Consider the following 57,671-nt stretch of genomic DNA (forward strand, 5'->3'; position numbering starts at 1 on the left):
GACACCGGACTGTGCCTCGACCACGTGCTCGCGGGTCGATGTGGAGCTGTTGGGCGCCTACGTGACGGCGAGCTGCAGATACTCGACCAGATGCTCGTGCGTCGGCGCCGAGCTGTCGGGGGTGAAGTGCAGGTAGCGCAGCCGCTTGCCGGTGCCCCGCAGCAGCCCGTGCGGATCCGGCAGGTCGGCGCCGTGCTCGAACCCGACCGACACCGAGTCGGCGCCCGGGAAGATGCCGGCCACATACCCCCGCTCGGGGTGATGGAAGCCCAGCCCGTGCCAGCCCTGGTAGATCCGCTCGGTCAACTCGGGCCGCGTGTCGAGGATGACACCCCGCAGGCGGCGGGCCAGCGCGGCGATGTCTGCGCAGTGCTCTTCGAGAAGTTGCTCGAGGCCCGAGGGCTCGGTGGCTATCATGCCGACACCTCACCACATGGGTACGACAATTCCAGCGACTTTTCCTACCAGTCGAACTCGGGTCCCCACGCCTCCCCACCGGGCAGGATCGCCCGGCCGGTGTAGACCCATTTCTGCAGCACGGCGTACCTGTGACCGCGCGGCGCGGTGGCGTCGAACGGCCCGCAATTGTGCTCCGGGGCGAAGTCGGTGAACATCAGTCCGGTGCACGAGTGGGGCCCGTCCACGACCTCGCCCGAGTTGACGTCGACGAGCGAGATCGACATGTCCGCCTGGATGCCGGGCAGGGCCTGGGCGTGCCCGACCATGCGGATGCCGCTCTCGCTGGTCTGATGGCACGGCTGCGCGAGCAGTGGATGACCGAGATCCCAGGTGTACTGCTCCGCACACTGCCAGGCACCCCAGACGATGGCCTCGACCGGCCCGGCCGAACGGGTCGGCGCACCTGCTCCGAGTCTCGATCCGCCGGGTGTACGACTACCGCCCGCCACCGGCCCACCACCCTGCTCCGGCTTCGCGGCCTGGCTCTCCGCGATCGCCGGCGGCGTCCCGGCCCGCTGGGTCGCGGTCCCGGCCCTCGGCTGGTGCGCGATCCGCCAGGCGGGCACCGCCACGACCACGAGCGCCGCGAGCGCGACCGCAAAAACTGTCATACGCGAGCGCAATGATGTCGGCGGTCGGGGCTTCGGCACCGGCGGGTCGAAGGAGGGCAGCTCATGGATCACGGGTTGGGGCGGCAGCGCCGGATCGTCGGCGGTGCGCTTGGCCACGACACGCAGCGCGTGCGCCAGTTCCTTCGCCGATGGGCGGCGGCCTGGGCGCTTGTCCATGCAGGTCTCCACGACCCGCCAGACCGCCTCCGGCATGCCCTCCACGCGCTGCGGCGACTCATCGACGTGCCGGCGCAGGATCGCCCAGGCCGGGCCGCCGGCGTAGGGCGGCCGTCCGGCGACGAGCTCGAACAGGACCACGCCGAGGGCGTAGACGTCGGCGGACGGTGCCGGCCGCCCGCCGTAGACGGCCTCGGGCGCGATGTAGTTCGCGGTGCCGACGAGCGCGCCCGGCGTGGTCATGCTCGGCGTGTCGAGCACCCGCGCGATGCCGAAGTCGGTGAGCCGGGTGTGTGGCTCGCCGCCGTCGCTGTCGAGCAGGATGTTGTCCGGCTTCAGGTCGCGGTGCACGATGCCGCGGCGGTGCGCGGCCGACAACGCGTCGGCGACCTGGGCGAGCAGCGTCGCCGCGGCGGCGGGCGCGAGGGTGCCCTGCTCGTGCAGGTGGTCACGGAGGCTGCCGCCGTCGACGAGGTCCATGACGAGGCCGAGCGACGTGCCGACCGTGACCAGGTCACGGACCCGCACGATGTGCGGGTGGCGCAACATGAGCAGGATCGCGCGCTCCTGGACGAAACGGCTGACCGCCTTCGGCTCCGCCATGAGGTCCTCGCGCAGCAGCTTGACCGCGACCTCGCCGTCGCCCTGCAGCGCCCTGGCCCGCCACACGGTGCCCGTGCCGCCGCCACCGATCGGCTCGATCAGCTGGTAGGCGTCACCGATGAGGTAACCGGTGAGGTCCTCGCTGAGCGACCGGAGACGGTCGTCCGTGTCGTCGCGCGCTTCGGGGGGAGTACGCATCGGGGTATTCGTACAGAATGCAAGATGAAGGTCACAACCGTTACCAGGCATTACTCCCCTCTTGGGGGACTCTTCGGGCGTCGGGGACCTTCACAACCGCCGATACATGATATGGAAGTCGACCAACCCGTGCCTCGTGCTGCGGAAACCGTCCGGGATGGTGCCGACGATGGTGAAGCCGAGCGAGTGCCAGAGCTTCACGGCGGTGGTGTTGGTGGAGACGACCGCGTTGAACTGCATCGCGGCGAAGCCGAGCTCGCGGGCCCGGTCCAGGCAGTGCTCGCCGAGCGCGCGGCCCACGCCACGGCCCCGCGCGCGGGTCGACACCATGAAGCTCGCGTTCGCCACGTGGTCGCCGAGCCGGCCCTTGTTGGGGCCCACCTTGTAGGTGCCGAGCACGTCACCGTCCTCGACCGCCACCCAGACCTCGAAGGGCGGCGGAAGCAGCCAGTGCGACCTCGCCTGCTGCTCGGTGGACGCGGGGTCGTTGTCATAACTCTCGCCGGCCGCGACGACCTCGTGCCAGACCTCCCAGAGCCCGTGCCCGTCCCCGCCGTGTCCGTGCTCGTCGACGCCCTGCTCACGACCGTGTTCGTCGCCGTGTCCGCTGCCGTTCCAGTCGGTGTCGACAAAGCGCCTGATCTCCACGCTGTTCATTCAACACGTCAGGTGGCAGGCTCTGCATTCGTGTTCGATGTGTTGAGCGACGCATTCAGCCGGCTGCCCGCACCTCCGCGTGAGGTCGTCATCGCCACCGCCGTGGTGGCGCTCCTGGCGGTCCTCCTGCGGCCGGCGTGGCGGGTGATGCGCAACTTCGTCACCATCGCGCACGAGGGCGGCCACGCCCTGGCGGCGGTGCTGAGCGGCCGGCGGCTCTCCGGGATCCGGCTGCACTCCGACACGTCGGGCCTGACGCTGTCGAAGGGCCGGCCCAACGGGCTGGGCATGGTGGTGACGGGGCTGGCCGGGTACATCACGCCGTCGCTGCTGGGACTCGGCGCCGCCGCGATCCTCGGCGCCGGTCGCATCACGGTGCTGCTCTGGCTGCTGCTGCTCCTGCTCGCCGCGATGCTCATCATGATCCGCAACGTCTACGGCGTGGTGTCGGTCGTCGTGGCCGGCGCGATCATCTTCGGCGTCTCGTGGTTCGGTTCGCCGCAGGTGCAGGGCGCGTTCGCGTATGCCTTCTCGTGGTTCATGCTGCTCGGCGGGGTCAGGGCCGTGTTCGAGCTGCAGCAGTCCCGGTTCCGGCGCCAGGCGCCCAACTCCGACGCGGATCAGATCGGGCGGCTGACGCGTGTGCCGGCGATCATCTACGTCGCGTTCTTCGTCGTCGTGTCGCTGGCCTCGCTGGCGTTCGGCACGCGGCTCATGCTGGGGCCGGTGTCGGACCTGATCTCCGGCTGAGCGGCCTGGCGCGTCGCCCGCCGCGCCAGGTCCGGTGGCTCACGCCCTGACCGGCCTGGCACGCCGCCCGCCGCGCCAGGTCCGGTAGCTCACGCCCTGACCGGCCTGGCACGTCGCCCGGCGTGCCAGGTCCGGTGGCTCACGCCGGGACTGACTTCCGGCCGAGCACCGCTTCGCCGACCCGGTGCGCCTCCTCGAGGTGCGGCCAGCCGGAGAGGATGAACTCGTCGACGCCCTCGTATTCGGCCAGGCGCTGCCGGATCTCCGCGGGGCTGCCCACCAGTGCGGTGCCGGCGCCCTCGCGGACCAGCCCGATGCCGGCCCACAGGTTGGGCGCGATGACCAGGCCGTCGGCCGTGCCCGCGTTGAGCGCCGTCATCCTGGCCTGCCCCACGGAGTCCATCCTGGCGAACCTCGCCTGCGCCACCGCGATCCGCGCCGGGTCCATGCCGCGCAGCAGCCGGTCGGCCTCGGCCCACGCCTGGTCGGCGTCGTCGCGGACGATGACGTGCACCCGCAGCCCGAAGCGGAGCGTACGGCCGTACGCCGCGGCCTTGGCCCGCATCCGCGCGACCCGCTCCGCGATCGCGGCCGGTGGCTCGCCCCACATCAGGTAGACGTCTGCGTGCCGGGCCGCCACGTCCTCGGCGGCCGGTGACGCGCCGCCGAAGTAGATGGGCGGGACGTCGGCGAGCGGGGTACCGAGGCCGCCGCATTCGACGTGGTAGTAGTCGCCGTGGAAGTCGAACCGTTCACCCTTCCACGTGTTGCGAAGGACCTGGAGATACTCGGCGGTGCGGGCATACCGGCCGTCGTGCTCGACGAAGTCGCCATATGCCCGCTGCTCCTGCTGGTCACCGCCGGTGACGACGTTGAGGGCGAGCCGGCCACCGGAGATCCACTGGAACGCCTCCGCCTGCTGGGCGAGCAGCGTCGGCAGCGTGAACCCGGCCCGGAACGCGACGAGCATCCGCAGTGTGGTCGTGTGCTGTGCGATCGCGGTACACATGACGAGCGGATCCAGGCAGCCCGCGCCGACGGGCGTCAGCACCGAGGCGAACCCCGCCTCCTCGGCCGCTCTGGCCACCTCCGACAGGTACGCGACCGTGGGTGTCCGCACGTGCGCGGCGGCACCTGCGGCGACCGTCGCCGCGCCGACCTGATCACCGTCTCCGGTCGTCGGCAGGAACCAGTGGAACGTCGTCATGCCGCCACCATACCTACTGAAACGGTCTGTTTCACAGACAGTCCGCCGAGACTGGGAAATGTGGCGCCGATCGATTAGAATGTGTGTACGAAAGTCGCTCTTGAGCTGGGGTTCTTGAGCCGGTTTCGTTGGCTGGGAGGAGAGCGCAAGTGACCGTGTCCACCGTCACCCCGGGGTCCGTTCCGTATGCGACCCTGTTGAGTTTCACGCGCTATGTCGGCCGCACCGGCCCGCGCAAGGCGAGCTTCGTGGGCGGCCTGCGCCGTCAACGTGAGTCGGGCTCCGGCTTCAACCCGCACGGCCAGCTCGTCAAGGCGCTGAAGGCCGACATCCGGTTCCGGACCGGCGGCACCTACCTCAACGCGGTCGTCGATCAGGTCAACTCGCGGTGGCGCCCGCTGTATGAGTCCGTCGTCCCCGGCGCGCTGCGCTACATCGAGTCGCTCGGCGACCTGTCGCAGGTGGAGATCACCCCGACCCGCGACGCCCTCGGCATGCTGGGCAACCTCCCCGTCAAGATCAACCCGCACTTCGGCCTGCGGTATGCGGACGGTCACGGCGAGGCGGTCCGGCTGCACTTCGACGAGGACCCGCCGCAGAACGAGGCGGCGGTCGCCACCCTGCACCTGATGACCCGCCACATGGACCTCGTCCTGCCCAACGCCACCCCCGTCCTCGTCGACCTCCGCCGCGGCGACGTCCTGCGCCCCGACCCGGGCCTCAAGCAGGGCGATGTCGAGCGCTGGCTCGCCGGCGAGGCGGCCGCCTTCGCCGCGATGTGGGGCACCACCGCCTGACCCGACCTGACCCGCACGACGCGGACGAGGCGCGCCACCCCTCTGGCGCGCCTCGTCCGCCCACGCCCACGACTTCGGGCTGCTTCGGGGCTTCCGGGCGGCACCCGGGCGACTTCGGGCCGCTCCCGGGGCGCTTCCGGGGCGCTCCAGGCGGTCTACGGGCTCCCGGGCGACTTCCGGCCGCCTGCAGGGCCCGCGCGGGCGGCATCCCGTCTGCCTGCGGGCTTCCCGGCGGCATCCGGCCGTCTGCGGGGCTCGCGCAGGCGGCATCCGGGCTGCCTGCGGGCTCCCGGGCGGCATCCGGCACCCGAGCGACTTCGGGCCGCTCCCGGGACGCTTCCGGGGTGCTTCCGGGGCGCTTCCGGGCGGTCTGCGGACTCCCGGGCGGCATCCGGTCGCCTGCAGGGCTCGCACAGACGGCATCCGGGCTTCCTGCTGGCATCCGGGCGGCATCCGGGCTCCTGGGCTACATCCGGGCGCTCCCGGGTGACTTCGGGCCGCTCCGGGGCGGCGTTTGGGCTCCCCGGGCTTATCCGGGCTTATCCGGGCTTATCCGGGTGCATCAGAGCGAATTAAGACCGCTCCCGGACCGCTTCGGACAACTTCGGGCCATTTCAGAGCTGATTCGGGTCAATTCGGCCGCTTCGAATGAGTTCGGGATGCTTCTGGGCGACTTCGGGCGTCGGACTGCGGTTTGCGGACGGTCATGGCGAGGCGGCTTCGGGCGGCATCCGTGGGGCGCGGCTCTGGGAGATCCGGCTCCGGGACGCGGCATTCAAGAGCCTGCACCTTGGGGTCGATGCCATCGACGTGAACGGGGGCACGGACAAGGCACTCCTCCATCGCGGGCAGGACCACATCCGGCGCCGCAGAGCGTTCCATGCCTTGCCGGCGGATCCACGTCGACACTCGGCTGCGCGACCACGAGCGCGATGCGCACCGACCGACGCCGACGCAGATCGAGTCGTTCCAAGGCCGTCCGGGCGACCAGCCCGCGACTTCGATCTGCGAGAGGTTGGTCAACGTGGCGATCGTCCTCCCCGAGGAGCCTGCGGCAGTGGCTTCCGCACGGCTGTCTCGCGGGCGCGCGAACGGGGCGGCCCCGTCCGCGGCGTCGTTGCGGTGCTGGTGCTCGACGTCCGCACTCGCATGATCCATCGATCTTGGGACTACCTGGTTCCTCATGATCCGGAAGGCTTCGCACACCCCTGGGTACCCAAGGTCTTCTGGATCATGGGTTAGGGGTGGCGTCACGCGGGGGAGGTCAACGACGGTTCGGGGGTGCAGAGCGGTGCGATCTCCGCTGCCGGTAGCGGCCGGGCGAAGTAGAAGCCCTGAGCCAGCCGGTACCCCAGCTCCAACAAACGCGACGCCTGCTCAGCTGTCTCGACGCCCTCCGCCACCGCCTCCAGCCGCAGTGCCTGGGCGATCTCGCTGATCGAGGTGGCGATCGCCTCCTGTTCGACCGTGCCCGTGACGCCGTCGACGAAGGACTTGTCGACCTTCAGGACGTCCACCGGGCAGGTGCGCAGCAGGCCGAGCGAGGAGTGCCCGGTGCCGAAGTCGTCGAGGGCGATCTTCACCCCGAGCGCGTGCAGGGCACGGACGGTGTCCAGGGCGCGGCCACCGCCGAAGACCGCGGTCTCGGTGATCTCGATGGTGAGGCGGGCGGGGTCGAGGCCGGTGTCGGCGAGGGTGTCGGCGACGACGCCGACGAAGGCCGGCTCGAGCAGCTGCCGGGCGGAGGCGTTGACGCTGATCTTCCATGGCGCGCGGTCGCCCAGCGATGACGCCCACTGGGCGCCCTGGGTGCACGCCTGGCGCAGGATCCAGGCGCCGATGGGCACGATGAGGCCGGTGCGTTCGGCGACGGGGATGAAGGTGACGGGTGAGACGAGGCCGCGGGTGGGGTGGCGCCAGCGGATGAGGGCCTCGACGCCGCGGACGTCGCCGTCGGGGAGGCCGACGATGGGCTGGTAGAGGACGAACAGCTCGTCGCGGTCGAGGGCCTGGCTGAGCTCGGCGGCGATCTGGGCGTGCTCGACCGCGTGGGCGTCGAGCTCCGGGCCGTACTCGACCCAGCGGCTCTTGCCGAGCTCCTTGGCCGCGTACATGGCCATGTCGGCGCGGCGCAGCAGGTCGCTGGCGTCGCAGTCGGCGGTGTGCCGGGCCACGCCGATGCTCGCCTGGATGAGCAGCTCGTAGCCGGCGGCGCGGACGGGGGCGGCGAGGGCGTCGATGAAGGCCTCGGCGATGCGGGCGCTCTCGGCGACGCTGCTGGAGGGCAGGAGGACCGCGAACTCGTCGCCGCCGAGGCGGGCGACCGTGTCGCCGGGGCGGACGCTGGCGCGGAGCCGCTCGCTGACCTCGATGAGGAGGGCGTCGCCGACGGCGTGGCCGAGGCGGTCGTTGATGGCCTTGAAGTCGTCGAGGTCGACGAGCGCGAGGGCCAGCCCGGCGGCGGAGCTTCGCCGACGATCCGGAGAGGTTCCGCTGGAGGACTGGGCGACCCGGACGGCCTGGGTGGTGGCCGTGTTGAACAGGGCCCGGTTGGCGAGGCCGGTGAGCGCGTCGTGGGACGCCTGGTAGCTGAGCTGGTCCTGGTAGCGGCGGGCCTCGGTGATGTCACGGGCGTTGCTGACGATGCCGCGGACGCTGGGGTCGTGCAGGAGGTTGCTGCTGACCACCTCGAACCAGCGCCAGTCGCCGTCGGCGTGGCGCACCCGCACCTGCTGGGTGACGGTGCCGGCGGGCGTGGGGGCCAGCCGGCGGGCCTCGACCAGGTCGTCGGGGTGGACGCGGTCGCTGAGGGTGGCGCCGAGGATCTCCTCGACCGAGAGGCCCAGGAAGCGCAGCAGGCTCGGGCTGGCGTACGTGACCCGCCCCGCGGCGTCGGTGATGGCGAAGATGTCCGCGGAGTTCTGCACGAGGGAGCGGAAGCGGCGTTCGTGCCGGCGCAGCTCCAGCATGCTGGCGTCGACGCGGGCGAGCAGGGTGCTGTTCTCGTAGAAGGAGATGAGCTGGCGGGCGACGACGAGCAGGGTGAGCAGGACGGAGCCGCCGACCAGGACGCGGGTGTGGCGCTGGTCGGGGCCGATGCCGGCCAGGACGAAGCCGTCGGCGACGATGACCGCCAGGTACGGCAGCAGGCTGAACGGCCGCGACGGTGCCCGTGGGGTCGCCACCCGCACCACGGCGAACCGCTGCACGAGGGCGGCGAGGGTGATGCCGGCGGCGCAGACCGGGATCGACAGGTGGCAGTCGTTGAGGTACGGCCGGGACTCCAGCAACGGCGCGATCGCGCCGAGGGCGGCGCCGGCGATGACGGTGCCGCCGAGGACCCACAGCGCGGTCCGGTCGAGCCCGCCGGTGCCCGCGAGGGCGACCTTGGCGACCGCGAGGAGGCCCGCGAACAGCAGCACCACCACGCCGAAGATGGCCCACGCGGTGCCGGTGACCCGGGCCAGCTCAACCGAGCCGCGGGCGGCGAAGAACCAGGTCATGAGGCTCACGGCGCAGACCACGACGGCGAGGTCGAGCCCGAACGTGATGAGCCGGCGGCGGACCGGCAGCCGCAGCAGGGCCCAGACGAGGACGAGGACGGCACCCAGGTACAGGGTCATGGTGAAGCTGCTGGAGCGCTGCGTCGGCGCGCCCGGGCCGACGAGGGAGTCCACGGCGCTGCTGAGGACGCCGCCGAGCAGGATGAGCATGATGATGCCCAGGTGCCGCCAGAAGCGGCCGGCGGGGCCGGCGAGGCGGGCGGTGCGGAAGCACACGGCGGCGGCGAGGCCCGCGCTGAGCGGCACGGGAATCCAGCCGATCGCGGGGTGGACGATCACGTGCGGCCACTGCGCGGCGAGCCAGGCGGTGCTCAGCACCGCGAGGATCACGGCGCCGCGCAGCGCAGGGTGCGACCGCACCGACCGCACATCGACCGACATTGACAGCGCCCTCCACCCGCTCGGACGTGCTGGACATTCGGCCACCCACCGCCAGATCTGAGAGATTCCAGAATAATGTCCAAATTGTCCGATCCTCAGATACCGCGAAGCGACTTGATCTATGGGTAGCCGGACGGTCACACATCGACGGTTCCCGGTGCTAGGTTGACCGCAGCGTGCTTCCTCATCCTTGCGCTGCGTAGCGGCCTCGCCGCCGAGAAGGGAACTCGATGACCGAGGGCCGGCACCACCGGCGTCGCGACGTCGAACACACGGAGGACGGGATCTACTTCCCGCCGCCGCGTGAGGTGCCACGCTCACGGACAGCGCCGCAGGTCCAAGCGGTCGCCCCCTCCCCCTGGGCACCGACCGCACCGGACCGGCCGGCGCCGCAGCTCCCACCGGCCCCTCCACCCGCGGCGTCACCGCCCGCACGTGAGCCGACTCCACGGCAGCCAGGCGGCGACACCCACCCCCCGGAGGCACCGGTCTACTACGCGCGCGCGTCCGACTGGACCGTCCGCCCCTCCCCCTGGGCGACGGTCAAGGACGACGAGTTCGCGGACGAGGACACGTACGCACCGGCGGAGGACCAGCCCCCACCTCCGCCGGTGCGAGCCCCACCGCAGAAGACCAGAACAACAAAGGCGGCCACGGTACCGGCAGCGCCCGCACAAAAGCCGAAACGGCGCCAACCGGTGCCCAGGGAAACAACCGCCCCGGCCCGGATGCCCGATCTCGCCGTCACGCCGGCCTCCCCGACCGTGCCAGCGCCCGCGGCAAAACAGGCCGCGCCGAGACAGGCCACGCCGCGACAGGCCACGCCAAAACAGGCCACGCCAAAACAGGGCGCGCCGACTTCCGCGTCCTCCCAGGTGAGCAGCGCGACGGCCTGGTGGATCGCGGCCGGCGTGATCATCGTCGCGCTCGCGGTCGCCGCCGGCATCCTCGTCGGCCTCAGCCTGGCCCAGCGCGATGGCCAAGAACCCCCTGGCGGCAACCAGCCCCGGTCGACGTCACCAGCAGGCTGAAATCACCAGGTGCATTTGCCGCAAAGAGGGTAGAGACGCCGCGTTGCCATCTGGACGCGATTTGGGGGAAGAGTCCATGAGTGGACCGATCGTGGGCAAGCGTCGCCTTCGAGCCGAGTTGCGACGGCTCCGGCGGGAGCGTGAGCTCACCCAGGACCTGGTGGCCGCCGAAATGGAGTGGTCACTGTCGAAACTGATCCGGATCGAGAACGGCACCGTCGCCATCTCGGTCAGCGACCTGCGCAGCCTCCTGGCCTACTACCGGCTGCACGACACCCAGCTGGTCGACGACCTGCTGGAGCTGGCCCGGGCGGCGAAGCGGCGGATGTGGTGGGACGAGTACCGTGCCGCCCTGCCCGGCTCGCTGCTCACCTACGTGGGCTTCGAGGCGGAGGCGGTCTTCGTCGGCGGCTTCGAGCCGATGCAGTTCCCCGAGCTGATGCAGACCCGGCGGTACGCGACCGCGACGACCGCCGAGCAGAAGGCCGGCGATCACGAGCAGCGCGTCGAGTTCCGGCTGCGGCGGCAGAGCGAGCTGTTCGAGCGGGAGACGCCATCACGGTTCCAGGCGCTGATCGACGAGTCGGTGCTGCGCCGGTTGCCGATGCACGACGACGACTCCGTCCTCGTCGACCAGATCGAGCACGCGATCGAGTTCGCCCAGCGGCCGTACACGGACGTGCGGATCGTGCCGTTCAACGCCGGTCACCACGTCGGGTGGGAGGGCGCGTTCACGGTCCTCGAGTTCGGCGCCGACGACGGGATCCTGCACAAGGGCGGGCAGCTGCTCGAGGAGCCGGAGCTGATCACCGCGTACACCGAGGGGCTGCGTGCGCTGGCCGGGATGGCCCTGCCGCATGAGGCCTCGATCGACCTCATGCGGCAGGTGGCCGCCGAACTGAAACGGGGATGATCAGGCGGGCGGGTGGAAGAGCACCCCGTTGCCGCTGACCAGCACCGGCTGGTTGTTCGCGTACTGGTAGGCGACGGTCCCGGCGGAGTTCTCGATCCCGACGGTGGCGTTGCTGCCCTGCTCGAACGCGTTGTCGAGGTCCTTGTACGCGAACGCGATGTCGCCGTTCTCGTAGAAGACCGCCTCGAACGTGAGGCGACGCGACAGGTTGCCGTAGAGGTACACGTTGCGCCACTCGATGACGTAGGCCCGGTTCGGCGCCGCACCGGTGGTCGCGGTGCGGACGCTGGACTGGCCGTCCACGACGAGGTCCGACCAGAACGGGTAGACCGTCGCGTTCGGCGCGGCCGTGGTCGGCAGCGTCGTGTGATCGGCGTTGGCCGCGCCGGGGTTGACGAAGCTCGCCTTGCCGTTGGTGTCGACCCAGACGGAGGTGTACGAGGTGCCGTACAACTTCACCGGGAACGGCGTGGTGAGCTGGACGATGTTGTCGTCCCCGGTGAGGGTCAACGGCGTGTCACCGTCGATGAACGCCCGGGTGCCGTCGGCGCAGGTGTAGCCGAACGCGTCGGCCCCCTGCGTCAGCGCCAGGTTGACGGTGGTGCTGCCGGCGGCGACGGTCACCGGGGCCGAGGCCCCACCGCCACCGCACTGCCCGCCCGAGCCGACCGAGGCGGTCACCGTGTAGGCGCCGGCGGCCACGTTGGTGAACGTGTACGTGCCGTTCGCGGCGGTCGTCTTCGACGCCCCGCCTGGGGTCAGCGTCACCGTCGCGCCGGCCACCGGCGCGCCGGTGCCCTGGTTGGTCACGGTGCCGGTGACGGTGCCGGTCACGGGCGGCGGTTCCTCCCCGCCACCGGGCGCCTTGAACAGCACACCCATGCCGTTCTGCAGCGCCGAGGTGTTGTTGGAGTACTGGATGCCGACGGTGCCGGCGGCGTTCTCGATGCCGACCGTCGAGGACGCGCCCGCCTCGGCGGTGTTGTCGATCCCCGAGTAGTTGGTGACGACGTCGCCGTTCTCGTACAGGATCGCCTCGGCGTTGATCCGCCGGGACGTGAACCCGTACTGGTAGGCGTTGCGCCACTCGACCACGAACTGCCGGTTGGGCGCGGAGCCGATCGTGGCGGTCCGCACGCTCGCGGAGCCGTCGACGACGAGGTCGGTCCAGTACGCGTACACCGACGAGTTCGGCGTGGCCGTCGACGGGATCGGGCCGTGCGCCGTGGTGGAGGCGCCCTGGTTGGCGAAGCTCAGCCGGCCGTTGGTGTCGACCCAGGCCGAGTTGTACGTCGTGCCGTAGAACTTGAAGCCGAACGGCAGCGAGATCTGGCCGAGGTTGTCGTCACCGGTGAGCGGCAGCACGGTGCCGTCGGCCGGCACGAACGCCCGCGGCGCCGCCGAGCAGACGTAGCCGAACGTGTCCACGCACGAGGACGTGTACGAGGCCGTGTAGGTGGTGTCGGTCGCCGGCGCGGTGATGACGTGCGTCTGCGCCCCGCTGTCGGACCAGGTGCTGAACGCGGCCGGCACGTTGTTGACCAGCTGCGGCGTCGGCGCGCTGACCGTGTTGGTCGAGCCCTGGATGACGGTGCGGGTGAACGGCGCGGTCTGGCTCGTCGCGCCGACCGTCAGGTTCAGCCCGGCCGGGTTGCTGACGAACGTCAGGTCGACCGTCTTCGGCTGCACGTTGACGCTGGTGGTGCTGGTCAGCCCGCCCGAGTCGGTCGCCGTCATCCGGAACTCCAGATACGACGGGTACTCGTGGTCGGGTGCGGTGAGCGTCCCGCCGGCGACGCCGTTGAACGTCTGCATCGGGTGCTCGTGGCACACGCCCGGCGAGGAGCAGTGGTGCAGGATGGTCGTCCAGCTCAGCGCGGACGCGGGCAGGGTGCCCTGCTGCGGGTCGGTGGCGTGGCCGGTGAAGCTGATCTGGTTGCCGACCGCCCAGGTGAACGAGGACGCCGGCGAGTCGATGATCGCGGTCGGCGCGTCGTTGCCGGCCGTGATCGTCACCGTCTTGTCGTTGGTGACGCCGAGCGTGTCGGTGACCCGCAGCCTGGCCGTGTACGTCCCGGGCGTGGTGTACGTGTAGCTCGCGACGGCAGTGGTCGCCTCGTAGGTGCCGTCGTTGGTGAAGTCCCACTGGTACTTGAGCAGGCCCTGGTCGGCCGGGTCGGCGTCGGAGGACGTCGAACCGTCGAAGGTCACCGCGAGCGGCGTGCCGCCGGAGGTGCGGTTGGTGGTGATCGCCGCGACGGGCGGCTGGTTGCCGGCGTAGTACCGGATCCGGCGCACGGTGCCGGTGTTGTTACCACCACTGCCGATGTCCACGTAGTACAGCTCGCTGCCGGGGCCGATGGCCAGGTCGACCGGGTTGGCGGCGCCCGCAGCGAACGTGATGATGTTCGACGTGGACGGCAGCCCGCCGGCGGTCGCCGGCATCATCGCCCAGATGCAGTCGCGGCTGAAGTCGGAGAAGAACATCGCGCCGCGGTAGGCGGCCGGGTAGGGGCCGCTGTCCGGGTAGAAGGCCACGCCGGAGGACGAGGAACTGCCGCTGGGGCAGCTCTCGCCGGCGACGACCTTCGAGCCGTGGTTCCAGGAGTAGTACGGCTGGACGTTCGGCACCGCCGGGGTCGCGCCGTACATCGGCTCGCACAGGTTCAGGTTGGCGCCGTCGTAGCCGCCCTGCGGGCTCGGGCCCTCGATGCACGGCCAGCCGTAGTTGCCGATGGTGCTGGCGACCGGGTTCTGCAGCCGGTTGATCTCCTCGTAGGTGTTCCAGCCGACCTCGCCGCTCCACACCTCACTGGTGCCGGGCTTGATGGTGAACCGGAACGGGTTGCGCATGCCGTAGGCCACGATCCGGCGGGCGTTGGCGTCCGCCGAGCCGAAGTTGGGGTTGGTCGGCAGCGCGGCGCCGGTCGCCGGGTCGATCCGGATGATGGTCCCGTTGAGCCCGGTCGGGTCGGCGGTGGTGCGGATGTCCTGCGCGCGCAGGGCGCCACCCTCGGCGGTGGGCGGGCTCAGCGAGGTGCCGGCGGCCGACGGCGGGTCGCCGCACGGGTTGGAGAACTGGCCGTAGTCGGTGGCGTTGAAGCTGGCGCCGTCACCGGAGGAGGCGTAGAGCGCGCCGTCGGCACCGAAGTGCAGGTCGCCGATCGAGTGGCTGGGGTACTGCTGGCACCAGTCGGTGATCAGCACCTGCTCGGCGCCGGTCATCTGGTTGCCGTTGGCCTGCAGCCGCGAGAGCCGGCCGGTGACGATGCAGGTGCCGTTGTTCGCGTCGGCACAGACGTCGTTCCACTTCGGCGCGGTGCCGCCGGGCAGCGCGTCGTAGGAGTACAGGACGTAGACCCACGGGTTGGTCGGGAAGCCCGGCGCCAGGGCCATGCCGAGCAGACCCCGGTCCCACTGGTCGTGGACGTTGGTGCGCAGGTCGGCGAAGACGTCCGGGGTGGGGTCCGCGAGGCTGTCGAAGACCTTGATGAGCCCGCTCTTCTCGGCGACGAAGACGCGGCCGTCAGGCGAGAACTCGATGTTGGTCGGGTTGGTCAGCCCGCTGTACACGACCTGCTCCTGGAAGCCGGTCGGCAGCGTCGCCGCGGCGGCCTCGGGCGCGCTGGTCAACGGGACGAACACGCTCGCCGTGAGCACGGCGGCGAGGAAGGCGCGCACGGTACGTCGACGTATCGACATGAACCGTCCTCTCCTGATGGGGTGGGCAGAGAGGCGGGCGGGGATCCCGCTGAAATTGCGCCAGCCTACCGAGCGGTAGGGCGTGAAGAAGTGTCGCGTTACCGACCACGCACACCCCGACCCGCCGCGAATCGGGCCAGTTCCGGACAAAGATCGACAGAAAACGACCCGTTCGGCCAATCAGCCGAACGGGTCGTCCCCAGGTCCCTACGCGTCCTGCGGCAGGGTCTACAGCTTCTCGTAGCAGGGCTTGTCGAGCTTGTAGTCCTTCGCGACCGAGCCGGTGAAGTAGTCCTTCTCCAGCTTGATGTCGTTGGGGCCACCGGCCCCGACGGTCGGGTTGTAGATGAGCGACTGGCGGAAGATGCCGTCCGCGCCACCGGCGTAGTTGCCGGCGCCGTCGGGCAGCATGCCCTCGTAGTCGACCTTGGTGAGCGACTTGGCGGCCTTGAGCAGGCCGGCCCGCGTCAGGTCACCGTCGGCCTGGGCCTTCTTCAGGGCGGCGAGCAGCGGATACGACCAGACCCAGCCGGACGTGTAGCCGTCGTTCGGCGTGACGGACGAGCCGAGCGCCTCCCGCATGGCCTTGTGCCCGGGGGTGTCGGACGCCCACGACTTCCACGGCGAGGACTGCAGGTAGAGCGCCTTCAACGCGGGTGCCGCGGCGGTGGCCAGGAGGCCCTGGTTCCACGACGGGCTGGTGCCGATGAACTTGCCGGTGAAGCCGCGCTGGGCGGCGCCACCGACGATCGCGGCCGCGTCCGCCGGTCCGGTGGTCAGGATGACCAGGTCCGGCTTCTGCTGCACGATCGCGCCGACCGCGCCGGCCTGCTTGTCGGTGCCGGAGTCGGTCTTCACGTTGATGAACGTCATGCCCAGCTTCTCCGCGGCGATCTTCGCCCCGGCCGCGGCGTCGTCGCCGTAGTCGCCGGCGAGGTGCACCGCCATGACGGTCTTGGGCTTGAAGGTCTCGTTGGCGTAGTCGACGGCGTTCATCGACTCGATGCAGTAGTTGGCGCCGGACTCGAGGATGTTGTCCTCGAACGCGTACGCCGAGGTCCAGGCGGCCGGGGCGGCGATGATGTTGTTGGTCTTCATGTCGGGCAGGATCGCCGCCGTGGTCGGCGAGCCGAGGCTCTGGGCGAGGGCGAGGACCTTGCCCTTCATCTCCTGGTAGGCCTCGTTGTGCGTCTGCGGGTTGTACTTGTTGTCGCGGACGTAGGTCTCCGCGTCGATGTCATAGCCGCCGATGCCGCCCTGGGCGTTGACCCGCTTCCAGAACGCCTTCTGCGCGTCGGTGATCGGCACGGCGAGGACGTGGAAGGGGCCGACCGTCAGGTCGGAGATGATGCCGAGGTAGATGCAGCCCCGGTCCTTGTGCTCGGACTTGGGACACGGCTCCTTGGTGATACCGACGTCGGACTTGGCGCCCGATGCCCCCTTGTCCGTGCTGTCCGCGCCGCGGCATCCGGCGAGTGCGCCGGCAGTGAGCACCGCGGCGAGGGCAAACATGCCCAACCTCTTCATTGAGGGGCTCCTTTACGGGGTCAGTACGAGAACGGCCAGGCTTTCCAGTAGTTGCGGAGCCGGATCCAGATGCCGAACAGCCCGCGTGGCTCGAAGATCAGGAACACGATGATCAACACGCCGTAGAGGACGGTCTCGAGCTGGTAGGCGTTCGGGGACTCCGCGGGTGAGTTGCTGATGAACGGCAGGAACGACGGGACCTCCCGGATCAGCCGCGGCAGGAGCGTGATCAGGAAGGCGCCCAGGACGGCGCCGCTGACCGTGCCCGCACCGCCGATGAGGATCATCGCGATGTACTGCACCGACAGCAGCAGGTTGAAGGTCGTCGGGTCGAAGTAGCCGATCCCGACGTAGAGCAGCGCACCGGCGCAGCCGGCGTAGAACGACGACACCCCGAAGGCGATCGTCTTGTACCTGGCCAGGTTCACGCCCATCACGCCGGCCGCGATGTCGCGGTCCCGGATGGCGGTGAAGGCCCGGCCCACTCGCGAGCGCGCCAGGTTGCGCGCCGCGAGAGCCGCGATGACGAGCAGCACGAGCATCAGCAGGTACAGCTTCTGATCTCTCGTGAGGAAGGCGTCGCCCGTGTTGAGGTCGTAGCCCAGCAGGGTCGGCGCCGGGGGCTGCCGGCCGATGCCGGGCCCACCGGTCAGCGACGACCACTCGTTGATCACGTGGCCGCCGATGAAGACCAGGCCGAGCGTGACGATCGCCAGGTACAGACCGCGCAACCTGGTCGCGAGCGGCGCCACCAGGACACCGGCGAGCGCGGCGACGACTCCGGCGGCGGGCAGCCAGATCAGGATCTCCCTGACCCCGAACCCGATGGTCCGCGCGTCGGGGTCACCGGCGATGGCCGCCGCCGTGTAGGCGCCGATGGCGAGGAAGAACGCGTGCCCGAGCGACACCTGCCCGGCGTAGCCGGTGACGATGTTGAGCCCGATCGCGCCGATGGCGGTGACGCAGGCCAGCCCGATGAGCTGCAGCAGCTGGTCCTCGACCAGCCACGGCAGCGCGACGCCGACCGCGAGCAGGATGCCGACCGCCACCTTCTTCGAGGTGGTGTCGAGCAGCGCCAGCTCCTGGTTGTAGGAGGTGCGCAGCAGTGGACGGTTTCTCATACCCTTTCGACCTCCCGGGTGCCGAACAGGCCGTAGGGGCGCACGAGCAGGACCAGGAACATCACCACGTAGGGCGTGACGACCGAGATGTTGCCGCCGAGCCACGGCAGCGAGCCCTGATACGTGGCGGTGAGCTCCTGCACGGTGCCGACGGCCAGGCCGCCGATGACGGCGCCGGGCAGGGAGTCGAGACCGCCGAGGATGATCACCGGCAGCGCCGTCAGCGCGATCAGCCACAGCGACTCGCTGACGCTGCCGCCGACCGCGGCGAACGTGCCGGCGACCGCGGCGAGCGCGCCGGCCAGGGCCCACGACAGCGCGAACACCGCGCCGACGCTGACGCCCTGGGCGAGTGCCGCCTCCTGGTCGTAGGACGCCGCCCGCATCGCCAGGCCGGTCCTGGTGTAGCGGAAGAACACGAACAGCAGGGCGATGAGCACTGCGGTGGTGAGGACCATCGCCACGTGCCGCTGCTCGACCTGGACCCCGCCGGGCAGCTTCCACACCTTCAGGCCCCACGGGTCGCCGACCTGCCGCACGTCCAGGCCGATGGCGGCGTTGACGACGACCCGGACCGCGATGTCGATGCCGAGCGTGATGATCGCGACGGTGAAGACCGGCCGGCCGATCATCGGCCGGACCGCGAGCCGCTCGACGCCCAGCGCCAGGCCGCCGGTGAGCACCGCGGCCGCGGCCAGCCCGAGGAAGAAGCCGAGCGGACCGACCAGGTAGGTCACCAGGACCGCGCCGGCCAGCATGAACGCCGGCTGGGCGAAGGAGATGACCCGGGTGGCCTTGTAGATGATCACGAACCCGAGGCCCAGCAGCGCGTAGACGCTGCCCGTGCCGATGCCGCGCAGGACGCTCTCGACGAAGTCCTTCACACTTTGCTCCCGTACATGTCGTCGACGAGCGCCTCGAAGGTGGTCGCGACGGCGCTGCGCCGCACCTTCTGCGTCGCGGTGAGCTCACCGTCTTCGTGGTCGAGCTCCTTGGGCAGCATCCGGAAGGTCTTGACCTGCTCGACCGGGTTGTGGCCGGCGTTGACCGCGTCGACGACCCCTTGGACCAGGGCCACGACCTCGGGCTTGCCGGACAGGTCGCGATACGTGGTGTAGCCGATGCCGCGCCGCTGCGCCCACTCCCCGACGGTGTCGAGCTCGATGCCGATGAGCGCGGTCAGGAACGCGCGCCGGTCGCCGATGACGATCGCCTCCTTGACGAACGGCGAGGCCTTCAACGCGTTCTCGATCTCGCTCGGGGCGACGTTCTTGCCACCGGCCGTGATGATGATGTCCTTCGAGCGATCGGTGATCTTCAGGTGCGTGCCGTCCAGCAGCACCCCGACGTCGCCGGTGCGCAGCCAGCCGTCCGGCGTCATCGCCTCCGCGGTCGCCGCCTGGTTGCGGAAGTAGCCGGCGAACGTGCCCGGGTGTCGGGTCTGGATCTCCCCGTCGTCGGCGATGCGGATCTCGACCCCGCTGTGCGCCTCGCCGACGGTGCCGAGCCGCACCCGGCCGGGACGGTTGGCGGTGCTGATCGCGGTGTTCTCGGTCATGCCGTAGACCTCGTACATCGGCACCCCGATGCCCATGAAGAACCGCAGCACGTCCGGGGCGATCGGGGCGGCGCCGCTGGCCGCGTACCGGACCCGGCGCACCCCGATGCGCTCCTTCAGCGCCCGGTAGCACAGCAGCCAGCCGATCGCGTAGCGCAGGCGGCTGCCGGTGGTGTGCCGGCCGCCGTTGGCCTCCAGGGTGGCGCCGATCCGGTCCGCGACGCGCAGCCACAGCCGCGCGTTGGAGCGTTTGATCAGCGACGCCCCGGCCAGCCGGATCGTGACGCCGGCCATCATCTTCTCCCAGATGCGGGGCACCCCGAACAGGATCGTCGGCTGCACCTCGCGCAGGTCGGCCTGCACCGTCGCGATCGACTCCCCGAAGTGGACGGTGACGCCGGCGGCCGCGTTGAACCAGACGGTGAAGACCCGCTCCGCGACGTGGCACAGCGGCAGGTACGACAGGGTCAGGTCGCGCGGTCCCGGCGGCGGGTCGGAGAAGCCGCCGCCCTCGATCAGGACCCGGATCGCGAAGTCCACGTTGTCGACGGTGAGCATCGCGCCCTTGGGCCGTCCCGTGGTGCCGGACGTGTAGATGAGCGTCGCGACGTCGTCGCCGCTCGACCGCAGTTCGATCGCTTCCGCGTCCTCGTGGGACGCGAGCAGGTCGCTCCACGAGATCAGCTTCGGGTGCTGGTACCGGCCGCGGATGCCCCTGGGCTCCAGGTAGACGATCCACTCCAGGTCCGGGCAGTCGTCCAGGACGGCCAGGGCCTTGTCGACCTGTTCCTGATCCTCGGCGAAGAGGATCCGCGCGCCGGAGTCGGCGAGCATGTGACGCACTTCATCGGGTGGGTTGGTCGGGTACAGCCCGACGGTCGCCGCCCGCACCGCGACGGTCGCCACGTCGACGAAGAGCCACTCGGAGCGGTTCTCCGACTGGATCGCGACGCGGTCGCCGGGCTGGACACCGAGCGACCGCAGCGCCCGGGCGACCGTCTCCGCGGTGCGCCAGTAGTCCCGCCAGGTGATCTCGCGCCAGATGCCGCGGTGCTTCTCCCGCATCGCGACCGCGTCCGGTGTCCGCTCGGCGTGTTGTCTGACCAGGTCGGCGATCGTCATGCCGCCTCCACCTCCCCCAGGTAGGCGCGCAGGACGTCCGGGTTGTGCTGCACCTCGGCCGGGGTGCCGGTGGCGACCGGCACCCCGAAGTCAACGACCATGACCCGGTCGGCGAGGTCCATCACGAGGCCCATGTCGTGTTCGACGAGGATCATCGGGATGCCGAGCTCCTCGCGGACGTCGAGGATGAAGCGGGCCATGTCCTCGGTCTCCTCCAGGTTCATCCCGGCGACCGGCTCGTCCAGCAGCAGCAGCTTCGGCTCCATGGCGAGGGCGCGGCCGAGCTCGACGCGCTTCTGCACGCCGTAGGGCAGCAGCCCCACCGGGAGCCGGCGCCACTGCGCGAGCTCCAGGAAGTCGACGATGTCCTCGACCACGGCCCGGTTGGCGATCTCCTCGCGCCGGGCGCGGCCGAGCCACGCGATGGCCGCCAGGGTGCCGTAGCGGATGTGGTGGTGCCGGCCGAGCATGAGGTTCTCCAGCACGGTCAGGTGCTGGAACAGCTCGACGTTCTGGAAGGTGCGGGCCACGCCCAGCTTGGCGACCTTGTCCGGGCGCAGGCCGGTGAGGTCGGTGCCGTCGAGGGTCACCCTGCCGTGCTGTGGCCGGTACACACCGGAGATCACATTGAAGATCGACGTCTTCCCGGCCCCGTTCGGGCCGATGACGGCGAACAACTCGTCCTTGGCGACGGTGAACGAAACACCGTCGATGGCTTTGACGCCGGCGAAGCTGAGCCGGACGTCTTCGAAACGCAGCACGGCGACTCCCTCTGTGTTTCCGACAGCGCTACGACGTTCTGGCGGCGCTACGACGTTGCTCGTAGCGCTACGACGTTGCTCGCAGCGCTACGACAGCCAGCGCTTGCGGCGCTTGTAGTGCTTGACGTCGCGGAAGGACCGCTCGGCCCGCCCGAGGTAGAACTCGCGGATGTCGTCGTCGGCGAGCAGTTCGGCGGCGGGTTTGTCGAGCACGACCTTGCCCGTCTCCAGCACGTATCCGTGCTCGGCGATGGACAGCGCCATGGTCGCGTTCTGCTCGACCAGCAGCACGCCGGTGCCGGCCCGGTTGATCTGCACGATCAGGTCGCGGACCTGCTCGACCAGGCGCGGCGCGAGGCCGAGGCTGGGCTCGTCGAGCAGCAGGTACGCCGGGTCGGACATGAGCGCCCGCCCCATCGCCAACATCTGCTGCTCGCCGCCGGAGAGGTAACCGGCCACGCTGCCGCGCCGCTGGGCGAGGACGGGGAAGAGCCCGTACATGCGCTCGAGCGCCTCCGCCCGCCCCTTCGGGCGGGTGTGGGCGCCGAGCCGCAGGTTCTCCTCGACGGTCAGCTCGGCGAACGTCCTGCGCCCCTCCATCACCTGCGTCACGCCGCGGCGGACCACCGCGGCCGGGCGCAGCCGGTGGATCGGCTTCTCGTCGAGCGTGACGGCGCCCTTGGTGATGGCCCCGTCGTGGACGCCGAGTAGGCCCGACAGGGCTCGCAGCAGCGTGGTCTTGCCCGCACCGTTCGCGCCGAGCAGCGCGACGATCCGTCCTGGTGGCACCTGCAGGCTGACGCCGCGAAGCACCAGCATCACGTCGTCGTAGACGACCTCGAGGTTCTGGACACGCAACATCGGTGACGCTCCTCCGGGGGTGTTCGGAGTGGGCGAACTATGTGCATCGACGGTGAATAAAGTTACGTGTATTTAACCGGGTATCAGAGCAGAATCAAGCCCCAATTGTGTGTCCGTCAACACCATCTTCCGTGTTGCATCACCGTCCGATGTGGACCGACAACTCGCCGTGATACGGACTTATGGGGTAATAGATATAGAACAACGCGCGTGGGTTTCGCTTCTTTGTTGATCACGTTAAGTTAGGTCCTGGCCTGCTCGGCAGTCCGTCGCCCAGCCCGGGTGGCGCCGGGCAAGCGCCGCCGAATCGAGCGCCGTCCGGCGCTGTGCGAGCCGGGGACCCAGGTCCCTCGGGGTGAATCCGCGAAGCAGCGGTAGGGCGCACTCTTCCCGCCCGAACCCGTCAGCTAACCCGGTAGGCGGTCGGTGAAGAAGGGTCATCCCTTGTCCGCTGGACACCGCGCCAGACGATCCCTGCTGCGCACCCTGATCATCGGGGCCGTGTCGCTGGCCGTCGTGGCACCCACCAGTGTCGCCAAGGCCGAACCCACCCTCGCCGAGATCGAAGCCCAGCTCGAGAAGGCGGGCAACGATCTCGAAGACCTGGTCGAGGCCTTCAACAAGATCAATGAGGAGCTGGCCGCCACCCAGGCGTCCGCCGCGACCCTCCAGACCAAGCTCCAGCCCCTCGCGGACAGCATGGCCGCGGCCAACGCCAACGTCGACGTCATCGCCATCGCCGCCTTCAAGGGCTCCGGTCCGCTGCAGAGCCTCAACGTCGTGCTCAACGCACAGTCGTCGGACACGCTGATCGACCAGCTCACCACGCTGCAGCAGATCGGCAAGCACCAGCAGCACGAGATCGCCGACTACACGGCGGCCAAGACCAAGCTGGACGACGAGAAGAAGAAGATCGACGAGACGCTCGCCGCGGAGAACGCGCAGAAGGCGGAGCTCGAGACCAAGAAGAAGAAGATCGAGGGCGACGTCAAGAAGCTCGAAACCCTCCGCCGCCAGGCCACCGCGGCCGGCAGCACCGGTTCCACCGGCGTCAAGGTCACGCTCGGCGCCGAGTGCACCAGCCCGGCCAACGCGGCCGTCGCGTTCGCCTGTGCCCAGCTCGGCGAGCCCTACAAGTGGGGCGCCGCCGGACCGAACAGCTGGGACTGCTCGGGCCTGACCATGGGCGCGTGGAAGGCGGCCGGCATCACGCTGCCGCACAACGCCGCCCAGCAGTGGAGCAAGACCACGCACGTCTCACGGTCCGCGCTCTCCCCCGGCGACCTGGCCTTCTTCCGCGGCCTGGGGCACGTCGGCATCTACATCGGCAACGGCAAGATGATCCATGCCCCGACCACGGGGCGGAACGTCGAGGTCCAGTCGGTGGACGGCCGCAGCGACACGTACGGATACGGCCGACCACACAAGTAACCCCTGGTGAACCACGCAGAGAGGCCATGCCCGCAAGATGGGGCATGGCCTCTTGGGATCCCGGGCAGTACGCCCGCTTCGCCGACGAACGCGCCCGCCCCTTCCACGAGCTGGTGGGGCGCATCCCGACCACGGCCCCGGTCGCGGTCGTCGACCTCGGCTGCGGCCCCGGCACCCTGACCGCGACCCTCGCCACCCGCTACCCGGACGCGGCGGTGCTCGGCATCGACTCGTCCCCGCAGATGCTCGCCGCGGCGGCGCCCCTGGCCACGCCGCAGCTGTCCTTCCAGCTCGGCGACATCGCCGGGTGGCGCCCGCAGCGCGGCTCGGTGGACGTCATCGTCGCCAACGCCTCCCTGCAGTGGGTCCCCGACCACGCGGCGCTGCTGCCGGTCCTCGCCGCGGGCCTCGACGACGGCGGCACCCTCGCGTTCCAGGTCCCGACCGGCGGCCCGATCCTCGACGCCGACATCCTGGACCCCGGCGTCCCCGGCCCGCGCGGCGCGACGCCGGTGCGGGAACCCGCCTGGTATGTCCGGACCCTCGCGGCGCTCGGCCTGACCGTGGACGCGTGGGAGACGACCTACTTCCACGTCCTGCCGGGCGATGACCCGGTCCTGGAGTGGTTCAGCGGCACCGGGCTGCGCCCGTACCTCGACGCGCTGTCCGGCGCCGAGCTCGACGACTTCCGCGCCCGCGTCGCCGCGCGGCTGCGGGACCGGTACCCCCGGGAGCCGTTCGGCACGATCCTGCCGTTTCCGCGGCTGTTCGTGGTGGCGCACCGGCCCTGAGGCCGCACCGCCCGGTTGACGGTCTGACACGGGGCAGCCCCCGACCGGGAACGGTCAGGGGCTGCGGTTGTCGGTTGCGGTCGGCTAGGCGGCCTGGAGCCCCTCGGCGCGGGCCAGCTCGCGGAGCCGGCCGAGGGCCTGGATCTCCAGCTGGCGGATGCGCTCGCGGGACAGGGAGAACCGGCTCGCGACCTCGGTCAGCGAGTGCTCACGACCGTCCTCGAGACCGTAGCGGGCGCGCATGATGCCCGCGGACCGGTCGTCCAGGTGGTTGAGCAGGCCCTCGATGCGCTGGCGCTCCAGGGCGGCGAGGACCACGTCCTCCGGCGACGGTGCGTCGGAGTCGGAGACCAGGTCGCCCAGGCTGGTGTCGCCGTCGTCGCCGACTGGGGTGTCGAGCGAGACGGTGTCCTGGGACCAGCGCTTGAGCTCGTGGACGCGCTCGACGGGGACGCCGAGTGCGGTGGCGAGCTGCTCTGGCTCGGGGTCGTTGCCGAGCTCACGGGTGAGCTGACGCGCGACGTTGCGCATCCGGTTGACGTCTTCGACGAGGTGGACGGGCAGCCGGACGGTGCGCTCCTGCTGCGCGATCGCCCGGCTGATCGCCTGACGGATCCACCATGTCGCATATGTCGAGAACTTGTAGCCGCGCACGTAGTCGAACTTCTCGACGGCGCGGACCAGGCCGGTGTTGCCCTCCTGGATGAGGTCGAGCATCGGCATGCCGGACCGCACGTAACGCCGCGCGATCGAGACCACCAGGCGCAGGTTGGCCCGGATGAACCGGTCCTTGGCGCGCTCGCCCTCGTCGACCAGACGCTGCAGCTCGGCGGCGCTCACGCCGTCGGGCAGCTCGTCCACGTCCAGCAGGTGCTCCGCATAGAGACCAGCCTCGACCGCCTTGGAAAGCTCGACCTCAGAAGCGGCGTCGAGCAGCGGCGTGCGGGAGATCTCATGCAGGTAGACACCAACCAGGTCACGCTCTTCGGCACCTGTATCGGGTCGCATCTCCACTTTCACGTTCTCCACCTTCGGGCCCCTCCCCGTCCATCCTTCGCCTTCCCCGTTTCACCCTGCTAAAACGGGTGCCCCCCGGGTATGCCCCCTACACAACAGTCACCTGGCCTGCCGAATTCCACCCTCGCGGGCGATTCCGGTGACGACCCGTGAGAGTTGCACCACTTACCTAGACGACTCGGGAGCTTCTCCGGTTCGCTTCGGTTCCAACAAGTGATACGTGGTATTCCTGCCCGTCAGACGCCTAAACTCGCTGTGAGTTCCCTGGGAACGGCACTGAGTGGGACCGGGGTCACCGCAGTTCATCGGCAAGAGTCGCCCGCATGACAGGCAAATGCGCATGTATCCGCAGGAATCGACGCGTGCTGCCGTCTGTCGAAATGCTGACGGGCTCGTCACACCCCCACCTACCGAGCGTGCCATTCCCGCAACAGCGCGACTTCTTCATCTTCTGTGAGACCAGTGGTGTGGCGTACATCACCGAATGCGGCGAGTGTGTCCGCCGCGGTTTCGGCAAGCGGGCGGGGGCGAAGCCCGGCGGCAAGGGCCGGGGTGGTGTCATGGGTGAGAAACCCGGCGAATTCGGGCACCAGCAGCCAGAAGGGCAGCGACCGCGGACCGAACCAGGGCTCGACGTCGTGCGCGGTGAGGAAGTCCTGTGACACCCAGGTGAGCGTGCCGTCGCCGCCGGTTCCCGCTTGCAGGCCGGCGTGGAAGTCCCGGCGGGTCATCGGCGCACCGATGCCGTCGAACGTCCCCGTCAGGCCCTCCTCCGCGGCCCGCAGCGTCCAGTCGGCCAGGTCGCGGGCATCCACGAGCTGGACCCGGTCGTCCGGGTCACCCGGGGTCAGGATCTCGCCGCCACGGGCGTGCCGGGCCACCCAGTAGTCGAACCTGCCGGTCTGGTCCTCCGGCCCGACGATCAGTCCGGCCCGGTTGATGAAGGCATCGGCGAAGCCTTCCCGGACGAGCTCCTCACAGGTGACCTTGCAGCGGCCGTACGCCTCGGGACTGGCGGCCGGGTCGTCGAAGTCCGGTTCGGCGGCCGGGAGCAACGGCGCCGTCGCCACGGTCTGGTCCGGGGTCGCGGTGTCGGCATAGACGGAGCAGGTGGAGACGAAGGTGTAATGCCCCACCCGGCCGGCGAGCCCCGCGACGGCGTGCCGGACGTGGCTGGGTTTGCGGGCGACGTCGACGACCGCGTCGAAGGTGCCCTCGACGGCGCGCAGCCCGTCGGGGTCGGCCCGGTCGACGGTCACGAACCGGGCACCGTCGACGGGGTCGCCGGACGTGCCGCGGGCCGCGCAGGTGACGTCGTGACCGGCGGCGAGGGCCTGCCGGGCGATCGCCCGGCCGAAGAACACGGTGCCGCCGAGTACAAGAATTCTCATCCGGCGATCCTTCGCCGTCCGCCCCGAGCCGGGCAGCCCTGTTCGCTCTGGGCGGCTACGCGGCAAGCGGAATCTACGCCCGGTGGGAGGGCGGCGGGCGGTGCGGGCGGGTCTTGTGCACGACCAGGACGAACAGGGCGACGGCGGCCATCACCGTCGCCGCCACCGCGAGCCACAGCGACCACCGGTGCCCGCGTGGCGTGCCCGGCACCGCGTTGGTCACAGTGGACGGTTGCGCGGCGACCGCCGGCAGCGACGAACCGGGCGCGAGCGCATAGACGCGCAGGAAATCGATCTGGAACTCCGCCGGCAGCGCCGTCGACGTGCCGGGGGTGGCGGACCCGCTGGTGGTCACGGCGAAGCCGAACCAGCGCTGCGCCGTGGAGACGGCCGGGTCGGCGACGCGTTCCTTGCCGTCGACGAACACCTTGAAGCCCGCCGGCGACCACTCGATCGCATAGGAGTGCCAGTCGCTGAACGGGCCGGGCAGCGTCCGCACGGAGGTGCCGGCACCGGAACCGTTGCGCACCAGGGCCTTCTCCTCGCCGGGCTGGGCGGTGATCTCCAGCTGCGACGTGTGCTGGGCGACCTGCTGGTCGACCGGGCGCAGCATGGCGATCGACGAGATCCCCGCGCCCAGCGGCACTCTGGCCAGGAACTCATACCGCCCGAACTGCTGGGCCGCGCCGAGGCAGCGCAGCTCGCCGGTCACGAACGCCTTGCCGCCATAGGCCCGCCGGTGCAGGGCGAGGTGCAGCTTCCCGCCGGAGACGGTCACCGCCTCGGGCCGGAAGTAGCTCGCCGAGGCGCCGCCGGCGCCCCCCTCGGCGACCCCGTCGGACGTGCCGTCCGAGACGCCGTCGTAGGCGGCGCAGCCCGGCGGCAGCGCACCGGAGTCGTCGAAGGACTCGGAGAAGACCGGCTGCCAGTCACTCGGCTCCACGGCGAGGACCGGCGCGGGGGCCACCCACATCGCGGACGCGACGACGACCAACATGGTCGCGGCCCGCCTCAGCATGGTGTCAGCCCCCTCACTGGCAGAACCTACCGGATACCTTGCGTCCGCACAGCATCGCGGAGCGTCGACGATCGTGCGTACTTGGCGGCCCGATCGGATACGGACCCTCGCATTCACCCGCATGCAACCCATCCGACTCCGACAGACGCTCGTGCGGGATAGACGGCTACGGAAGGATGGCCGGCGACGCATGTCTTCCGAAGGAGAGATCATGGCCCAGCCCCGCGCCCGCGGGTGGCGGATCGCTCAGCACCTCACGGTGCCGACGCTCGCCATCGCGGTTGTCGCCCTCCTGCCCTTAGCCAAGTCCGGCGCGCCGGAACAGACCGACCGCTGGACTCCGCTCACGCCGGCCAACGTGTCGTTCTCCCAGAAGACCGGGCCGACGACCTCCGCTCAGCTGCTCGGGTTCAACGACTTCCACGGCAACATCGACGCGCCGCTCGGCAGCGGCGGCCTCATCAACGGCACCCCGGCAGGCGGCGCCGAATACCTCAGCACCTGGCTGACCAAGCTGCGCGACGCGGCGAAGGCCGACGGCGTCCGCAACAGCGACACGGTCGTGGCCGGCGACAGCATCGGGGCCACCCCGCTGGTCAGCGCCGCGTTCCACGACGAGCCGGCGATCGAGGTCCTCAACGCGATGGGCGTCGACATCTCCTCCGTCGGCAACCACGAGTTCGACGAGGGTGTCGACGAGCTCAAGCGCATCCAGTTCGGCGGTTGCCACCCCGTCGACGGCTGCCAGGACGGCGACGGCTTCGCCGGCGCGAAGTTCCCCTACCTCGCGGCCAACGTCACCAACAAGTCCAACAAGCTGCCGATCCTGCTGCCCTTCACGATCAAGTTCTACGACGGCGTCCCGGTCGCGTACGTCGGCATGACCCTCGAGGGCACGCCCGGCATCGTCAACCCGGCCGGCATCAAGAACGTCGACTTCCGCGACGAGGTGCAGACGGCCAACCAGTACGCGACCGTCCTGAGCTGGCTCGGCATCAAGTCGATGGTGCTGCTGATCCACGAGGGTGGCCTGCAGAGCAGCCCGCCCGCGCCGCTGGACCCGTCCGGCTGCGCCAACTTCGCCGGCCCGATCACCGACATCGTCAAGGGCCTCAACCCGGCCTACGGCGTCGTCGTGTCCGGTCACACGCACCGCTTCTACACCTGCGAGCTGCCGAACTCCTCCGGCGCCAACTCGCTGGTGACGAGCGCCGGCACCGCCGGCACCCTGGTCACCGACATCCGCGTGTCGCTGGACAAGAAGTCGCGCAAGTTCGTCGACGCGTCGGCGACCAACGTCATCGTCGAGAACGGCGTCAAGCTCGCCGACGGCACGTGGCAGAAGGACGCGGCGGGCAACTTCGTCCGCAACGCCGCGCTGGTCGACCCGAAGATCAAGGCCATCGCCGACAAGTACCGCACGGCCGTCGCGCCGCTGGCCAACAAGGTCGTCGGCAGCATCACCGCCGACATCACCAACATCGCGCTGGCCAGCGGCGAGTCGACGCTCGGTGACGTGATCGCCGACGCCCAGCTCAAGTACACCGCCTCGGCGGGCGCGCAGGTCGCGCTCATGAACCCGGGCGGCATCCGCCAGTCGCTGATCTACGCCAACTCCCCCGGCGGCGAGGCGCCCGGCCAGGTCACCTACGGCGAGGCCTTCACGGTCCAGCCGTTCAACAACCTGGTCGTGACCCAGCCGATCAGCGGCGCCCAGCTCAAGAAGGTCCTCGAGCAGCAGTTCACCGGCTTCGAGGGGCAGACCACGCAGAAGATCCTGCAGGTGTCGGCCGGCTTCACCTACACCTACAGCGCGTCGGCCCCGCTCGGCTCGAAGATCAGCAACATCACGCTGAACGGCACGCCGATCGACCCGGCCGCGACGTACCAGCTGACCACGAACGACTTCCTGGCCAACGGCGGCGACGGGTTCAGCAACCTGAACCAGCCGTCCGCCACGCGGGTGTACGCGCCGGGCTTCGATGTCGACGCCCTCACCGCGTATCTCGCGCCGGGTGCGATCGCACCGGGCCCGGGTGACCGGATCACGAAGATCGCCTGATAGATGACCGTGTGGGCGGGCTGCGGGTGTTGCTCGTGCCCGCCCACACGTATGCTCGCAGGCGCCTCTGAACTGAAGGACCGACGTCGAAAGGTGTTGATCGGTGGAGCGACCGAGCTGGGCACCCGCGGATGTGGATCTCGACCAGCCGAGCGTGGCCCGCGTCTATGACTATTACCTCGGCGGGTCCCACAACTTCGCCGCCGACCGGGCGTTCGCCGAGCAGATCCTCAAGGTCATGCCCGCCGTGGCACCGCTGACCCGCAGCAACCGCGCGTTCCTGCGCCGCGCCGTCACCATGCTCGCCGGTCAGGGCATCCAGCAGTTCATCGACCTCGGCTCCGGCATCCCGACGGTGGGCAACGTGCACGAGCTCGTGCCCGGCGGCAAGGTCGTCTACGTCGACCACGACCCGGTGGCGGTGGCGCACAGCCGCGCAATCCTCGCCGACGTGCCGGGCACCGCCGTGGTCGCCGCCGACCTGCGCGCCCCGGCCGACGTGCTCGCCACGCCGCAGGTGCAGGGCCTGCTCGACTTCACCCAGCCGATCGCGTTCCTCCTCGCCGCGGTGCTGCACTTCGTCCCCGACGAGGAGCGCCCGGCCGACATCGTCGCCGGCTACGCGGCCGCCGGCGTGCCGGGCAGCCACATCGTGCTGTCCCACGCGGGCCTCGACCGGCCGCTCACCCCCGCCGAGGAGGCGGCCAAGGAGATGTACCGCAAGTCCCCCACGCCGCTGATCCTGCGCAGCAGCCAGGAGGTCGCGACGCTGCTGGGCGACCTGACGATCCTGGAGCCGGGGGTGGTCGCGACCTACGACTGGCGCCCGGACCCCGGCACCGAGACCGCACCCGACGGCGACGCGATCGGCTGCGCCGCCGTCGCCCGCAAGGACTAGCACCCACTGATCATGACCGCCCTCAGCCCCACGCCGACGTCGTGGGACCGCCCGCGTGACCGAGCCGCCGAGCGGCTGGCCCGCAGCTGGTCGCTGGCCATCGCCGGCACCAGCTACGTGTCGATGAACGGGCTCGAGGTGCAGGACTTCCTGACCGCCCTGTCATCGCGGCTGATCCACGCCCTGACCGCCGAGACGTTCGACCCCGACGACGTGCGCGAGGTCGGCTCCACCCTCGTCGCCACGCACTTCACCGAGCCGACCACGCTCGAGCGGACCGTCGCGGTGATCGCCGAGCAGTTCGCGAAGGCACCCACCCGCCGGGTCGCGGAGATCCAGGGCGCGCTCGCCGCCGGCTACGCCCAGGCGCTGCGCGACCGGGTCCTCGACGAGCAGGAGGAGATCCGCACCGCGGCGCTGTGGGCCCGGGCCCGCGCCGAGGAGAGCCGCCGCGTCAGCGAGGCCCGGTTCCGGGCGATCTTCGCCGGCGCCGCCATCGGGATGAGCGTCAGCACCGTCGACGGGCAGGTCATCGAGGTCAACCAGGCGCTGTGCGACATGCTCGGCTACAGCTCCGACGAGCTGCGGCTGATGACGTTCGAGGACTTCGTGCACCCGCAGGACCCGCCGGTCGCCGCCGGCATGTTCGAGGAGCTGCTCTCCGGCGGGCGGGACCAGTTCCGCATCGAGAAGCCGTACCTGCACAAGGACGGCCACCAGGTCTGGACCGACCTCGTCGCCTCGATCATCCGCGACGAGGACGGCGAGCCGAAGTGGCTGGTCGCGATGTTCGAGGACATCACCGAGCGGTACCTGCTCCAGCTGCGCCTGCGCCACCAGGCCCTGCACGACCCGCTGACCCAGCTGCCGAACCGGACGATGTTCTTCGACCGCCTCGCGGAGCTGCTCGCCGGCGCCGAGGAGGAGGCCGGCTCCCGCGTCGGCGTCTGCTACCTCGACGTCGACGGGTTCAAGGTCATCAACGACACCCTCGGCCACGACGTCGGCGACCAGCTGCTGCAGACCGTTGCCCGGCGGCTCGCCCGCTCCATCTCCGGCGACGGCCAGCTGGTCGCCCGGATGGGCGGCGACGAGTTCGTGGTGCTCATCGAGCGCTCCGAAGGCACCGACGACGTGGTCGCGGTCGCCGAGCGGGCCCTGGACACCGTCCGGGCGCCGGTCCACGTCGGCGGGCACGAGATCAGCATCTCGGCCAGCATCGGCGTGGTCGAGCAGCCACTGCGCGGCACCAGCACCGGCGAGCTGATGAAGGCCGCCGACACGACCCTCTACTGGGCGAAGGCCGACGGGCGCAACCGGCTCGCGCTCTTCGACGCCGAGCGCCACGCCCGCGAGGTGACCCGCTACGAGCTGTCGGCCAGCATGCCGGCCGCGCTCGAACGGCGCGAGTTCTTCGTGGAGTACCAGCCGCTGGTCCGCCTCGGCGACGCGGTCACCATCGGCGTCGAGGCCCTGGTCAGGTGGCGCCACCCGCGCTTCGGGGTGCTCGGCCCGGACGCGTTCATCGGCATGGCCGAGGAGACGGGACTGATCGTGCCGCTCGGCCGGTGGGTGCTGCACGAGGCGTGCAAGCAGGCCGCGCGGTGGCAGGCGGAGCACGGCGCGAAGGCGCCGCTGATGAGCGTCAACCTGGCGGTCCGCCAGATGCGCGACCGCACCATCGTGCGGGACGTGAAGGCGATCCTGGAGCAGACCGGGCTGGCCCCGGACCGGCTGCAGCTGGAGCTGACCGAGAGCGCCGTCATGGGCAGCGGCGGCGAGCCGACGGAGGCGCTCAACGCCCTCGCCGCGCTCGGGCCGCGGATCGCGATCGACGACTTCGGCACCGGCTACAGCAACTTCGCCTACCTGCGGCACCTGCCCGTGCACAGCCTGAAGCTGGCCGGTTCGTTCGTCGCCGGGCTGCGCCCGCCGGAGGGCGCCGACCCGGTCGACCAGAAGATCATCGCCGCGGTGATCGGGCTCGCGCACGCGCTGAACCTGAGCGTCACAGCCGAGGGCGTCGAGACGGCCGAACAGGCCGACCGGCTGCTGGCCCTCGGTTGTGACACCGCTCAGGGTTGGTACTACGCGAGCTCCGGCCCCGCGTCAGCGATCAAGCTCTAGTTCGCCGCGTACGGGTTGACGTCCTCGTTCATGTCGACCATCAGCTGCGACCACAGGTCCGCCTCGTGCCGGTCGGCGCCGATCAGGTCGTAGGACCCGTCGCTGAAGCCCGGGTCGAACTGGAACTCCGGTAGGTCGGTCTCGTCGATGTACTGCGACTCGTCGCTCACGTCGCCGAAGCTCGGCTGCTCGTCCTGATAGTCGCCCAGAACGTCGCCGTCCAGGGTGGCGTGCTCGCCCTCCTGGCCGCCGGCGTCGAACGCGTCGTGGTGCTCTGCGAACTGCTGGTCGGAGGAGAGCAGGTCAGCGCCACCGTCATGGTCGACGTGGAGGCCGTCCTCCATCTCCCAGTCGATGTCAAAGTCGCTCATGGCCCGCTCCCGGTTGGTTGGTTACCTGGGCAACGGTAGGCCGATCGGCCGATCGGCTGATCCCCGAAACGTGCCACGACCGGTTTCAGGCGCCTTGGCAAGGCCTTTTCAGGGCTGGAGCCACCAGGGGCTGGAGTATGCGAGGCCGAAGTCGTTGCAGGGGTGACCGTTGGGGCCGGGGCTCGGGTTGGGCTGGGTGGGGTCGGAGACGCGCAGCACCACCCAGTTGCCCATCGCCGCGTCCAGCGGCACCGTGAACCGCACGACCTGGTTGGCGACCGTGTCGATGACGTCGGCCACCGTGGGGGCCGTGACCCCGGGGCGCAGCACCTGCACGCGGATCGGCTTGCCGTCCCAGTCCGGGCCCCGGTTGAGGTCCAGGGCGAAGCGCACGTCACCCCTGGCGAGGGGCAGCACGCCGCCCATCCGCACGTCGTTGGCGGTGGCGTCGACCCGCAGGCCGGAGACCCGGGTGGCGAAGAACCGCCGGGCCCGCATCGCCTCCAGGACGCCGGCGCGGGTGTTCTGCGTCACCCACAGCCCGGTGCGGCCCTTGCCCTCGGGGAAGCCCCAGTCGGTGCCGTGCTCGTCGGAGACGCCGCTGATGCCGGTCCGCCAGCCGGCGTTCAGGCACGCGTTGAGCGCCGACGTGCGTCCCTCCGACCACCCGTCGAAGAGGTAGTCGTCGCCGCGGTTGAACATCTCCAGGCTGACCATCGCGTCCCGGGCGGCGGCGGAGTAGGAGAAGTTGCCGAAGCGGGCGATCTCGCGGCCCGGATGGTTGAAGCTGGCCACCCCGCCGTTGCCGACGATCCAGTTGTACAGGCCGCCCATGTTGCTCGAGCCGCCGAGATCGGTGAAGCCGTTGGTGAACCAGACGTTGACGTGGCCGAGCAGCGGGTGCGACCACTCGAAGCCGCGGATCGCGGTGTAGTTGCCGGGGTCGTCGGCGGCGTTGGCGAGGGCGCCGGTGCGGTCCCACTCCGACTTCGACAGGCCGCTGATGGAGAACAGCGTGGCGTGGTCGGTGAGCGCCGCGACGTCCAGCCCGGCCGAGCGCATCGAGGCGAAGGCCAGGTTGGGGTCGCCGTCGCCGTCGGACATGACGGTGTGGTTGTGCAGGTCGGCGTGGACCAGCGCGGTGCCGGCGGTGATCGCCGAGGCGCGGGCGGCACCGGTCAGCGCGGCCGGGCCGGCACCGACGGTGGCGGCGGTGCCGGTCTCCGCGCGTGCGGTCCGGCTCTCCGCGGCGTATGCGGAGCCGGGCGCGGCGAGCAGCAGCAGGCCGCCGGCGCCCGCCGCGAGCAGGCCCCGGCGGTCGACACCGTGGGAGTGGTCATCACCGTGGGAGTGGTCATGTGTCATGCCTCACAGCCAACGCCACCCGGCGCAACGCGTCGATACACGTTGATGTCCGCCAGCTGAAATCCGTTCACATTTCAGCGGGTGCGGCGGTCCAGCCAGCCGTCGCCGTTGAGGTCCTCGTACCGCTGGTCCATCACGCCGTCGTCGTTGGTGTCGAGCTCGGAGGAGTTGATGAGGCCGTCCCGGTCCGTGTCGTGCCCGACGAAGTCGGCCCGGCCGTCACCGTCGGCGTCCACCACGATGTCGACGCCGCCGTCGGCCCGGTTCACGTACGTGTGCTGGTCCCACTTCCCGTCGCCGTCCCAGTCGACCCTGGTGTGGTAGCCGTCGGTGGGCGCCTGCCCGACACCGCCGCCGACGCCGTGCTGCAGCGCGCCGGCCAGGCCACCGGTGACGCCGTGGCCACCCTCGGCGCCGGGCGGCGGCGCGACCGGGGAGCCCCCGCGGGCGGCCTCGAGCCCGTCCAGGGCACCACCGATGCCGTGCCGGCCACTGCCCGCCCCGCCGTCGGCCGACCCGAGCCCGGCGGAGCCCTCGCCCTGGCCGAGGCCGGCGGAGCCGTCGCCCTGGCCGAGGCCGGCGGTGCTGGAGCGGTACACGGTGCCCTGGCTGCTGGAGTGGACCTCCGTGACGTGGCCCGTGACGCCGTGTCCCTGGGCGGTGTACGGGTCCGCCTCGGCCAGCCCCGCGCCCCCGGACGCCTGCGGGTCGGGTGCCTCGGCGATGCCCGCGCTGCCCTCGCCGCCGTACCCCGCGGACGCGTAAACGCGCGGCCCGCCCTCCGGCGCCTCGGCCAGACCGGCGCTGCCCGCGCCGCCCTGCGCCTCGTCGAGCCCCTCGCTGCCGTAGCCGCCGCTGCGGGCGTCCGCGATCCCCGCGGACGCGGACGCCCCGCCGGGACCGGCGTGCGCCTCGACCCCGCCGGCGGAGGCGTGCGCACCAACCCCTTGCGCACCATGCTCGACGGCGCCGTGGATGTGCCCGGCGAGGCCGCCCTGATGGGAGGGCTCGACGGCGGCGTGCCGCCCGCCGGACTGCTCCAGCGCGCCCAGCCCCCGGGCCGCGCTCTGCCCGGGGCCCGCACCGTGCCCGGCGGTGTCGCCCAGGCCCTGGCCGTGGCCGTGGACGACGTCGCCGATGCCCGAACCGATCGAGGAGAACAGGCCGAACATGCTGGCCTTGCTCGTGCGCTGCTCGACCCGGGACTGCCCGCCATCGCCGCCGCCGACCTGTGCCTGGAGCAGCTCCAGCTCATCGGCGCTCAGCTGGTACCCGGCGAGCGCGCCCGCCGGGTCGGCGGCCAGGCGGGCCTGGAAGCCGGGGTCGGTCAGCAGTCGCTCGAGTACGTCGTCGAAGTCGCTCATCGGAACAGTCCCCCAGGTTGGCGTCGGTCAGTCGAGCTCGGGCATCGGCACGGGCTGCGGACGCGGACGGCAGGTGCCGCATTGCACGGCGTCCTCCACGACCAGGCCCTCGGCCCGGCCGCGACTCTGCGAACGGTGCACCTCCAGCAGGTACGGGCCGAACTTCGCGTGGTCCTCACACAACCCACGCGCGCAGAACCGGCACGACCCCCGCGCCGCCTTGGCGCAGAACCAACAAAGCACGTTCGAGCTCCCTTAACCGACGATGCATTGCGAGTAGTAGGTGACAGTGATCGATGCGGAGCCGGCGTTGCCCGCGGGGTCCGTCGCCGTCGCCGTGACGACGATGGTCGTGTCGGCCCGGAGGTTCACCCCACCGTAACTGGCGGAGAACGTCTTGCCGTCGCCGTTGTACTTCGCCGAACCGCTGCCCACCCTGGCGCTGATCGAGACCTTCAGCGTCGAGGTGGGGTCGACGGAGTCCACCGCGTACACCGTCAGCGGCACGGTGCTCGGGCCGCCGTACTTGCATCCGGGCGGATAGATGTAGTTCTGCTTCGGGTCCGTGAAGGTCAGCCGGACCGTCGGCTTGGTGGTGTCCCGCGGCGGCGGCGCTGTGGTGGTGGTCGGTGGCGGAGGGCCGGCGGTCGTCCGGGTCGGACCGGGCGTCTTCGTCTTCGTCGGGGTGGTGCCCGGCGTGGCGGACGCGGACGGCGACGCGCTGTCCGAGACCGACGGCGACGCGGACGGCGACTCCGACGGCGTGTCCGACGGTGTCGGCTGCACGGTCGGCGTGCCACCGGGCTTCGGCAGCGCGACCCCGTCGCCGCAGGTAAGGTCCGCCGACGGGTCCACCGTGACGGCCGAGCCGCCCTGGGTGACCACGCCGGAGGCGACCTCCGGCGACCCGTTGCCCGCGGCCAGCGCGAACCTGGCCCGCCCGTCGTTGACGATCTGATCGCCGGCGCCGGTGACCGTGAGCTTGAGCGGGTCGAAGGCGGTCGTGGTGCTGGTGGTGTCGACCAGGGTCCGGCCGGAGCGCAGCAGCAACGCGCCGGTGGGCTGGATCGGGCGGCGGTCGACCGAGCTGACCAGTTCGCCGACGTCGAGGCGGGAGCCCGCGCACAGGACCGTGACGCTGCCGCCGCGGAAGGTCATCGTGGCCGTCGAGCGGTCCGCGACGGTGACGGTGTCGCCCTGCTCGACGTACATCTTGCCGTCGCGGCGCAGCGTGCGGTCCTCGCCGTTGATCCGGACCGTGGCCTGTCCCCGGGTGACGGTGATGAGGGCCCGGTCGGTCGGCATCTCCGCCCACACGGGCGCGGAGAAGAGGTTGCTGCCGGTCAGGAAGATCGCGAACAGCAGCAGCAGCACCAGCAGCCACCACAGTTTGCGTTCGAAGCGCTTGTCGATGGACTCGTCGGTCTTGCCGTAGACGCCGGGCGGCGCCGCGAGGGGCGGGTACACCGCCGGCGGGTGGGCGCCCGAGGACGGCGCGCGCCCCCCGGCGACCGGGCCGTGCGGCGCGGGACCGCCGATGAGCAGCGGCAGCCCGGCGACGGCGGGCAGCACCCAGACCCGGGCGGCGGAACGGGCGGTGGCGACCTGGCCGGGCGGGTCGTCGCCGTACGGTCCGATCATCGCGCCGCGGCCGAGCTGGACGCCCTCGGGCAGCAGCAGCGAGCCGGAGGCGACGACGATCGCGTCGGCGCCGCTGCGCAGGTGCACCGGCTGGCCCGGCACCAGCTGCGCGGGCTGGGCGCGGGTCATGAGCCCGAGGCGGTCCTCCGGGCCGAGGCCGGACAGCGCCGGCGCCTCCGCGAGCAGGGCCTCCAGCTCGGCCCACTCCACCGGCGGCGGGCCGGACAGCGGGCCGACGGCGGCGGCGACCGTCGACGGCGGGATGGCCAGGAGGGTCGTGCCGGCGGTCAGCCAGCCGAGCGCGGCCGGCGCGCCGGTGAGCGCGTTGGCGAGGCCGACGACGCCGCCCTTGCCGACGCGTTCCCGCACGGTGCCGGTCGGGTCGCCGGGACGGCGCGCTTCCAGGGCGCCGTTGACGACGACGTACACCGACTGCTGCGCGGCACCGGCGAAGACCAGCTGCTCACCGGTGCGCGGGTGCACCCACCGGGCCTGTTCGGCGAGCTTGGCGAGCGCGGCCGGCGGCAGGTCGGCGAGGCCCGAGCCGCGCAGGGCGGCGAGCCGGCGCGGCTCGTCCCGGGACAGCTTGCGCTCCCCGAGCCGGTCCCGGACCCGCCGGCCACGCCGGCGCAGCCAGGAGAACAGCAGGTACACCAGTGGGGCGAGCAGCCCGGCGACGATGACGGCGAGCAGCGCCCGGGCCAGCCAGCCGGCGTTCCACAGGCCGGTGACGACGCCCGCGACCCGGTCGGTGTAGATCCGGTAGATCAGGTTCACCGCGATGGCGAGCCAGACGACGGCGAGCATGCCGTACAGGGCGACGAGGCGGCCCTCCCGGTCGAGCTCGCCGAAGCGGGGCGGGCGCCGGCGCAGGCGGGCGAGGACCCAGGCCAGGCCGCGGGCCCGCAGGTTGGGCACCTCGAGCCAGTCCATGAGCAGGTAGTAGCCGTCGAGGGCCATGAACGGGTTCAGGTTGAACAGCGCGTTGAGGTACCACGCGAACGCCAGCTTGAACGTCCACGGCTGCAGCTCGGGGTAGAACAGCCCGACCAGCTGGCAGGCACCGGCGAGGACCAGGCCGGTGGCCGGTCCGGCGACGGTGGTCACGATCCGGGCCCGCCGGCCGGCCATCCACACGTCGGTGGTGTCGACGAACACGGACGGGATCCCGAAGTACACCAGGAAACCGGCGACCGGAACCTTGCGGCCGGCGTGTTTGGCCCCCAGCGCGTGCCCGAGCTCATGGCAGGCCAGCGCGACCACATTGAGGCCGAGCAGCACCAGGGCACCGGTGAAGTACGAGTCCTGGGTCAGGAACACCGACTGGTCGGCGCGGAACCAGTTGAAGACGAACACGCCGAGCCCGGCGAGGGCGACCAGGCCCGCGAGCACGGCGACGATCCGGGTGAAGAACAGCCGGCCGCCGGCCTTGTAGAGGAACGTGACGACCGGGTCGACGCGGGCGATGACGACCCGGCGGCCCTGCGCGGTCGCGAGGAGCGCCTTGCCGAGCCGGATCGGCCACGGCCGCCGGTGCACCCGCTGCAGCCGGTGGAACGCGTCGACGGGCAGCTCGTGGAGCATGCGGTTGCCGGCGAGGTCGGCGACGACCCGGGTGACCTGGTCGGGCGCGAGCCGCCCGGAGATGCGGGCGAAGTCGGCGACGAGCCGCGCGACGGTGCGGCTGCCGTCCATCAGCTGCGCCAGGCTCCACTCGTCGGGCGTGAGCCGCAGGTAGCAGGCCTCGCCGCGGTCGGGCGAGCGCACCATCACGTAGTCGACGCCGCGGGCCGACGTCAGGGTGACCGCCTCGACCTCCGCGCGGAGGACCGGACGGGCACGAGCAGGGTTGAGCCGGTCCGTGACGGCCTGCCACAGACCTGAGTCGGCTGGGGCAACGGGGACCCCAGGGGCGCGCCCGGCGAGGGCCTCCCAGACACTGATGCGCGTCTCGATGACGGCCACGATCGCTCCTGATAGGGCCACTGTTCCGGCAGGCAGCGTAAGCCGCATCCGCCACCTCGGGAAGGTTCCGTCCCGAACGTGACAACTCTTCGGCGAAGATGGCACCGTGTACATCCTCGCCATCGACCAGGGCACGACCTCCTCCCGTGCGATCGTGTTCGACGCCGACGGCGCCATCGTGGCGCTTGACCAGCGCGAACACCACCAGAGCTTCCCCCGCCCCGGCTGGGTCGAGCACGACCCCGTCGAGATCTGGCACCAGGTCCAGGCCGTGTCGACCCGCGCGCTGGACCAGGCGGGCCTCTCCCGCGCCGATGTCGCCGCCATCGGCATCACCAACCAGCGCGAGACCACGATCCTGTGGGACGCCGAGACAGGCGAGCCGGTGCACCCGGCGATCGTCTGGCAGGACACCCGCACCGACGCCCTGATCCGCTCCCTCGCCGGCGACGCAGGTCCGGACCGGTTCCGCGAACGGTGCGGGCTGCCCCTGGCCACGTACTTCGCCGCGCCGAAGGTCGTCTGGCTGCTGGACAACGTGCCTGGTCTGCGGGCCCGCGCCGAGGCCGGCGAGATCCACTTCGGCACCGTCGACACGTGGCTCATCGAGAAGCTCACCGGCCGGCACGTCACGGACGTCACCAACGCCAGCCGCACGATGCTGATGAACCTCGCGACCCTCGACTGGGACGAGGAGCTGCTGTCCGCGTTCGGCATCCCCCGTGCGATGCTGCCGCAGATCGGCCCCTCGTCACACGTCTACGGCGAGGCGACGACGCTGTTGCACGGTGTGCCGGTGGCGAGCGCGCTCGGCGACCAGCAGGCGGCCCTGTTCGGCCAGGCGTGCTTCGCCCCGGGCGAGGCGAAGTGCACCTACGGCACCGGCTCCTTCCTGCTCCTCAACACCGGGCACCAGCCGGTCCCGAGCACGCGCGGCCTGCTGACCACCGTCGGTTACCGCATCGGCGACGCTCCGCCGGTGTACGCCCTCGAAGGCTCCATCGCGATCACCGGCTCCCTCATCCAGTGGCTGCGCGACAACCTGGGCCTCATCCACTCGGCGCCGGAGATCAACGAGCTGGCCGCCACCGTCACCGACAACGGCGGCTGCTACATCGTGCCGGCGTTCTCGGGCCTGTTCGCCCCGCACTGGCGCCCGGACGCGCGGGGTGTCATCACCGGCCTCACCGGCTACGTCACCAAGGGTCACATCGCCCGGGCCGCCCTGGAGGCCACCGCCTGGCAGGTCAAGGACGTCGTCGACGCGATGATGGCCGAGTCCGCCGTCCCCCTGGAGACCCTCAAGGTCGACGGCGGGATGACGGCGAGTGACCTGCTCATGGGGTTTCAGGCCGATGTGCTGGACGTGCCGGTGGTCCGCCCGACGGTGTCGGAGACGACGGCGCTGGGTGCGGCGTACGCGGCCGGGCTCGCCGTCGGCTTCTGGCCCGACACCGAGACCCTGCGCGAGAAGTGGCGCGCCGACCAGCAGTGGTCGCCGGCCATGACCGCCGAGGCCCGCGACCGCGGCCACGCCTCCTGGTTGAAGGCGGTCGAGCGGTCGTTCGGCTGGGCCTGACCCGCCGTTTTGTGGCCGAAGCAGAGATCCGGTGGGCGCCCCGCCAGGCGCACCACCGGATCTCTTTTTCTGGAGGGGAAACCAGTCTGCGGGTCAGCTCAGCAGGCGCTGGGCGACGGTCTTCGCGGTGTTGCTGCTGATGGCGAACCCGACGCCGATGTTGCCGGCGGTGTTGCCCGAGGTCGCGATGGCGGTGTTGATGCCGACCAGCTGACCCGCGGTGTTGACCAGGGCGCCGCCGGAGTTGCCGGGGTTGATGGCGGCGTCGGTCTGGATCGCGCCGGTGATGTTCGCGGCGGCGGACTGGCCGTCCTCACCCTCGTCGATCGTGCGGTTGACGGCGCTGACGATGCCGGCGGTGACCGACCCGTCGAGCCCGAGCGGGCTGCCGACGGCGAGCACCGTGTCGCCGACCTTCACGGTGGAGCTGTCACCGAACGCGAGCGGCGTGTACGTCCCGCCGCCCACGATCTTGATCACGGCGAGATCGCTGGTGGGCTCGGTGCCGACGATCTTCGCCTGGACGCTCTGCCCGTTGGAGAACGTGACCTGCACCGTCGTCCCCCGGGCCGTCGCGACCACGTGGTTGTTGGTGAGGATCGCCCCGTCGTCGGTGATGACGACCCCGGACCCGACGGCGTTGCCGGTGCTGATCGACACCACGCTGGGCAGCACCCGCGCCGCCACGTCGGACAGGGTCGTCGTCGCACCCGCGGCGGAGCCGGACGAGTTCGTCGCGCTCACCACCGTGTTGGACTTGTCGGGCCGCAGCTCCAGGGCCGCCAGCCCGCCGCCGAACGCCGACACCGCCGACAACCCGACCGCCGCGACGATCGCGGCCACGGCGAGCCCGACCCGGCTGCGCCTGCGCACCGCCGGCGTCACGAACACCGAACCCGGCTGTGGCTGCGGCGCCCACTGCGGCGGCCGTTGCATGTGCGGCACGTGCGGCGGCAGTTGCGCCGTCGGCAGGTGCGGCTGGTCCTGCCCGGCACCGGCCGCGGCGGCCCAGGCCCGAGGGTCGTGCCCACCCGTCCCGGCGGCGTGCATCCCACTCGGCCCGGCGGCATGAAGGTTCCCGGGCTGCCCGGCGGGGTGAAGAGGTCCGGCCTGCCCGGCCGGGTGCAGGGGTCCGGGCTGTCCGGCCGCGGCGTGCGTTCCTGGCTGCCCGGCGGCGTGGAGGTTCCCGGGCTGTCCGGCCGGGTGCAGAGGTCCGGGCTGTCCGGTCGCGGCGTGCGTCCCGGGCTGCCCGGCGGCGTGGAGGGGGCCGGGCTGCGGAGCGGTGTGCTGCGACGCGGGCCAGGTCTGGCCGGAGCCCTCGGCGGCGCCCCGGAAGTCTTGAGTCGCGGCCATGCCGTGCCGCGCGGCGGGCCCGGCGTCGCCCGCGGCGGGGGTGGCGTGCTGCGCGGTGGGCCAGGTGGCGGAGGGCTCGGCACGCTGGTCGGCGGTGCGGGCACCGGCGGCGGAGGCGGAGGGGTTCGTCGGCCAGGCGTGCGGCGCCTCGTGCCACGCCGGCTCGGCCGGCGTCGTGGCGGGCGGCATCGCGACGGCTGGCACTGCGGTGGTCGGCGTCACGAACTGCGGGGTGGCCGGCTGCATGGCCGGCAGGGCGGCCAGCGGTGTGGCCGGCGCCGCGGTGCCGGCGGCCTGCATGTCCGACGTGGTGTCCAGGTGCGCGGCCGGGTCCACGGACGCGGCGGCGGACTGCGCGGCCGGCGTCGTTTCCGACGTGGTGACCGGCTGCGCGGCCGGGTCAACGGACGCAGCGGCGGGCTGCGTCGTTTCCGACGTGGTGACCAGCTCGGCGGCCGGGTCCACGGACGCGGCGGCCGGTGCGGTGCCCGGCGGGGTCACCGGCGCGGTGGCCGGCTGTTCGGCGGGCGTGCTGTCGGCCGGCGTGGTGGTCGGCTGTGCGGCCGGGCTCGACGCCCGACCCTGCTGGTCGGCTGGGTCCGGCGCCCATCCCTGCTGTTCGCTCATGACTTGAGCTTGGCGACGGCACCTTGCAAACCACTGGCCGTGCCCTGGGAACCGGCTGTGAGAGGAAGGCGCACCTGGAAGGTGGCGCCGCCGCCGGGTGTGACGAAGACGGAGACGGTGCCACTGTGCACGGCGACGAGCGCGGCGACGATCGCCAGGCCGAGGCCGCTACCGCTGTGCGAGCCGCCCGCCTGGCGGCGGGTGCGGGCCTTGTCGACGCGGTAGAAGCGCTCGAAGACGCGGGCGGCCTGCTCGTCGGTGAGGCCGGGGCCGTGGTCGGCGACCTCGATGAGGGCGTCGGTGCCGTCCCGGCGCAGGCGCACCGCGACCGGGGTCCCGGCGGGCGTGTGGGTCAGCGCGTTGGTCACGAGGTTGCCGACGACCTGGCGCAGGCGGGACTCGTCGCCGTTGACCTCGATCGGCTCGTCGCGCTCGATCTCGAGCTCCACCGGGCGGTCGGGTGCGACGGCGCGGGCGGCGGCCACGGCGTCGCTGGCGATGACGCGCAGGTCCATGTCCGCGAGGGCCAGGGGGCGTTCCTGGTCGAGGCGGGCCAGCATGAGGAGGTCCTCGACGAGCAGGCCCATGCGCGCGGCCTCGTCCTCGATGCGCCGCAGCAGCGCCTCGGTCTCGCCGGGTTGGCGGGCGGCGCCCTGGCGGTACAGCTCGGCGAAGCCCCGGATCGTGGTCAGCGGGGTGCGCAGCTCGTGGGAGGCGTCGGCGATGAACTGCCGCATGCGGTCCTCGGACGCCTCGCGCAGCCTGAAGGAGCCCTCGATCTGGGCGAGCATGGCGTTCAACGCGGCGGCGAGGTGGCCCATCTCCGTCTCGGGTGGGCTCTCCGGGACACGTCTGGTGAGGTCGCCGGCGGCGATCGCGGCGGCGGTGCGCTCGATCTCGCGCAGCGGTTGCAGGCTGGCCCGGACGATGGCGACACCGACGGCGGCGAGGACGACGAGGACGCCGGCGCCGACGAACAGCTCCGCGGCGACGAGCTCGTCGACGGCGCTGTCGACCATCGAGAGGCTCTCCGCGACGAGCAGGAGCGTCGCCTGGCGCTCGATGATCAGGATCCGCCAGCGCTCATGGGTCTTCGCGGTCGTCGCCGTGTACGGCGTGCCCAGGCGAGACGAGAGCACCTCGACGGAGTCCGGGATGGGCGGCGCGTCGTTCTCGGCCCGGGTGCCGACGACGCCCGACACGTACTTGCCGGCGCGCACCTGCGTGACCCAGGCGATGTAGTAGTTGCTCGGCAGGATCGAGTCGTTGCTGGTGGCGGTGGCCAGCCGGGTGAGGTCGACGGTTTCGGCCATGGCCCGCAGCTGCTGGTCGACCTTGTCGAACATGCTGCTCTTCATGACCAGCGCGCTGGCGATGCCGATCACCAGCAGCGCCATGGTGACGAGCGTGAGGACCGCTGCGATGAGTTTGACCCGCAGCGGGACGTCCGCGATGAACCGCACCATCGACGGCCTCAGACTGGCAGGCGCAGGACGTAACCAACGCCGCGCAGGGTGTGGATCAGGCGCGGTTCGGCGATGTCGACCTTGCGCCGCAGGTAGGAGATGTAGGACTCGACGATGCTGTCGTCGCCCCGGAAGTCGTAGTTCCACACGAAGTCGAGGATCTGCGCCTTGGACAGCACGCGGCCGGCGTTGAGCATCAGATACCGCAGCAGCTTGAACTCGGTGGGCGACAGGGCGATCGTCTGCCCGGCGCGGGACACCTCGTGGGTCTCCTCGTCGAGCTCCAGGTCCTGGAAGACCAGCCGGTTGGGGCCCGGGTCGCCGGCGGTGCGGCGCAGCACGGCGCGGATCCGCGCGGTGAGCTCCTCCAGGCTGAACGGCTTGGTCACGTAGTCGTCGCCGCCGAGGGTGAGGCCGCGGACCTTGTCCTCGGTGCCGTCCCGGGCCGTGAGGAACACGACAGGCAGCCGGACGCCACCCTCGCGGAGCCGCCGGATCACCTCGAAACCGTCGAGGTCGGGCAGCATCACGTCGAGGACGACCAGGTCGGGCTTGCTGTCGCGGGCCGCGGTGACCGCCTCGGCACCGGTGGTCACCGCGTCAACCGCAAAACCGGCGAAACGCAGGCTGGCCGAGAGGAGCTCGCGAATGTTCGGATCGTCCTCGACCACGAGCAGTCTCGCCTCAGCCTGCGCAACGCCTGGCGACGGAGCACCCCCGGATTGTGCGACGCCGCCTCGTACCCCCATGCGCATATCTTTCCGCCTCCTGCTGGAGCGGGGCTGATGGTTGTCTGGGAAGTTCCTGAAACCATGGCCCCGACCCTCCAAAGCTAGCGCAGGAGGCGCCGCACCTGGTCGATCGCGCCGTCAAGAACCACGAGGGTGGCACGCATCGTCTCCTGGCTGGCGCGGCCGGCCCGGGCCAGCCGGCGCACCTCGGCGAGCAGCTGCGCGGCCTTCTCCTCGAGCTCGGCGACGACGTCCCCGGGCGGCGGCGCGGGCCGGGTCGTGCCCGCCGCCCCCGGGCGCGGCGGGTAGCCCCAGCCCCAGGTGGGTGCGCTGCGGGCCTGCCGGCCGGCCTCCTTGAGCTCCTTCTTGAGGTCCCGGACGGAGCCGTGCACGCCCTGCTCGACCTCGTCGGCGAGGGTCGACAGGTCGGCGAGGGAGGCGTTGATGTCGGTCTCGAGCGTCTCCAGCTCGGCGGCGCGCTGGACCAGTTCCGCCCGGCCGGCGTCGGTGATGTCGTAGACCTTGCGCCCGCCGGACGCGGTGTGGGAGACGAGCCCGTCGGCCTCCATCCGCTGCAGGCGCGGGTAGATGGTGCCGGCGGAGGGGGCGTACAGGCCGTGGAAGCGGTTCTCGAGCAGCCGGATCAGCTCGTACCCGTGCCGGGGGCCCTCGGCGAGCAGCTTCAACAGGTACAACCGCAGCCGCCCGTGACTGAAGACGGCACTCATGCCGCGACCTCCGCTTCGCTCCGGCGTCGACCTGAGCCGCTCCGCTGGTCGCTCATGAGTCGTTCTCCTCGTCCAGGTCGACCGGCCGGCGCAACAGCGTGATCGTGCCAGATGTCGCGTTCGCGGCGATGCGGCCGGTGCCGGCGCCGAGCTGCCCGACGACGGTGTTGCGGCCGACCCGGTCGAGGCCGGGGAAGGCGCTGACCACCCGCCCCGAGACGGCGTTGAGGTGGACCCGCAAGTCACTGTCCTCGCGGACCCGGGCGGTGATCTCGCCGGAGACGGTGTCGAGCCGCACGTCGGTGTCGGCCGGCGGGTTGTCCAGGTCGCAGGTGATCGAGCCGGAGATCGCCCGGGCGTGGACTTTACGGGCGGCGGAGTCGGCGACGACGATCTCGCCGGAGACCGTCTCGAGCTCGACCTCGCCGTCGAGGGTGAGCGCCTCGACGGAGCCGGAGATCACCTTGGCGGAGACGCGACCGTCGAGGCCGAGGAGGGTGACCCGGGCGCTGGTCGCGTCGACGTGGACGCCGGCGCGCAGCGAGGAGACGACGACGGAGCCGGAGACGGTGTGGAGCACGGCGGGGGTCCGCACCGGGACCACGACCGACACGTCGACCTTGAACCGGCTGTGGAACATCCACCAGAACAGGCCGGGCCACTTCGGGAAGGCGCCGTGCGAGATGCGCAGGGCGCCGTCGTCGTCGAGGGTGACCGTGAGGGACCGTTCGCCGATCGCGGACACCTCGACCCGGGCGGGTCCGTCGGCGCCGACGACGTTGATCCGCCCGCCGACCAGCCGCACCTGGAGGTCCTTGACCTCCCCCTTGAGCTCGAGCCGCGTGGGCTCGGCAACGTTCCACGTCGTCATGCCACCGACGGTAGCAGACAAACGCGATACATCGCGACTGTCGTCAGCGGGAACCTAGGCGGCCACCACCGAGGTCGCCGCGCGGGCCAGCACCCGGCGTGACGAGGACACCTGCGGATACAGCGTGGCGTGCGCCTTCAGCTCGATCGACAGCCCGCGCGCGGCCACGACCCGGCGCAGCGAGGTCAGCAGCGTCTCGTCGCCGATGAACGCGGCGACCGTCGTCGGCGTCCCGTTCTGGGCGAACGTCAGCCGCATCGGCACGACCGGCGCGGCCGCGTCGACCGCGGCCTGGAACGTCGCCGGGCGGAAGGTGCCGCCCATCCGGCCGCACCAGGTGGTGCCCTCAGGGAAGACCGCGACCACACCGCCGGCGGCGAGCTCGGCGCGGATCCGCCCGACGGTGGCCGGCAGGGTCTTGGGCCGCGACCGGTCGACGAAGACGGTGCCGAGGGTCGCGGCGAGCCGGCCGATCAGGGGCCACTGGCGCACCTCACGCTTGGCGAGGAGCTTCGCCGGCGCGTGCGCCAGGATCACCACCACGTCCAGCCACGAGACGTGGTTGGCGACCAGCAGCGCGCCGGACTGCGGGACCCGCCCGACGGCCCGGTGCGAGATGCCGAGCCCGGCGAGCACCGCGCGGGCGAGCCGCCGCTGCACGGCGATCAGCCGGCGCTGCGGCAGCAGCGCCAGGACCGGCACCGCGAGGACCGCCAGCAGCACCACCGACCCGGTCACGACGACCCGCTTCACCATCGTCGCGGTGGAGACGTGTTCGTCGGAGCGGGCCGGCAGGCAGCTGATGTCGCACGTGGACCGCGGCAGCCACAGGGAGTCGACGACGGTCATCCCGCTCGCCCCGGTCCGAGGTCCTGGCCGAGGAAGTGCCGCATGTATCGCGGGTTGACCCGGTCCAGCGACAGCAGCACGTAGAAGTCGGCGCAGTCGAAGTCCGGGTCGTGCGCGGGTTCGCCGCCGATCCAGGCGCCGAGCCGCAGGTACCCCTTGAGCAGCGGTGGCACGTCCACCTTCGCCGGCACGTCGGCGGACAGCGCCAGGGGGTTGCGCGGCCGGACCCGCCAGGCGGGCGGGACGAGGTGCTTGCGGCGGGCCAGGTCCCACACCCCGGCGGCGGTGGTGCCACCGTCGGCGAGGGGCACCGACGCGCAGCCGCCGAGCCAGCGGTGCCCGTGCAGGTGCATGTAGCGGGCGATCCCCGCCCACATCAGGTTGATCACGGCACCGCTGCGGTGGTCGGGGTGCACGCAGGAACGGCCGGTCTCGACCAGTCCCCCACGCAGCTGGTGCAGGCCGCTGAGGTCGAACTCGGTGTCGGCGTAGAGCCCGCCGGCCGCCACCGCGCGGTCCGGCGGCAGCATCCGGTAGGTCCCGACGACGGCGCCGGTGCGCTCCTCGCGGATGATCAGGTGGTCGCAGTGCTCGTCGAAGGCGTCGACGTCCAGCCCGGGGGTGCCGGACTGCAACGAGGCGCCCAGTTCACCGGCGAAGACGTCGTAGCGGAGCCGTTGTGCGGCCCGGACCTGGTCACCGTCCGTGGCCACCAGGATGGTGTAGCGATCGGTTTCGTCGACGCCGACTGGGGCGGCGGCGACGGCGAGAATCGTCATGCTTTCGGTGTAAGGCTCGACCCCTGCGGCTGGCTGACGGTGACTGGTTACCCGCATGGCTGGCGGGTGAACGATGACTACCGTGGTCAGGCATGGCGGGATATTCAGGGACTCCACTGCCCAAGAAGCTCGGCGTCAACGCCGGGCACCGCGTGCTGCTGGACGGCGCGCCGGCCGGGTTCGAACTGCGGGAGCTGCCGTCCGACGTGGTGCTGCACCGTCGCAGCGCGCCCGGCCTCTACGACGTGATCCTCTGCTTCTGCCCTGATCAGGCCAGGTTGCGGCGGCGCTGGCAGGTGCTGCACCGGCTGACGCCACCTGGCGGCGCGCTGTGGGTCGCCTGGCCGAAGCGGTCCTCCGGCTTCGCGCGGGACCTCGACGAGAACGGGGTGCGCGAGTTCGCCCTGGCGCACGGCCGGGTGGACGTCAAGGTCTGCGCGATCGACGACGTGTGGTCGGGGCTGAAGCACGTGATCCGGGTCGGCGACCGGCCGGGCTGATCACCGAGGCGACCGGTGCGTGCCGGACCGCCGTCGCCGTGCGTAGCAGCCAGCCGGCGAGCAGCATGAGCAGGCCGGCGACCGCGTGCGGGGCCGCCGCGGCGCCGGTGGTGGGCAGGTCGACCGAGCCGACCATCACCTCGACGGTGCCGGTGACGGCCGTGGTGCCGTCGGTGACGGTGTAGCCGAACGAGTCGGTGCCGGCGAAGCCGCGGTCCGGGGTGTAGGTGACGGTGCCGTCGGCGTTGAGCACGGCGGTGCCGTTGGCCGGCTGGGACACGCCGAGGACCCGCAGCGGGTCGCCGTCCGGGTCGGTGACGTTGTCGAGCGGGCTGATCGTCTGTGCCCCGCTGCCCGTCGGCGTGGTCACCATCGGCGTGGTGACCACGACCGGCCCGCCGGCGGTGCCCGGCGGCGGCGGGGAGGCCGGGACGGCCGGGACGGCGGCGACCGTGACCGTCACGGTGCCGGTCGCGGACCCGCCGTTGAGCGTGTAGGTGAAGATGTCCACGCCGGTGAAGCCCGCCGCCGGGGTGTAGGTGACGGTGCCGTCACCGTGCAGCACGGTGGTGCCGTGGGCGGGCGTGCCGGCCGCGGTGACCGTGAGGGCGCCGCCGTCGGGGTCGCTGTCGTTGGCCGTGTCATTGGCAAGGACCGCGACGTCCACCGGGACGCCGGCGGTGGTGCCGGCGGCGTCGGCCACGGCGTGCGGGCCACCGCCACCGACGTCGAGGGTGACCGCCGCGGTGCCGGTCCCGCCGTTGCCGTCGCTCATCGTGTACGTGAACGCGTCGGCGCCCCGGTATCCGGCGGCCGGGGTGTAACGGACCGCGCCGGCGACGACCTGCAGCGTGCCGTGCGCGGCGCCGGTGGCGGCGACGACCCGCAGCGGGTCCGCGTTGGCGTCGGTGTCGTTGGCGAGGACCGGCACGACGGCCGCGGTCCCCGCCGGGACGCTCAGCGTGTCGGCCGCGCCGGCCGGGGCCTGGTTGAACACGGTGACGGTGACGGTGGCGGTGCCCAGGCCGCCGCGCCCGTCGGCGACGGCGTAGCGGAACGTGTCGACGCCGGAGAACCCGGCCCGCGGCGTGTACGTGACCCCACCGGCGCCGGCCGTGGTGGTGCCGTACGCACCGGGCGTGACCTGCACGACCGTCAGGTCGTCGGCCGCGTCGTTGGTGAGGACCGCGACGGTGACCGGCGTGCCCGTCGGGGTGCCGGCGGCGTCGGCGCGCGGTGCCGGCGGCAGGGCCGGCCCGACGTGGACGGTGACCGTGCCGGTGGCGGTGCCCCCGGACCCGTCGGCGACCGTGTACGTGAAGGTGTCGGTGCCGTTGTAGCCGCTCGCCGGGGTGTACCGCAGCACGCCGCCGCTGTTGGTGACGGTCCCGCCGTGCGCCGTGGCCGCGTCCCAGGCCGTGACGGTGAGCGGGTCGCCGTCCGGGTCGGTGTCGTTGCGCAGGACCGCGACGTCCAGGGCCGTTCCGGTGGCGACGCCCCGCTCGTCGGCGCCGGCGACCGGGGCGTGGTCGGCGACGGTGACGCTCACCGTCGCCGTGGAGGTCCCGCCGTGCCCGTCGCCGGCGGTGTACTGGAAGCTGTCGGCGCCCCGGAACCCGTCCCGTGGCGTGTAGACGAGCGACCCGGCCGCGGTCAGCGCGACGGTGCCGCCCGTGGGCGTGCCGGTGCCGACGATGCTCAGCCGGTCGCCGTCGGCGTCGGTGTCGTTCGCCAGGGGGTCGAACGTGAGGGTCGCGGCGGGCACCGTGACGGTGTCGGCGGCGGCGGCCGGGGCCGTGTTCCCGGCCGGTGGGCCGCCGGCGGTGACGGTCACGGTCACGGTGGCCGTGGCGGTGCCGCCGAGCCCGTCGCCGGCGGTGTAGGTGAACGTGTCGGTGCCGGTCCCCGGGCCGGCGGTGTAGCGGATCGCGCCGGTGGCGTCCACGACGGCGTGGCCGGCGGCCGGTGGGGTGGCGATGCCGAGCACCCGCGGGGTGTCGCCGTCGGGGTCGGTGTCGTTCTCGGCGGCGGGGACGGCGACGGTGCCGCCGGCGGCGACGGTCGCCTGGTCGGGACCGGCGGCGGGCGGGGCGTTGCGGACCGCAGGGGCCGTCGCGGTGTCGTTCGCGGCGCGCGGGTCCGGAGTCGCGGACGTCACGGTCGCGGTGGTGACGGCGTGGTGCGCCGCGGCCCCGGTGACGTCCGCGGCCACGTCGACGGTGAACGTGGCGCCGGCAGTGAGGGTGCCGACGGCGCAGCTGAGCGTCGGCGCGACCCAGGTGCACGGGCCCGCGCCCGGGGTCGCCGCGGTGACGCCGGCCGGCAGGACCGCGGTGAGGGTGACCCCGGTGGCCGGGTCCGGTCCGAGGTTGGTGACCGTGAGCGGGTGGACCACCGCGCCGGCGCCCTGCACGACCGGTGGCCGGGTCCCGGCGGTCACGGCCAGGTCGGCGGCGGCGGTCGGGGCCAGGGTCAGGGCCGCCGGGTTGGACGGCGCGCGCAGCTTCACCCCGGTGTCCGCGCCGGTGGCGGACACGTGGGCGACGTCGAGGACGGTGGTGGCGCCCGGGGCGTCGGCGGTGACGCGGTAGCTGACGGTGGCCGAGTCGCCGACGGCCAGGCGGCCTCCGTGCGTGGCGTCGCCGGCGGTACCGATGCGGAAGCCCGCGACTCCGGCGTTGAACTCGGCGCGGTCGGCGTCGGCCGGGTCGCTCTGCGTGACGCCGTCGATCGTGAGGCTGCCGGGGACGAACCTGGTCCCGGGCGGCACGGCGTCGGCGACGCGGGTGTCCTCGGCGGCGGCGAGCCCGTCGTTGCCGACCCGGATGGTGTACCGGATCTCGTCGCCGCGTTCGAGCGCGCCGCCGTCGACGTCGGTGGCGGTCTTGGCGGCGGTGAGGCGGGGCGCGTAGAGGTCGGTCGCGAACGTGATCACGCCCGGGTAGAACGTCTCGCCGGTGCCGGGTGTCGTCTCGAGGGTGATCGTGGCGCTGTGCGCGCCGTTGGCCAGCAGCCCGCTCGCGTCGACGTGGTCGATGTCGAAGCCGAGGAGGTTGGCGTCGGCCGGGTCGCGGGCGGTGACCGCGGTGCCGTGGTCGCTGGTGGTGCTGTTGAAGAAGTTCGCCGCCGGGTTGAGCGGGTCGGACAGCGGCGTGCCGTCGAGGCGGATGCCGTCGCCGCCGCTGCCGCCGTCGCCCTCGTAGGCCACGGCGCCGAGGCTGGTGGTGACGGTGCCGGTCGGCGGGGTCTGGAAGCCGGTGACCGGGATCGTCACGGTCGCGTCGGCGGGCGTGATGCCGCGCACCGAGCCGAAGCCGTCGTAGACGACCATGTTGCGCACCGGCTGCGCCGGGTCGTGCAGGACGACGACCAGGGACCAGGCGGCGTAGCGGTCGTTGACGCCGGTGGCGGCCTGGATGTCGGCCACCGTGTAGGTCCCGGCGCCGGCCCCGGCGACGAGCGCCGACACGTCGGCATAGCCCTGGTAGGGCCGATGGCCGGGGAACGTGGTGACGTCGGTGAGCCGGCTCGCGGTGATCGTCCGGTACGCCCCGCCGGGCACCTTGAACCTGACGGTGTTCCGGCCGGCCTCGTCGGGTGCCGGGGTGCCGGTGCCCGGTGCGGTGTCGCCGCCCCAGAACAGCCCGGCGAACAGGACGGTCGCGGCGGTGGGGACGGCGAGATCGGCGGTGCTGGAGTTGAACGACGGCTCGGCGTCGACGTCGACGTTGCGCATCCGGTAGCCGTTGTTGTTCAGGGCGCCGCCGGTGGCGGTGCCGGCGCGGGCCGCGGCACAGCCCGGGTTGACGCCGTCGCAGGTCAGGTTCGCGTTGCCGCGCAGGATGACCGAGCCGCTGGCGTTGACCGAGTACATGGGCCGGAACGCGGCGACGATCTCGGCGGACGCCGGCCGAGCCCAGTTGATCGCGGCGGCCAGCAGCAGGATGGCAACCACCGCCCGAACGCTCCTGAAAGCCACCTTTCGTGTATACGTGGATACGGTGCGCTATGGGCGGGTTTCCCGGGGCCCGGGTCGGGGTCTCGCGAGTTGCCGGGACGTGCCATATTGACGGCTTCACTCTCTTGGAGGGAGCGGCACGTTGTCCAACGGACAGATCGTGGTCTCCGACCTGACGAAGCGGTACAAGAACGTCACGGCCGTGGACCACCTGTCGTTCGTGGTCGAACCCGGTCGCGTCACCGGCTTCCTCGGCCCCAACGGCGCCGGCAAGACCACGACGCTACGCATGATCCTCAACCTGGTGACACCGAGCTCGGGGTCGGCGACGATCAGCGGCATGCGGTACTCCGACGCGCCGGAGCCGCTGCGGCTGGCCGGCGCGATCCTGGAGGCGTCGGCCGCGCACAAGGGCCGCACCGCCCGCAACCACCTGCGCATCGTCGCCGCCGCGGCCGGCATCCCGGCGACGCAGGTGGACAAGATGCTGGAGCTGGTCGGGCTGACCCCGGCGGCGAAGCGCAAGTTCCGCGGCTACTCCCTGGGCATGAAGCAGCGGCTCGGCATCGCGCAGGCGATGCTCGGCGACCCGCAGGTGCTGATCCTGGACGAGCCCGCCAACGGCCTCGACCCGGAGGGCATCCGCTGGATGCGCGGGCTGCTGCAGGGCCTGGCCCAGCAGGGACGCACCGTGCTGGTCTCCAGCCACCTGCTGTCGGAGATGGAGATCCTCGCCGACGACGTGGTCATCATCGCCGCCGGCAAGCTCGTCACCCAGGGTCCGGTGGAGCAGATCGTCGGCGCCGGCACCAGCGCGCCGCGCACCCGGGTCCGCACGCCCAACCTGCAGGAGCTGGTCACGGCGGTGCGCACCGCGGGCGCGACGATCGAGCCCAACGGCAACGACAGCCACGTGGTCACCGGCCTGGACGCCCCGGCCGTCGGCCGCCTCGCCCTGGAGGGCCGGATCGAGCTGCACGAGCTGGTCAACGAACGGCCCGACCTGGAGCACGTGTTCCTCGAACTGACCCAGGGAAGGGCGGCTATCCGATGAACGACCCGCAGCGAAGCGAGGAGTTGGTCATCATCAGCGCAGTGCCTGGGTCAGGCCGGCGCCGGAGCGCAGCGGAGGTGGCGGCATGACCAGGCTGATTCGCAGCGAGCTGCTGAAGCTGCGCACCACGAACATGTGGTGGATCTTCCTGCTGGCGTCGCTGGTCTTCACCGGTCTCGCGGTCTGGATCAACATCGAGCAGGCGGACCAGGACCTGACCAACCACTACGACCAGTACAACCAGACCGACGGCACGCCGCCCGGGATGACCGAGGAGCAGCGGGCCGAGTTCGAGGCCAGTCAGCAGCAGTTCCGGCAGGAGGAGGCGGCCCGGGTCGCCAAGGCGCAGAGCGCCCTCGGACTCGCCAAGGCCGCGGCGAACATCTACACCTCGGGCCAGTTCTTCGGACTGCTCCTGGTGATGCTCCTGGCGATCCTGGTGATCACCAACGAGTTCTACCACCAGACCGCGACCGCGACGTTTCTCGCGACGCCGAAGCGGACCAAGGTCATCACGGCGAAGCTCATCACCGCGTCGCTCGTGGGCGTGCTGTTCTGGGTGATCACCACGGCGATCTCGGTCACCGTCGGGGCGCTCTACTTCGGCGCCAAGGGGCTCGGCAACAGCTTCGGGCACTGGACGGCGCAGCAGGCACTGCTGCTCAACCTGCTGGTGTACGTGCTGTGGGCCATCTTCGGCATCGGCATCGGCGTGCTGCTGCGCAGCCAGATCGGCGCGACCATCACCGCCGCGGTCCTCTACACCGCCGGCACGTGGGCCGCGCTCATCGTGCTCCAGCTGATCTACAGCCTGGTGATCAAGGAAGACTGGGTCATGGAGAGCGCGGTCTACATCCCGCCGCTGGCATCCATGCACGTCGTCGGCGGGCTGGACGCCATGATCGGCGGCGACGTCGACCTGCCGCCGCGGTGGGCCGGCGCGGTCGTGCTGATCGCGTGGGCGGTCGTGCTCGGCACCGTCGGCACGTTGATCACGCGGAAGCGTGACATCGCGTAACGCTTATATCAGATCTACGACAACTGTGGCCGCCAAATGGCGGCCACAGTTGTATGGGATGGACCCATTCCGTCGTCTACATGGTCACTTCGGCGGGCGTCGGCGACGAACGAGCGTTAGGCAGCGCGTAACCTTGACGCGGATCCGACCACCACAGCAACTCCGTTTGGAAGAGGCGATCAACAGCCGTGTCGACCCAAGCGACCAACTCGCAGGAGAACCCCTTGGCGGGTTTCGGCCCGAACGAGTGGATCGTCGAGGACATGTATCAGAGGTACCTCGCCGACCCGGCCAGCGTGGACCCCGCGTGGCACGACTTCTTCGCCGACTACAAGCCCAACGGGGACGGTGCCGAGGCCAGCTCGGCGACGCCCGCCGGGGCGGCTGAGCCGGCGTCCACTGCCACCCCCGCTGCCACCGCATCTGTTACAGCGCCAAGAGCCGCCGCCGTCCCCGCCGCTCCACCGGCACCCGCGGCGTCCACCGCCGCCGCGGCCTCCCCGGCCGCCTCGGTGCCGGCCGCCGCCGCGCCGGCAGCCCCGGCCAAGCCCGTGCAGAAGGCCGCCCCGGCGACCAGGCCCGCGCCGACCAAGCAGGCGCCCGCCGCACCGGGTGGCGCGAAGCACACCCCGCTGCGCGGCGTCGCCGCCCGGATCGTGCAGAACATGGACGCGTCGCTGGAGGTGCCGACCGCCACGAGCGTCCGCGCCGTGCCGGCGAAGCTGCTGTCCGACAACCGCGTCGTGATCAACAACCACCTGGCCCGCGGCCGCGGTGGCAAGGTCAGCTTCACGCACCTGATCGGCTTCGCGATGGTCCGGGCGCTCGCCGCGCACCCGGAGATGAACAACGCCTTCGCCGAGATCGACGGCAAGCCCAACCTGGTGCAGCCCGAGCACGTCAACCTCGGCATCGCGATCGACCTGACCAAGCCCGACGGCACGCGCAACCTGGTGGTGCCGAGCATCAAGGCCGCCGACACCATGGACTTCCGCCAGTTCTGGTCGGCCTATGAGGACATCGTGCGCCGGGCCCGGCGCAACGAGCTGACCATGGAGGACCACAGCGGCGCCACGGTCTCGCTGACCAACCCGGGCGGCATCGGCACCGTGCACTCCATGCCGCGGCTCATGGCCGGGCAGGGCACGATCATCGGCGTCGGCGCGATGGAGTACCCGGCGCCCTACGCCGGGATGTCCGACGAGACCCTGGCCGACCTCGGCATCAGCAAGATCCTGACGCTGACCAGCACCTATGACCACCGGATCATCCAGGGCGCGCAGTCCGGGGAGTTCCTGAAGGTCATGCACGAGCTGCTGCTCGGCGAGCACGGGTTCTACGACCAGATCTTCACCGCCCTGCGGATCCCCTACGAGCCGGTCCGCTGGGTCCGCGACGTGGCCCGCACCTCCGAGGGCCAGATCGACAAGGCGGCCCGGGTCGTGGAGCTCATCCACGCCTACCGCGTGCGCGGCCACCTCATGGCCGACACCGACCCGCTGGAGTTCCGCATCCGCCGCCACCCGGACCTCGACGTCCTGGAGCACGGCCTGACCCTGTGGGACCTCGACCGGGTCTTCCCGGTCGGCGGGTTCTCCGGCAAGCAGAAGATGAAGCTGCGGGCCGTCCTCGGCGTGCTGCGCGACTCCTACTGCCGGCGGGTCGGCGTGGAGTACATGCACATCATGGACCCGGAGGAGCGGCGCTGGGTCGCCGAGCGGGTCGAGAAGCCCTACGAGAAGCCCGGCACCGCCGAGCAGAAGCACATCCTGAACCGGCTCAACGCCGCCGAGGCGTTCGAGACGTTCCTGCAGACCAAGTACGTCGGCCAGCGCCGCTTCTCGCTGGAGGGCGGCGAGTCGCTGATCCCGCTGCTCGACGAGATCCTGCAGAACTCGGCCGAGGGCGGCCTGGACGAGGTCGTCATCGGCATGGCGCACCGCGGCCGGCTCAACGTCCTGGCCAACATCGTCGGCAAGCCCTACGAGAAGATCTTCTCGGAGTTCGAGGGGCACCTGGACCTCAAGTCGGCGCACGGCTCCGGCGACGTCAAGTACCACCTGGGCATGACCGGCAAGTACACGCACCCGGACGGTGAGCACGCGACGACCGTCTCGGTCACCGCCAACCCGTCGCACCTGGAGGCCGTCAACCCGGTGCTGGAAGGCATCGTGCGGGCCAAGCAGGACTCGATCGACCTCAAGCTCGAGGGCTACACGGTCCTGCCGCTGCTGATCCACGGCGACGCCGCGTTCGCCGGCCAGGGCGTGGTCGCCGAGACGCTGAACCTGTCGCAGCTGCGCGGCTACCGCACCGGCGGCACCGTCCACGTCGTGGTCAACAACCAGGTCGGGTTCACCACCGCGCCGGAGTACTCGCGCTCGTCGCTGTACTCCACCGACATCGCCCGGATGATCCAGGCGCCGATCTTCCACGTCAACGGCGACGACCCGGAGGCCGTGGTCCGCGTCGCGCGGCTCGCCTTCGAATACCGTCAGGCGTTCAACAAGGACGTCGTCATCGACCTGGTCTGCTACCGGCGCCGCGGGCACAACGAGGGCGACGACCCGTCGATGACCAACCCGTTGATGTACGCGATCATCGACCAGAAGCGCTCGGTGCGAAAGATCTACACCGAGGAGCTGATCGGCCGCGGCGACATCCCGATCACCGAGGCCGAGGCCCTGCTCAAGGACTACCACGAGCAGCTGGAGACGG

Annotated in this window: 41 protein-coding genes and 1 riboswitch (1 of these 42 running past the window's edge); of the genes, 14 read left to right on the plus strand and 27 right to left on the minus strand. The window is 71.4% G+C overall.

The features are described from left to right. Positions 1-57: 57 nt before the first annotated feature. The 3 genes from Dsi01nite_RS20925 to Dsi01nite_RS20935 all read right to left on the minus strand — a co-directional run bounded on the left by Dsi01nite_RS20925 (position 58) and on the right by Dsi01nite_RS20935 (position 2,696). Positions 58-417, minus strand: a complete 360-nt coding sequence (locus tag Dsi01nite_RS20925; protein WP_203847898.1) for a DUF1801 domain-containing protein — start codon at positions 415-417, stop codon at positions 58-60. 44 nt (positions 418-461) lie between these two features. Then, positions 462-2,048, minus strand: coding sequence for a serine/threonine-protein kinase (locus Dsi01nite_RS20930; RefSeq protein WP_203847899.1), 1,587 nt, complete (start codon positions 2,046-2,048; stop codon positions 462-464). A 90-nt stretch (positions 2,049-2,138) separates the two neighbouring features. Next, the gene (locus Dsi01nite_RS20935) at positions 2,139-2,696 is read right to left on the minus strand and encodes a GNAT family N-acetyltransferase (RefSeq protein WP_239136051.1); all 558 of its coding nucleotides are present in this window, start codon (positions 2,694-2,696) and stop codon (positions 2,139-2,141) included. Positions 2,697-2,735: 39 nt separating this feature from the next. Here Dsi01nite_RS20935 and Dsi01nite_RS20940 point away from each other — a divergent pair, with 39 nt between their 5' ends. Then, positions 2,736-3,455: a M50 family metallopeptidase gene (locus Dsi01nite_RS20940; RefSeq protein WP_203847901.1), complete on the plus strand. Its 720-nt coding sequence runs from the start codon at positions 2,736-2,738 to the stop codon at positions 3,453-3,455. Between the two features lie 139 nt (positions 3,456-3,594). On the opposite strand, the gene Dsi01nite_RS20945 is transcribed toward Dsi01nite_RS20940, so the two are convergent. Continuing rightward, complete coding sequence (locus Dsi01nite_RS20945) at positions 3,595-4,662, minus strand: LLM class flavin-dependent oxidoreductase (RefSeq protein ID WP_203847902.1); 1,068 nt, start codon at positions 4,660-4,662, stop codon at positions 3,595-3,597. Between the two features lie 149 nt (positions 4,663-4,811). On the opposite strand from Dsi01nite_RS20945, the gene Dsi01nite_RS20950 reads away from it, so the two are divergent. Further along, on the plus strand, positions 4,812-5,459 hold the full coding sequence (locus tag Dsi01nite_RS20950; protein ID WP_203847903.1) for a hypothetical protein: 648 nt from the start codon (positions 4,812-4,814) through the stop codon (positions 5,457-5,459). Between the two features lie 1,250 nt (positions 5,460-6,709). Here the strand turns inward: Dsi01nite_RS20950 and Dsi01nite_RS20955 are convergent. After that, positions 6,710-9,382 (minus strand): putative bifunctional diguanylate cyclase/phosphodiesterase, encoded by a 2,673-nt coding sequence (locus Dsi01nite_RS20955; protein WP_203847904.1) that lies wholly within the window; start codon positions 9,380-9,382, stop codon positions 6,710-6,712. 749 nt (positions 9,383-10,131) lie between these two features. On the opposite strand from Dsi01nite_RS20955, the gene Dsi01nite_RS20960 reads away from it, so the two are divergent. Together Dsi01nite_RS20960 and Dsi01nite_RS20965 are read left to right on the plus strand one after the other, a co-directional pair. Continuing rightward, positions 10,132-10,434 carry a hypothetical protein gene (locus Dsi01nite_RS20960; protein ID WP_203847905.1) on the plus strand — a complete coding sequence of 101 codons (303 nt, stop codon included), beginning with the start codon at positions 10,132-10,134 and terminating at the stop codon, positions 10,432-10,434. A 76-nt stretch (positions 10,435-10,510) separates the two neighbouring features. Next, positions 10,511-11,347, plus strand: a complete 837-nt coding sequence (locus Dsi01nite_RS20965) for a DUF5753 domain-containing protein (protein WP_203847906.1) — start codon at positions 10,511-10,513, stop codon at positions 11,345-11,347. Here Dsi01nite_RS20965 and Dsi01nite_RS20970 read toward each other — a convergent pair whose 3' ends face one another. From Dsi01nite_RS20970 to Dsi01nite_RS21000, 7 genes are all read right to left on the minus strand, one after another. Next, a complete protein-coding gene (locus Dsi01nite_RS20970; RefSeq protein ID WP_203847907.1) occupies positions 11,348-15,049 on the minus strand; it encodes an NIDO-like domain-containing protein in 3,702 nt (1,233 codons plus the stop codon). A 228-nt stretch (positions 15,050-15,277) separates the two neighbouring features. After that, entirely contained in the window at positions 15,278-16,576 is a 1,299-nt protein-coding gene (locus Dsi01nite_RS20975) for an ABC transporter substrate-binding protein (RefSeq protein WP_203847908.1), read from the minus strand. Positions 16,577-16,596: 20 nt separating this feature from the next. Beyond that, positions 16,597-17,697, minus strand: a complete 1,101-nt coding sequence (locus Dsi01nite_RS20980) for a branched-chain amino acid ABC transporter permease (RefSeq protein ID WP_203847909.1) — start codon at positions 17,695-17,697, stop codon at positions 16,597-16,599. Continuing rightward, a complete protein-coding gene (locus Dsi01nite_RS20985) occupies positions 17,694-18,581 on the minus strand; it encodes a branched-chain amino acid ABC transporter permease (RefSeq protein WP_203847910.1) in 888 nt (295 codons plus the stop codon). Before Dsi01nite_RS20985 ends, Dsi01nite_RS20980 begins: the two co-directional genes overlap by 4 nt. Further along, positions 18,578-20,377, minus strand: coding sequence for an AMP-dependent synthetase/ligase (locus Dsi01nite_RS20990; protein ID WP_203847911.1), 1,800 nt, complete (start codon positions 20,375-20,377; stop codon positions 18,578-18,580). Before Dsi01nite_RS20990 ends, Dsi01nite_RS20985 begins: the two co-directional genes overlap by 4 nt. After that, on the minus strand, positions 20,374-21,138 hold the full coding sequence (locus Dsi01nite_RS20995; protein WP_203847912.1) for an ABC transporter ATP-binding protein: 765 nt from the start codon (positions 21,136-21,138) through the stop codon (positions 20,374-20,376). The genes Dsi01nite_RS20990 and Dsi01nite_RS20995 overlap by 4 nt, the downstream gene beginning before the upstream one ends. 87 nt (positions 21,139-21,225) lie before the next feature. Beyond that, complete coding sequence (locus Dsi01nite_RS21000; protein ID WP_203847913.1) at positions 21,226-21,999, minus strand: ABC transporter ATP-binding protein; 774 nt, start codon at positions 21,997-21,999, stop codon at positions 21,226-21,228. A gap of 290 nt (positions 22,000-22,289) precedes the next feature. After that, a riboswitch (cyclic di-AMP (ydaO/yuaA leader) is annotated at positions 22,290-22,436 on the plus strand. Between the two features lie 7 nt (positions 22,437-22,443). Between Dsi01nite_RS21000 and Dsi01nite_RS21005 the strand changes: the two genes are divergently transcribed. Further along, the gene (locus Dsi01nite_RS21005; protein ID WP_203847914.1) at positions 22,444-23,430 is read left to right on the plus strand and encodes a C40 family peptidase; all 987 of its coding nucleotides are present in this window, start codon (positions 22,444-22,446) and stop codon (positions 23,428-23,430) included. 44 nt (positions 23,431-23,474) lie between these two features. After that, positions 23,475-24,221 carry a methyltransferase domain-containing protein gene (locus Dsi01nite_RS21010; protein ID WP_203847915.1) on the plus strand — a complete coding sequence of 249 codons (747 nt, stop codon included), beginning with the start codon at positions 23,475-23,477 and terminating at the stop codon, positions 24,219-24,221. Between the two features lie 84 nt (positions 24,222-24,305). On the opposite strand, the gene Dsi01nite_RS21015 is transcribed toward Dsi01nite_RS21010, so the two are convergent. The 3 genes from Dsi01nite_RS21015 to Dsi01nite_RS21025 form a co-directional block, all read right to left on the minus strand. Then, positions 24,306-25,229, minus strand: a complete 924-nt coding sequence (locus Dsi01nite_RS21015) for a sigma-70 family RNA polymerase sigma factor (RefSeq protein WP_203847973.1) — start codon at positions 25,227-25,229, stop codon at positions 24,306-24,308. Positions 25,230-25,645: 416 nt separating this feature from the next. Continuing rightward, positions 25,646-26,629, minus strand: a complete 984-nt coding sequence (locus Dsi01nite_RS21020; RefSeq protein ID WP_203847916.1) for an NAD-dependent epimerase/dehydratase family protein — start codon at positions 26,627-26,629, stop codon at positions 25,646-25,648. Between the two features lie 73 nt (positions 26,630-26,702). Further along, on the minus strand, positions 26,703-27,647 hold the full coding sequence (locus tag Dsi01nite_RS21025; protein WP_203847917.1) for a glycoside hydrolase family 16 protein: 945 nt from the start codon (positions 27,645-27,647) through the stop codon (positions 26,703-26,705). 211 nt (positions 27,648-27,858) lie between these two features. On the opposite strand from Dsi01nite_RS21025, the gene Dsi01nite_RS21030 reads away from it, so the two are divergent. The 3 genes from Dsi01nite_RS21030 to Dsi01nite_RS21040 all read left to right on the plus strand — a co-directional run bounded on the left by Dsi01nite_RS21030 (position 27,859) and on the right by Dsi01nite_RS21040 (position 32,734). After that, on the plus strand, positions 27,859-29,709 hold the full coding sequence (locus Dsi01nite_RS21030; protein WP_203847918.1) for a bifunctional metallophosphatase/5'-nucleotidase: 1,851 nt from the start codon (positions 27,859-27,861) through the stop codon (positions 29,707-29,709). Positions 29,710-29,812: 103 nt separating this feature from the next. Beyond that, positions 29,813-30,607, plus strand: a complete 795-nt coding sequence (locus tag Dsi01nite_RS21035) for an SAM-dependent methyltransferase (protein ID WP_203847919.1) — start codon at positions 29,813-29,815, stop codon at positions 30,605-30,607. A gap of 12 nt (positions 30,608-30,619) precedes the next feature. Then, on the plus strand, positions 30,620-32,734 hold the full coding sequence (locus Dsi01nite_RS21040; protein ID WP_203847920.1) for a putative bifunctional diguanylate cyclase/phosphodiesterase: 2,115 nt from the start codon (positions 30,620-30,622) through the stop codon (positions 32,732-32,734). Here the strand turns inward: Dsi01nite_RS21040 and Dsi01nite_RS21045 are convergent. The 4 genes from Dsi01nite_RS21045 to Dsi01nite_RS21060 form a co-directional block, all read right to left on the minus strand. Continuing rightward, entirely contained in the window at positions 32,731-33,105 is a 375-nt protein-coding gene (locus tag Dsi01nite_RS21045) for a hypothetical protein (RefSeq protein WP_203847921.1), read from the minus strand. The two genes, Dsi01nite_RS21040 and Dsi01nite_RS21045, sit on opposite strands and share 4 nt — an antisense overlap. A 108-nt stretch (positions 33,106-33,213) precedes the next feature. Next, complete coding sequence (locus Dsi01nite_RS21050) at positions 33,214-34,470, minus strand: CehA/McbA family metallohydrolase (RefSeq protein WP_203847922.1); 1,257 nt, start codon at positions 34,468-34,470, stop codon at positions 33,214-33,216. Positions 34,471-34,544: 74 nt separating this feature from the next. Continuing rightward, on the minus strand, positions 34,545-35,834 hold the full coding sequence (locus tag Dsi01nite_RS21055) for a hypothetical protein (protein ID WP_203847923.1): 1,290 nt from the start codon (positions 35,832-35,834) through the stop codon (positions 34,545-34,547). Between the two features lie 255 nt (positions 35,835-36,089). Next, entirely contained in the window at positions 36,090-39,440 is a 3,351-nt protein-coding gene (locus Dsi01nite_RS21060) for a cyclic nucleotide-binding protein (RefSeq protein WP_203847924.1), read from the minus strand. A 106-nt stretch (positions 39,441-39,546) separates the two neighbouring features. Between Dsi01nite_RS21060 and glpK the strand changes: the two genes are divergently transcribed. Next, on the plus strand, positions 39,547-41,019 hold the full coding sequence (gene glpK, locus Dsi01nite_RS21065; protein WP_203847925.1) for a glycerol kinase GlpK: 1,473 nt from the start codon (positions 39,547-39,549) through the stop codon (positions 41,017-41,019). Positions 41,020-41,112: 93 nt separating this feature from the next. Here the strand turns inward: glpK and Dsi01nite_RS21070 are convergent, their stop codons facing one another. The 7 genes from Dsi01nite_RS21070 to Dsi01nite_RS21100 form a co-directional block, all read right to left on the minus strand. Next, positions 41,113-42,999 carry a trypsin-like peptidase domain-containing protein gene (locus tag Dsi01nite_RS21070; protein ID WP_239136052.1) on the minus strand — a complete coding sequence of 629 codons (1,887 nt, stop codon included), beginning with the start codon at positions 42,997-42,999 and terminating at the stop codon, positions 41,113-41,115. Then, the gene (locus Dsi01nite_RS21075; RefSeq protein WP_203847926.1) at positions 42,996-44,465 is read right to left on the minus strand and encodes a sensor histidine kinase; all 1,470 of its coding nucleotides are present in this window, start codon (positions 44,463-44,465) and stop codon (positions 42,996-42,998) included. The genes Dsi01nite_RS21070 and Dsi01nite_RS21075 overlap by 4 nt, the downstream gene beginning before the upstream one ends. An 8-nt stretch (positions 44,466-44,473) precedes the next feature. Then, entirely contained in the window at positions 44,474-45,214 is a 741-nt protein-coding gene (locus Dsi01nite_RS21080; protein WP_203847927.1) for a response regulator transcription factor, read from the minus strand. Between the two features lie 83 nt (positions 45,215-45,297). Then, entirely contained in the window at positions 45,298-45,924 is a 627-nt protein-coding gene (locus Dsi01nite_RS21085) for a PadR family transcriptional regulator (protein WP_203847928.1), read from the minus strand. Between the two features lie 52 nt (positions 45,925-45,976). After that, positions 45,977-46,795 (minus strand): DUF4097 family beta strand repeat-containing protein, encoded by an 819-nt coding sequence (locus Dsi01nite_RS21090; RefSeq protein WP_203847929.1) that lies wholly within the window; start codon positions 46,793-46,795, stop codon positions 45,977-45,979. A gap of 54 nt (positions 46,796-46,849) precedes the next feature. Beyond that, a complete protein-coding gene (locus Dsi01nite_RS21095) occupies positions 46,850-47,644 on the minus strand; it encodes a lysophospholipid acyltransferase family protein (RefSeq protein WP_203847930.1) in 795 nt (264 codons plus the stop codon). Further along, positions 47,641-48,423: a GNAT family N-acetyltransferase gene (locus Dsi01nite_RS21100; protein ID WP_203847931.1), complete on the minus strand. Its 783-nt coding sequence runs from the start codon at positions 48,421-48,423 to the stop codon at positions 47,641-47,643. Before Dsi01nite_RS21100 ends, Dsi01nite_RS21095 begins: the two co-directional genes overlap by 4 nt. 92 nt (positions 48,424-48,515) lie before the next feature. On the opposite strand from Dsi01nite_RS21100, the gene Dsi01nite_RS21105 reads away from it, so the two are divergent. Beyond that, complete coding sequence (locus Dsi01nite_RS21105; RefSeq protein ID WP_203847932.1) at positions 48,516-48,923, plus strand: DUF3052 domain-containing protein; 408 nt, start codon at positions 48,516-48,518, stop codon at positions 48,921-48,923. Here the strand turns inward: Dsi01nite_RS21105 and Dsi01nite_RS21110 are convergent. Further along, positions 48,850-52,878, minus strand: a complete 4,029-nt coding sequence (locus Dsi01nite_RS21110; protein WP_203847933.1) for an Ig-like domain-containing protein — start codon at positions 52,876-52,878, stop codon at positions 48,850-48,852. The genes Dsi01nite_RS21105 and Dsi01nite_RS21110 overlap by 74 nt on opposite strands. A 145-nt stretch (positions 52,879-53,023) precedes the next feature. Between Dsi01nite_RS21110 and Dsi01nite_RS21115 the strand changes: the two genes are divergently transcribed. From Dsi01nite_RS21115 to Dsi01nite_RS21125, 3 genes are all read left to right on the plus strand, one after another. After that, positions 53,024-53,935, plus strand: a complete 912-nt coding sequence (locus Dsi01nite_RS21115; protein WP_203847934.1) for an ABC transporter ATP-binding protein — start codon at positions 53,024-53,026, stop codon at positions 53,933-53,935. 85 nt (positions 53,936-54,020) lie between these two features. Next, the gene (locus Dsi01nite_RS21120; protein WP_203847935.1) at positions 54,021-54,953 is read left to right on the plus strand and encodes a DUF2705 family protein; all 933 of its coding nucleotides are present in this window, start codon (positions 54,021-54,023) and stop codon (positions 54,951-54,953) included. Positions 54,954-55,141: 188 nt separating this feature from the next. Further along, positions 55,142-57,671, plus strand: the 5' portion of a protein-coding gene (locus tag Dsi01nite_RS21125) for a multifunctional oxoglutarate decarboxylase/oxoglutarate dehydrogenase thiamine pyrophosphate-binding subunit/dihydrolipoyllysine-residue succinyltransferase subunit (RefSeq protein ID WP_203847936.1). It continues 1,256 nt past the right edge of the window; 2,530 of the gene's 3,786 nt are visible here — the first part of the coding sequence; it begins with the start codon at positions 55,142-55,144; its stop codon lies off the right edge, out of view.

It is taken from the genome of Dactylosporangium siamense (assembly GCF_016862795.1).
Lineage (GTDB): Bacteria > Actinomycetota > Actinomycetes > Mycobacteriales > Micromonosporaceae > Dactylosporangium > Dactylosporangium siamense.

Excerpts from the sequence above, each read along its gene's own strand:
- Dsi01nite_RS20925 (WP_203847898.1), bottom strand. The coding sequence starts at position 417 with ATGATAGCCACCGAGCCCTCGGGCCTCGAGCAACTTCTCGAAGAGCAC.
- Dsi01nite_RS20930 (WP_203847899.1), bottom strand. The coding sequence starts at position 2,048 with ATGCGTACTCCCCCCGAAGCGCGCGACGACACGGACGACCGTCTCCGG.
- Dsi01nite_RS20945 (WP_203847902.1), bottom strand. The coding sequence starts at position 4,662 with ATGACGACGTTCCACTGGTTCCTGCCGACGACCGGAGACGGTGATCAG.
- Dsi01nite_RS20960 (WP_203847905.1), top strand. The coding sequence starts at position 10,132 with ATGCCCGATCTCGCCGTCACGCCGGCCTCCCCGACCGTGCCAGCGCCC.
- Dsi01nite_RS20965 (WP_203847906.1), top strand. The coding sequence starts at position 10,511 with ATGAGTGGACCGATCGTGGGCAAGCGTCGCCTTCGAGCCGAGTTGCGA.
- Dsi01nite_RS20970 (WP_203847907.1), bottom strand. The coding sequence starts at position 15,049 with ATGTCGATACGTCGACGTACCGTGCGCGCCTTCCTCGCCGCCGTGCTC.
- Dsi01nite_RS20975 (WP_203847908.1), bottom strand. The coding sequence starts at position 16,576 with ATGAAGAGGTTGGGCATGTTTGCCCTCGCCGCGGTGCTCACTGCCGGC.
- Dsi01nite_RS20980 (WP_203847909.1), bottom strand. The coding sequence starts at position 17,697 with ATGAGAAACCGTCCACTGCTGCGCACCTCCTACAACCAGGAGCTGGCG.
- Dsi01nite_RS20990 (WP_203847911.1), bottom strand. The coding sequence starts at position 20,377 with ATGACGATCGCCGACCTGGTCAGACAACACGCCGAGCGGACACCGGAC.
- Dsi01nite_RS21000 (WP_203847913.1), bottom strand. The coding sequence starts at position 21,999 with ATGTTGCGTGTCCAGAACCTCGAGGTCGTCTACGACGACGTGATGCTG.
- Dsi01nite_RS21010 (WP_203847915.1), top strand. The coding sequence starts at position 23,475 with ATGGCCTCTTGGGATCCCGGGCAGTACGCCCGCTTCGCCGACGAACGC.
- Dsi01nite_RS21015 (WP_203847973.1), bottom strand. The coding sequence starts at position 25,229 with ATGCGACCCGATACAGGTGCCGAAGAGCGTGACCTGGTTGGTGTCTAC.
- Dsi01nite_RS21020 (WP_203847916.1), bottom strand. The coding sequence starts at position 26,629 with ATGAGAATTCTTGTACTCGGCGGCACCGTGTTCTTCGGCCGGGCGATC.
- Dsi01nite_RS21025 (WP_203847917.1), bottom strand. The coding sequence starts at position 27,647 with ATGCTGAGGCGGGCCGCGACCATGTTGGTCGTCGTCGCGTCCGCGATG.
- Dsi01nite_RS21030 (WP_203847918.1), top strand. The coding sequence starts at position 27,859 with ATGGCCCAGCCCCGCGCCCGCGGGTGGCGGATCGCTCAGCACCTCACG.
- Dsi01nite_RS21040 (WP_203847920.1), top strand. The coding sequence starts at position 30,620 with ATGACCGCCCTCAGCCCCACGCCGACGTCGTGGGACCGCCCGCGTGAC.
- Dsi01nite_RS21045 (WP_203847921.1), bottom strand. The coding sequence starts at position 33,105 with ATGAGCGACTTTGACATCGACTGGGAGATGGAGGACGGCCTCCACGTC.
- Dsi01nite_RS21050 (WP_203847922.1), bottom strand. The coding sequence starts at position 34,470 with ATGACACATGACCACTCCCACGGTGATGACCACTCCCACGGTGTCGAC.
- Dsi01nite_RS21055 (WP_203847923.1), bottom strand. The coding sequence starts at position 35,834 with ATGAGCGACTTCGACGACGTACTCGAGCGACTGCTGACCGACCCCGGC.
- Dsi01nite_RS21070 (WP_239136052.1), bottom strand. The coding sequence starts at position 42,999 with ATGAGCGAACAGCAGGGATGGGCGCCGGACCCAGCCGACCAGCAGGGT.
- Dsi01nite_RS21075 (WP_203847926.1), bottom strand. The coding sequence starts at position 44,465 with ATGGTGCGGTTCATCGCGGACGTCCCGCTGCGGGTCAAACTCATCGCA.
- Dsi01nite_RS21080 (WP_203847927.1), bottom strand. The coding sequence starts at position 45,214 with ATGGGGGTACGAGGCGGCGTCGCACAATCCGGGGGTGCTCCGTCGCCA.
- Dsi01nite_RS21085 (WP_203847928.1), bottom strand. The coding sequence starts at position 45,924 with ATGAGTGCCGTCTTCAGTCACGGGCGGCTGCGGTTGTACCTGTTGAAG.
- Dsi01nite_RS21090 (WP_203847929.1), bottom strand. The coding sequence starts at position 46,795 with ATGACGACGTGGAACGTTGCCGAGCCCACGCGGCTCGAGCTCAAGGGG.
- Dsi01nite_RS21095 (WP_203847930.1), bottom strand. The coding sequence starts at position 47,644 with ATGACCGTCGTCGACTCCCTGTGGCTGCCGCGGTCCACGTGCGACATC.
- Dsi01nite_RS21100 (WP_203847931.1), bottom strand. The coding sequence starts at position 48,423 with ATGACGATTCTCGCCGTCGCCGCCGCCCCAGTCGGCGTCGACGAAACC.
- Dsi01nite_RS21105 (WP_203847932.1), top strand. The coding sequence starts at position 48,516 with ATGGCGGGATATTCAGGGACTCCACTGCCCAAGAAGCTCGGCGTCAAC.
- Dsi01nite_RS21120 (WP_203847935.1), top strand. The coding sequence starts at position 54,021 with ATGACCAGGCTGATTCGCAGCGAGCTGCTGAAGCTGCGCACCACGAAC.